Raw genomic sequence first — 57,671 nt, 5'->3', positions numbered from 1 at the left:
TTGCGCCAAAAATGCCTAAAATCCAAAAGGCGGTATCCCGAAAAAAGCCTTCGGGAACAATGTTAATTAACAAATCCGTTTTGATGTTTAAGATCCAATCATCATTACTGAAAAAAACTTCATGAAACAAGGTGAAATACCGATTGAAATCATGAACCATCACAACAAACAAAAGGAATAATCCACCAAAAAAGACGGCAATGCCCCATTGAATGCCACGAAACAGTGCAGAGCCTTTTTTAAAAAATAATAGAATTGCCATAATAAATACGGTACATAATATTGCAGCAAGACGCAGTTTCATTGCCTTGATAAATAAAGATTGAACATCTAGCATATGTTTTTTCTCTTTGGCATTGAAGAATTCTCTCTCTGCGTTCCCGATTTTTGTATAAACAACCAAATCTTCCCGATCACCCTTTAAATAATCCATCATTTCTTGAGTAACCGTGAGCAAATCATCCATTTCAATATTTATTGATTTTGTTACTTCATATTTATTATACTCTTTTTCGAAGTAACCGTCCATGTAGTATACCACATACTCCGTTGAACTGATTAGTAAAATAACCATAAGTGCCAGTCCGGTTAAAAAACCAAGGCTTTTATACACCAACGTCATTCATGATCCCTTCTATCCATTTACTTGGGTTTAATAAATCTTTCTTTTCTTTTACAGCTTCTTCTAAGATAAACGCCATAAGATCATAGGTTTCCCGTTTCCCGTTTGCAATGCCTACGATGATACCTTCTTTGGGTTGGAATGTTCCCTTACATAATTGCCATGAAGAAATCAATTCATACCGATTTTTTTGGGAAATAAAAACGATGCAATATAGGCGAGGCATAGGAATATTTCGCTTTAGAGCATACACGACTGTTTCTAAATCGCTGATATTTTCTGCTACATACAAGTCTTCTGCTAAATTCAACAGCCATCGCCACCTTTCTTTCCATTTCTTAGCATTATTATAGCAGAACAAACCAAAAAAGAAAATAAGCAATAAACAGCACCCGGTTTGGAGGGTGCTGTGCAGGATGCTGGCAAATTTATTGTTTAAAACATGCTACAACAATTTTATTGAAGAGCTGATTCCAGTTTATCTAACTTTTCATAAGGGTAGTTCTTTAACAGTTCTTTATATTGGGGATTTGTTAATCCCGGGGTTTGGGTATAAATTGCAATTTTTTCGTTTAAATCTGCCTGTATAAATTTTAGCTTTAATTTGGAAAATTCGTCTTTGTTCATGTTAATCCATCCTCTCTTGTTTTTTCTTTTTAAAAACTTCGCTTAGTCCCATCAAAAAAAGAAAACCACCAAATATTTTTCGTAGTAAATCGGCATCCAATGAAACGGCTAAAAATGAACCTGCTGCTGCGCCCGCAAGGCCGAATAAAGCTAACGGTTTTGCAGTTTTCCATAACACATTTTTATTTTTTGTATGTGTAATTAAAGCAACAACAGCTGTAGGGATAAAATAAATTAAATTGATTCCTTGGGCTTGGTGTTGTTCTGAGCCGAGAATTAAAATAAGAGCGGGAATCAGTATGGTTCCGCCACCAATACCCATACCGCTGATAATGCCGGAGAAGAAACCAATGACAATAACCCAAATCATAAAATCATCCTTAATGCAGCCGTAATCATGAATAACCCAAAAATTCGATGTAACCAAATACCGCTGATTCTATTCAACAGCTTTGCACCGACAATGCCCCCTGCAATGCCTCCGGTAGATGCCCATAAGGCAATACTCCATTGAACATCTGTTTTCCAGCAATAAATAGCAAGGGAAAGCAAGGATAGGGGCAGAATAATACTGATTGCGGTTGCATGGGCTTTATGTTCCTCGACATCGAGAAAGCGTTCCATTGAGGGTACAACTATGGTTCCCCCGCCGGAACCGAAAAGACCGTTTGCAAAACCTGTTATCAGACCGATGGCTATTTGTTTTCCCTTATTTTGCACTGAGATGTCACCGCCTTTCTTTTCCTAGTATGGCGAAAAATTCCTTTTCTATGTATGGCATCGAAAGAAAAAAACTTTCGATGCCGGTTATAATTAGCTTGCAACCGTTGCGGTGCTGTTATCCAGTGTGTTTTTTACACCGTTTTTGACGTCTCTACCTGCATCTACAATACCGTTGCCTAAATCTCTTGCATCATTGGTTAAAGTATTTCCTACGGTATTATCCGTTAAAGGTCTTCCGCTATTGATACCATAACCGTCCCAATATGCAGCGCCGTTGCCGGTATAGGTTCCAGTGCTATATCCGCCATAGGGAGCACCGTCGCTGTCATAGTTATTATAGCCATAGCTATTGTAACCATATCCATAACCGTCTGTTGCACCGCCTAAGTTGTTAGCAGATGTGCCACAGCCGCCAAAGGCAAGCATCATAACTGCTACCATTGCAATGAAACCGCTCTTTTTCATAATAAATACCCTCCTTGTGCAAAAAATCTTTGCACTAATATTGTCTGACGGAAACAAAAAAAAATCCTTCGTTTTCATTGGCATTATGGGGAATTTTTAGCATAAATGCGGATAGCTGGAAGAGTGAAAAACTGCTAAAATATACCTTAGTATCTTAAAAAATATAACTAACGCCATCGTATTTCATTCAAGCTTTGTGATTTAAGGAAAAACAATGGAGGATTGTGTATGAAATTTTTGAAACAGCATATTGTAAGAAAATGAGCATTTTTCCAAAGAAGCGTAATTTTAAATGGGAGTTTTATGGAAACATATTTAGATAAAATTTTTAAATTTGAAATGAAGAGGAGCTGTTGTCTTGTTCAAAAGCAGAAAAAGTGGAATTCTTTTGCCCCTTTCGTCTCTTCCTTCTTTTTTTGGTATTGGCGATTTTGGCAAGGATGCTTACGGTTTTATAGAGAAGTTAGTAGCGGCAAAGCAAACGTTATGGCAAATTTTACCTTTTTGTCCTGTGGATGACAGTGGATCGCCTTACCAAAGTACATCAGCATTTGCAGGAGAGCCACTTTATATTAGCTTGGATTTATTGGCGGAAGAGGGGCTTCTTTTAGAAAAAGAAGTGGAACAGGCAAGGCAGGCTTTATTTGTCAAGACTGATTATGGGATGGCAAGGCAAATCAAATTTCCTTTGCTGCGAAGGGCGTTTTCAGAGTTTTGCCATCAATTGCCTATAGAGGATTTTGATGATTTTTTTATGAAAAATAAATATTGGTTGGAAGATTATGCCCTTTTTATGGCGGTGAAGGCATATCTGGTGGAAAAAAGAAAAGAAGATGAGAGCGGATTATTGGAGTTTCTTCAAGAGACAAAGAAATTTTTGCCCGAGGAAAAAGGAAAAGGCTATTTTTATACGGCATGCTGGTGCTCCTTTCCAAAAGAGCTGAGACAGCGAAGACCTGAAGCATTAGTGGAATGGGCGGCAAAATTAAAAGATGAAATACTTTGGGAGTATTTTTTACAATTTGTATTTCAGAAGCAGTGGCAGGCACTGAAAAAATATGCCAACGAAAATGGAATTCAAATCATTGGAGATACCCCCATTTTTGTTTCCTATGATAGTGGGGATGTTTGGGCGAACCAAAAAGCCTTTCAACTGGACAGCTTGGGATTCCCCACGGTGGTGGCGGGGGTTCCTCCGGATTATTTCAGCGAAACGGGGCAGTTATGGGGAAATCCCCTTTATCAATGGAACTATCACGAAAAGACTTCCTACCAATGGTGGGTTTCCCGTATCCGCAAAGCCTTAGAGGATGTGGATGTTTTAAGAATAGACCATTTTCGGGGTTTTGAATCCTATTGGGAAATTCCTTTTGGTGCGGAGGATGCCAGAAGTGGTCAATGGGTAAAAGGGCCCGGGATGAAGCTGTTTTATCAATTAGAAAAGGAATTGGGGAAATTACCTCTGATTGCAGAAGATTTGGGGATTATTACAGAGAAGGTTCACAGGCTTAGAGAAAAAACAGGGTTCCCGGGCATGCGTATTTTGCAGTTTGCCTTTGGTGATGATAGGAACCACCCCTATTTACCCCATTCCTATGAGAACAATACCGTGGTATATACAGGTACCCATGACAACAACACCACGCTGGGGTGGTATGAAAATGCCACGGAAAAAGAAAAGGATCATTTTCGCCGATATATGAATGTGACTGGTGCGTCTCCAAATTGGGATTTGATTCGTCTTGCTTTTTCTTCTCCTGCACAAACAGCAATTGTTCCACTACAGGATGTTTTGGGTCTTGGAGAGGAATACCGTATGAATAAGCCGGGAACCATTGAGGATAATTGGACATTTATGTTCCAATGGGACATGTGGAACGAGGGTTCCTTGGAGGGACTCAGCTACCTCTCTCTTCTGTTTGGAAGAAACAATGGTTAGAATTGCTTTCTTTGCTAATTTGTGCTAAAGTTAAGCCTGAATTATATCATAACCCTATCGTTTTAGGAGGAAATAAATTATGTGCGGGATTTGCGGGTTTACAGGCCGTTTGGCCACATCCGAAGAAATTTTGGAAAATATGAAAAACAAAATTATTCACCGTGGGCCGGATAGCGGTGGATCTTACATTGATGATGGTATTTCCATGGGCTTTCGCCGATTGAGCATCATAGATCTGGAGGGCGGTCATCAGCCTATTTATAATGAAACAAAGGACATGGTAATTACCTTTAACGGAGAAATTTATAACTATCAGGAATTAAGAGAAGATTTAATAGCAAAAGGGCATGTTATGGCCACGAATTCCGATACGGAAGTTCTTTTGCATGGATATGAGGAATACGGTGAAGATTTGCTTCCCAAGCTTCGTGGAATGTTTACTTTTGTTATCTGGGATGCAAAAAACCAGACGTTTTTTGGGGCAAGGGACTTTTTTGGAATCAAGCCATTTTATTATGCATTACAAGATGGTCAGATGATTTACGGCTCTGAAATCAAAAGTATTTTGGAGTATCCGGGTTTTAAAAGGGAAGTAAACAAGGAGGCTTTGGAGAATTACCTGACTTTTCAATACAGCGTTTTACCGGAAACCTTTTTTAAGGGTGTGTTTCGCTTAATGCCTTCTCACTGTTTTACTTTTAAAAACGGGGATCTAAAAATCAAGCGTTATTGGGAACCGAAATTTCAAAATGAGGAAAACAAATCTTTGGATGAATTCATTGAAGAAATTGATGCTGCCATGCAGGATTCTGTGAAGAAGCATAAAATAAGCGATGTGGAGGTAGGGTCTTTTCTTTCCAGCGGTGTGGACAGCTCCTACGTTGCCGCATCTTTCCATGGGGATAAGACGTTTACCGTAGGGTTTGATTATGAAAAATACAATGAAATTGACTATGCCAAGGCATTATCGGAAAAAATCGGAATTGAAAATCACAGCAAGCTGATTACAACGGAAGAATACTGGGATACGTTAGGGAAGGTTCAATATCATATGGACGAGCCTTTGGCGGACCCTTCTGCCATTGCTCTATATTTTGTAAGCCAAACAGCTGCAAAATACGTTAAGGTTGCTCTAAGCGGAGAGGGAGCCGATGAGTTTTTTGGTGGATATAATATATACCGAGAACCCCATGATCTGCGCCCTTTAACTTGTTTACCAAGACCCATTCGCAAAGGCTTAGGTGCAATTGCGAAGCGTTTGCCAAAAATGAAAGGCAAAAACTATCTGATTCGAGGAAGTAAGGACTTACAAGAGCGTTTTATTGGGAATGCTTTTATGCTGACAGAAGAAGAAAGAGAACGCATTTTGAAAAATCCCACGGGAAATTATCATCATACCCGTCTGACAAAGCCTTTTTATGATAAAGTAAAAGACCAAGATGATGTAACAAAAATGCAGTATATTGATATTCATTTTTGGCTAATCGGGGATATTTTACTGAAGGCAGACAAAATGAGTATGGCGCATTCTTTAGAGGTACGTGTACCGTTTTTGGATCGTATGGTATTTGACGTTGCCCGTACGGTTCCAACAAAGTATAAGGTGAATGAGGAAAATACCAAGTATGCCATGCGCCAGGCGGCACACCGTTATTTGCCTGATATGGTTGCAGAAAAGAAGAAGTTAGGATTTCCCGTGCCCATTCGTATTTGGCTAAAAGAGGACAAGTATTATAATATTGTGAAAGATGCTTTTACTTCCCAGGCTGCCCAGGAATTCTTCAAAACAGCGGAGATTGTGAAGTATCTGGATGATCACAGGGCAGGAAAGGCGGATAACAGCCGTAAAATTTGGACAATCTTTATGTTTTTAGTATGGCATAAACAATATTTTGAGGAAACAGCATCATAAAATCTATGCGCTAATGTGCGCAGAAAGATGGTAAGGATGTAGATCTGCAAAAAGCAGTTAGAAGCGTATTATGCCTCTAACTGTTTTTTTAATTGTCATTTGATTCTGTATTTGGGATTTCAGTTTCTATAGCTTCATTTGTAATTGGATGATTTTTCCATTTAAGATCTGAAATGATTACAGCTGAAAATACAATGAGCCCCCCAATTAAAATTCGTGGTGTAAAAGGATCACCATAAAAAAATACGCCGAAAATAAAAGCAAATAAGCTCTCGGTAGAAAGTAAAATTGCGGTATGGGTGTCTGATGTATATTTTTGAGCCACATTTTGCAAGGTATAGGCAACGGCAGTATTTATGAAAGCCAAATACGCCAAGGACATTACCCCTGCTGTGGGAAACGTTGTTGGCCGCTCCTCGAAAACCAGTGCTACAATCAATGAAAGTAGGCCGGTGGTGAGGTATGAGAAAAGGACATCCCAAGAGGATTGCATTTCCCCGCAAAGATTCCGGTTAGAACAACGAAGATTGCATAAAAAACAGAAAAACTTAAGGAAAGACCATCTCCCAATTGTATTGATAAAGAACCGTTTAGGGAGATTAACCCAATCCCAATCATAACCAGAATGCCTGCAATAAAAGAGTTTATTTTGGGGCGCTTTCCAAGCACGATCCAAGATATAAACGGCACCATTGCTGCATATCCCGCCAAAAGAAAGGCCTGTTTTGAAGGTGTTGTATATATGAGGGCAATCACCTGTAATGGCATGACAAAGAAAAACAAGGTGCCCAGTATCAAGCCTGACTTTATTTCGGCTTTTCCACAACGGCGAATCACTCGACCAAAAAAGATAAACATAATCAAAGCAGCGGACAAAAAACGAATGGCCAAAATATAAAAGGGACTAAAATATTGCACTGCAATATCTCCCGCAATAAAACCGCCACCCCAACAAACAGCGGCTAAAACCAAAGCACAGTCGGCCAGAAAGACCCTTTTTTTATCGTTCATATGTACCCGCTTCCCTTCTCATTATCCACCCACTATATCACCCCAAATATGTTATTTCAATAGGTATTGCACAAGGAAAAGGAACCTCGTGGAAAGTCATATTTTGGCTGAAAACTTTTATCTTTTTTTGTTGATTTTGATGAGAGAGAAGAGGATGTTTATAGTAGAAAGGCTTCCAGTGTGATATACTAAAGGCATCAAAATTACCCATTGAAATAGCTCTTTCTCTTGGCAGGCAAGAAATTTGATTTGGATTTGAGAAAGCATTGCTGGAAACAGAAATTTTTTTACTACTTCATAATTTTTCAAGAAAGACTTTATAATAAAAAGGGGGTTTTTATATGAAATTTCAACATTTTGTTCCCACAAAGATACTTTTTGGTTGTGGGCAGCTGGACAAGCTTCATAAGCAGAGGTTACCGGGGAAAAAGGCCTTGATTGTTATTTCCAGCGGTACATCGGTAAAAAAATTTGGTTACTTGAAAAGGCTGGAAGAACAGTTGGATAAAGCAGGGATTACTTATGTTTTATTCGATAAAATTCTGCCAAACCCCATTGAGGCACATGTAATGGAGGGGGCAGATTTTGCCAAAAAAGAGGCTTGTGATTTTGTGATTGGATTGGGCGGCGGCTCTATTATTGATTCTGCAAAGGCCATTGCAGTTATGGCAACCAACGAGGGAACTATCTGGGATTATATTTTTGGCGGATCGGGGGGAAGCAAGATACCTGAGAATTCTCCGTTACCGATTGTTGCCATTACAACCACCGCAGGCACAGGCACGGAAGCAGACCCTTGGGCAGTCATAACCCATCAAGACAAAAATGAAAAAATTGGTTTTGGATATGATAAAACTTTCCCTGTGCTTTCCGTGGTTGATCCAGAGTTGATGCTGACGGTTCCGGAAAAATTAACTGCCTATCAGGGTTTTGATGCTTTATTCCACAGCACGGAAGGATATTTAAACAAAAATACGAATCCCATCAATGACATGTATACGCTAAAGGCCATTGAGTTGATTGGAAAGTATTTGCCTGTGGCAGTTAACGATGGGGAAAATATGGAAGCGCGTGAAAATGTAGCTTTGGCTAATACTCTTTCGGGGATGTCTGAGAGCATCAGCGGTTGTATCTCAGAGCATGCCATGGAACATCCTTTAAGCGGACATAATCCAAAGCTTGAGCATGGGGCAGGGCTGATTATGATTTGCGAGGCGTATTATGCATATTGGGCGAAGACGGGTATTGTAAATCAAAGATTGATTGATATGGCAAAAGCTCTGGGGAAAGAGGATGCGGAAAATCCTGAGGATTTTGTAACAGCACTCCATGAATTAATGGTTTCTTGTGGTGTGGATGACTTGAAAATGTCCGATTATGGAATTAAGAAAGAGGACCTTACCATGTATACCAAGGCGGCATACGAAACCATGGGTGGTTTATTTAAAGGAGATCCCGGTGAATTAGCCTTTCAGGACTGCTTGAAAATTTATGAGAAATCATATAAATAGAAAAATTTATAAAAATGGCTCGTTTTATAGTTGCCAAGTTTTTTATTTAAGGTAATACAATAAAAGCCCGTATGCAAAAATTCATTTTTTGAATTTTTGCATACGGGCTTTATATTTTAAGAGAATTAGGTTTAAAAAGGTTTGCATTTGCAGAAACGAATTCTAAACCTTTTATGAAAACACGACTTCATTAAAGTTTTAATTCATGGTAGGCTTGGGTTCATCTTTCTATGATATCATCCATCATATCATCAATGACTTCCTCAGCTTTTACAGCCATTTTTTTGCCTCTCTTCATCATTTTACGGTAGGCTTTTTGATCCTGCATCAAATAAGAAACGCCGGCTATGGTGGCAATACCGCCAATGACAAGGCCTGTGGTAAATTTATTCATTGTAATCCCTCCTTTTTGCTTTAGTATGCGGAAAAGAGGAATTTTTTATTCTATGAAAAAACTAAAATTTTAGGAAATAAAAAAATTAAAAATCCCGGGTTGTGGAGAAATTTCCATACCCGGGAAGATGTTTATTCGCCCAAATCGTGAAGGAACAGGCCGCTTCTTAATTTTGGTTCAAACCATGTGGATTTTGGAGGCATGATCAAGCCTGCATCTGCCACATTCATTAATTCGTCCATAGAAGTAGGGAAAAGGGAGAAAGCCAGCTTCATTTCGCCGCTATCAACCCGCTTTTCCAATTCGGCCAAGCCACGGATACCACCAACAAAATCAATTCGTTTATCCGTACGAGGATCACCAATAGCAAGAAGGGGTTCCAAAACCTCTTTTTGCAAAATGGAGACGTCCAGTCCCAATACAGGGTCATCAGAGATGGCTTCTTTTTTCGTAGTCAAAGAGAACCATTTACCTGCCAGATACATTCCGAACTGGTGAGGGTTTTCGGGATGCAGCTGTCCTTTTCCTAAATATGGCGTAACTTCAAATTTTGAGGTTAAAAGTGATAAAAATTCTTCTTCAGTATGACCATTTAAGTCTTTTACAATACGATTATAATCCATAATTTTTAGTTCATCAGCAGGGAAGAGTACGGAAAGATAATAGTTATATTCTTCGTCACCTGTATATAGTTCATTTCGTTCTCGTCTCTTTAATCCTACTTTTACGGCGGAGGCATTTCTATGATGACCATCAGCAATGTAAAAATTTTCGACCTTACGGAAGGAATCAACTAAAATGCCGATTTCCGTGTCACTATCCATTACCCAAACAGTATGGCCGATTCCATCCTCGGAAACAAAGTCATATTCAGGTTTATTGGCAGTTTTCCAACCTTCAATGATAACCTTAGCCATTTCATTATTTTTATATGCCAAAAAAATGGGGCCGGTATTAGCGTTTAGAGTATCAACGTGGCGAATTCTATCAGCCTCTTTATCTGCACGGGTAAGCTCGTGCTTTTTAATGATACCGTTTAGGTATTCATCAATGGAGGTACAGGCAACCAGCCCGGTCTGACTTTTGCCGTTCATAGTTAATTGGTAAATATACAAATTGGGAAGTAGGTCTTGAGTAAAAATACCTTTGGCAATCATATTATCCAAATTTTCTTTTGCTTTTTCATAAACAGCATCGCTGTAAATATCAATCTCTTCGGGTAAATCAACCTCTGCTTTATCAATATGTAAAAAGGAATAAGGTTTTCCTTTTACCATTTCTCTTGCTTCTTCGCTGTTCATTACATCATAGGGCAGTGCAGCCACATCCTTGGCATATTCTGCCTGGGGACGTATCCCCATAAAGGGTCTGATGGTAGCCATAATTTTGTCCTCCTTATTTCAGTAAGCGTACTTTAATTACGCTGTTAATTGCATACAAGTCTCGAATCAAATCCTCTTCATTTTCAGGCAGACTATCGCAAACGATGATGTTATAAGCCAAATTGCCTTTAGAATTGTTGACCAATTTATCAATATTGATACTATATTTTGTAAAAACAGCGCCTAATTGACCGATCATATTCACGATGTTTTTATGAGAAACGGCAATACGTGGTTTACCGTTATAAGGTACGGTACAGTTAGGGAAGTTTACTGAGTTTTTTACATTTCCATAGTTCAGATAATCCCGCAGTTCTTGGGCAACCATAATGGCACAATTTTCCTCGGATTCCGGAGTAGAGGCGCCAAGATGAGGGGTTACAATGACGTTTTCATTCCCTAAGAGTTCTTTTTCTGGGAAATCTGTAATATAACGGGAAATGATGCCGTCTTCCAAGGCTTTGAGCATTGCCTGATTGTCAACCAAGCCGCCCCTTGCAAAGTTTAATAAACGAGCCCCTTTTTTTGTTTTAGCAAACAATTCTTCGTTATATGTATTCTTTGTTTTATCATTCAAAGGAATGTGCAATGTAATATAATCGCTTTTTGCAACGACGTCCTCAATGGAATCGGCTTTTTCCACAGAAGGGGAAAGATGCCAAGCGGATTCCAAAGAAAGAAAAGGATCATACCCAATGACATCCATGCCTAAATCAAGGGCTGCATTGGCAACCAAAACACCAATGGCACCTAGACCGATGACACCCAGTGTTTTTCCTAAAATTTCGGGGCCAACAAAGTTTTTCTTCCCTGCTTCGATATCTTTGTTTAATGTTTCGCTATTTGCAATGGACTGTACCCATTTGGAACCGGCTACAATACGGCGGGAGGAAATAAACAAGCCTGTTAAAACCAATTCTTTTACGGCGTTGGCATTACCCCCGGGGGCATTAAAGACAGGTATGCCCCGCTGTGAACAGTAATCAACGGGAACGTTATTTGTTCCGGCACCTGCACGGGCAACTGCCAGCAACTCATCGTTTAATTCCATGCAGTGCATATCACAGCTTCGCAAAATAATTCCATCGGGAGTTTCACAAGCATCATCTATGATAAATTGTTTCTCCGACAGCTTTGCCAAGCCCGTCGGTGCAATATTATTTAATGTACGAATTGTAAACATAATTATCTCCTTATTTATTTTCCATTTCGAATTTTTTCATGAAAGCAACCAATTGTTCTACCCCTTCTACAGGCATGGCATTATACATACTAGCACGCATACCGCCAACGGTGCGATGTCCTTTTAGGTTTACAAAACCCAAGGCCTCTGTTTCTTTAATAAATTTTGCATTCAGTTCATCCGTGGGCAGTACAAAGGGGGCGTTCATCAAAGAACGGTCTTTTGGTACTACGGTTCCTTTGAATAAAGAAGATTCGTCCAGAAAGTTATAAAGCAAGGAAGCTTTATGTTCGTTTATTTTTTGCAGAGCACCTACACCGCCTTGACGCTTTACCCAGTCAAAAACCAAGCCCATAAAATAAATGCCATAGGTAGGCGGGGTATTATATAAAGAGTTATTTTCCGCATGAATATCATAACGCAACATGGTTGGTGTAAAATCCATGGCATTCCCCAATAAATCTTCACGAATGACAACAACGGTTACACCTGCCGGACCCAAGTTTTTTTGTGCGCCTGCATAAAGCAGACCGAACTTGGTAATATCAATTTCTTCCGAAAGGATGGAAGAAGACATATCTCCCACTAAGGTTACATTACCTGTATCTGGCAACTGTGTCCAGCGTGTGCCGTAGATGGTATTATTCAAAGTTATGTAAAAATAATCGGCATTGGGATCCATTTTTGTGGCATCCAATTCAGGAATGCGGTTGAAAGTGGTATCAGCCGAGGAAGCCACGATATTTACCTGGCCATATCTTTTTGCTTCTTCTGCTGCTTTTTTTGCCCATTGACCGGTTAAAACATAATCTGCTTTTTTATTTTTATTCATCAGGTTCATGGGAATCATTGCAAACTGTGTGGAACCCCCACCCTGAAGGAACAGAATTTTGTAGTTATCAGGGATATGCATCAATTCTTTTAAATCTGCCTTTGCTTTTGCCAAGATGGATTCAAACATTTTAGATCGATGGCTCATCTCCATTACTGACATACCACAGGAAGGGTAACAAACAAGCTCGCGTTGTGCTTGTTCCAATACTTCTACGGGTAGCATGGATGGTCCTGCTGAGAAATTAAATACTCTTTTTTCCATAAATAAGCCTCCTAAAATTATTTGATATGAAACATTTGCCATCTTGTCTTTACAGGGTGGTCAAATGTACGAAAAATATTATACAAAGAATTATAGCACCTTGACAGAAACCGTCAACCAAAAAGAGGCATTTTCTTGCATGCGATTCATTTTTTGGAGGAACGGGCAAAAAAAAAGAAGGGTTTTGTGAAATCTTTGGCAAAATGTACAGCCTTTTTTATGAAAAAGGCGGGGGGAAAGAAGGGTTTTGTATAGTTAACAAAGATTTTTTATGAATATTTTTAAAATTATAAAGAATGTAGAAAGTTTTCAGCTAATTTTTCATAAGGTTATTTAGAAAGGGGGCGGACAAATGAAAGGAAAATTTTTCGTCAAAGATAGATATAAAGTTTTTTGCCTTTGTGCAGTGATTGGATTGTGTTTGTGTCTTTCTGTAAAAGAAAACAGGGAAAGTGTTCGTGTATTGCTTCCGGTTGATCAAAAAGTGATTATTTTGGACGCCGGTCATGGCGGCTGGGATCCCGGTAAGACAGGAGTTGGCGGAGAGGACGAAAAAAATATCAATTTGAAGATTATGGGAAAGTTACAGCAGTATTTAGAGCAAGGTGGGGCCACGGTATATATCACCCGTGCCACGGATGAAGCTTTGGGCAGTAAGAAAAGAGCAGATATGGCGGAACGAAAAAAAATTGCTAATGAGAGTTCGGGAGACATTTTGGTAAGCATCCATCAAAATGCCTTTCCATCTACGGGCGTAAAGGGTGCCCAGGTTTTTTATCATAAATCGAGTGAGCAAGGAAAAAGACTGGCGGAATCTGTTCAGGATGAACTCAAGTCAAAGGTAGATAGTGAAAACCAGAGGCTGGCAAAGCAAAACAGTGACTATTACATATTGCGTACCACGGAAATTCCTGCAATCATTGTGGAGTGCGGCTTTCTCTCCAACCCCACGGAAGAGGCTCTTTTGAACGACGAGGCCTATCAAGATAAGCTGGCATGGGCAATTTATTTGGGTATTACCGATTATTTTTCGGGAGAAGAAGGTATCTGATGATTTTGTTTACATGTTCATAAAAACAGGCTATAATTGGAATAATAAACGAAAAGGCTTGTTCCTAAAATAAGGAAGGAATAGAACATGGAAAATAGATTTGAAAAATTGGGTTTATCTTCGGCTTTGGTGGATGCACTGATAAAGCAGGACATAGAAACGCCCACAGAAATACAACAGCATATGATACCGCTGATTTTATCGGGCAAGGATGTAATGGGACGTTCTGAAACGGGCTCAGGCAAAACGTTAGCCTATCTCTTGCCTATTTTTCAGCGTTTGGATTTGAACATTAAGGGTGCTCAGGCTATTATTTTAACTCCAACCCATGAGTTGGCAGCCCAGGTATTTCATCAAGCAGAACTGCTGGAAGCAAACAGCGGTCTTGATGTTGGCTGCATGCTGCTGATTGGATCGGCGGGGATGAAACGGCAAATGGATAAGCTTAAGGAGAAACCACGCATTATCGTTGGCTCCACAGGGAGAATTTTGGATCTTATTAAGCGTAAAAAAATACCGGCTCATTTGGTAAAAACAATTGTTTTAGACGAAGGAGACCGTCTTTTGGAAGATGGTAATTTTGGGGATGTAACAGGAGTTATAAAATCCACATTAAAAGAGAGACAAATAATTTTACTTTCCGCTTCTGTTGGTGAGGAAACCAGAATGCGAGGAAAGGGCCTTATGAAGGAGGATGGGCTGTTCATTGAAGCCAAGACCGGCAGTTTGGTTCCCCAGGGCATTTCCCATTTTTATATTTTGACAACACACCGAGAGAAGTTTTTACAGCTTAGAAAAATTTTGGCAGGAGAAAAACCCGAAAGGGCTATGGTTTTTTTGAATAATCCTGAAAATATTGAAGTGACGGTAGACAAACTATGTTATCATGGCATAAAAGCCGCAGGAATTTATGGAAAAGCGGGGAAGCTAGATCGGAAAAATGCCATGGAGGATTTCCGACAAGGCAGAATCAATGTTTTGGTGGCTTCGGATATTGGCGCAAGAGGTCTTGATATTGAAGGGGTAACCCATATCATTAATATGGATGTACCAGAGGAGCCAAGTCATTATCTGCACAGGGCCGGGCGCTGTGGGAGAAAGGGAGAGGAAGGCACTGCAATTACCTTGGTGACACCCTATGAAAGACGGTGGGTGCATAAGTATGAAAAGGTATGGGGACTTCAGTTTGTGCAAAAAGAAATGTCCTTTGGCAAACTGGAAGATAGCGCCAAAACCAAAAAGGACTTAGAGAAGCCGAAAAAAAATAAGAAACCTCAAATGGAAGAGATAGAAGAAGGCATAGTTTACAGCGAAGAGAAACGGAAAAAGGCATCTTCTTTTCATCAGAAAGCATTGGGCAAAAAGACAGTTAAAAAAGAAGATAAAAAAGAAGAATTAGGTTTTTTTGCCGCAAAGGCGAAAAAGCAGGCGGAAAAACAGAAAAATAAATTGCAAAACCAAAAAAAATAATTGTCCTAATGCTTAGAATAGGGTATGATAGAAAAGTAAATAGATTTGCCTAAAGGAGGTACTGTATATGAGTGACAATTGCGGATGTGGATGCGACCACGAGCATGAAAATGAAGAGATGGGCTTAGAAACAATGTTTTTAACTCTGGATGATGATACAGAATTGGAATGCGGAGTTCTTGGCGTATTTGATGTGGAGGGCATTGCAGGTAAGGAATTTATTGCATTAATGCCATTGGAAGATGAAACAGTATTATTGTATGAATACAAGGAAGTCGGCGACGAAATTGAACTGAATGTAATTGAAGAGGATGAATTGTTTGACAAAGTATCCGCCGCATTCAATGAATTATTTGAAGAAGAAGAGGAATAAAAAATTTGAAACGGGGAGAATATCCCCGTTTTCTGTTTTTATAGGAGGAAAGGGAATGTTTGCGAAAAGAATGACGGCAGTGATGCTGGCGGCAATGCTTGGCACTACCTTGCCTGTTACAGCGTTTGCCGGGTGGCAAGAGGAAAACCCTTTGGTTGCCCATGCGTTGGGGGAGGTTGACGGAAAAATTGAAACCAACGCAAAGGAGGCATTTATAGCCTCCTGGGGGAATGGGTTTCGTGTGTTAGAGGTGGATTTTACATATACATCTGACGGCATTTTGGTTGCCCGCCACGATTTTGAAGAGGATGGTTCCTATTACCGTTTGGAACAGGATGTAAATCAGCCTTTGGTGATGGATAAGAATACATATGAAAACAGCAAAATTATTTATGAACAAACACCTTTAACAGCGGTGGATCTTTTGGGGTTGATGGTGGAATATCCTGATGTATATTTGATAACCGATACAAAGGATACGGACAAGGAGACAGTGCAAAAGCAATTTAACGATTTGAAGAAAATTGCCGAGGCTATGGAACAGCCCCAAGTATTGGAGCGCATCATACCTCAGATATATAACGAGGAAATGTATGACTGGGTAAAAGAAATTTATCCCTTTCAAGAATGGATTTATACCTTATATTTAAATTATTATCCTGATTATCCGGAAATTGCAGATTTCTGCGAAGAAAAAGGAATTGGTACAGTTACCATTGAGTATTCACGTGTTACAAAAGGGGTGTTGGATACGCTCCACGAAAAGGGAATTAAGGTTTATACCCACACCATTAACCGATATAAGCAATTTAAAGAATTACTGGATTTGGGGATTGACGGAATTTATACAGACCGAATCAAGCCTTATGAGTTAAACTGGGTAGGGCGATCTGACAGCCGTAAGGTAGAGAAAAAGACGTTCCGTTTTGGAGAAACGGAGTATACTCTGGATACCCTTGAAATTTTTAATGAGGATTATGTACCACTACGTCAGTTGGCGACCACTGAAAAGAAGTTTTCTACACAATTTGACTGTCAAAACAGGACATTAAATTTACTTTCCGGAAAACAATTTTCTTCTTTGGGAAATGAGATTTTAATAGACCTTAGAGGAAATTTGATTATGAAAAAGGCTGATTTTCGTTTGCTTTTTAACGGAAAGGAAACAAAAATTTATCCTATACTGGTGGATGGAGAAATCTATGTACCTTTAGGTCAGATGACCACACTTTTGGGATTTGATGCAGAAACGATTTCCTTGACAGAGGGGTAAAATCGTGCTATTTTGTAAATAAATCGAATCATGAATTTGCTGGGGGTGCCATCATGGCTGAGAATCAAGCAACAACTTGTTACCCTTTCTACCTGATCTGGATTATACCAGCGTAGGGAAGCGCATTACTTCACAAACGGGGCACAGCAAACGAGGGATCGTAGCTGTGCTTTTTTTCAATAAAGTTATTACTTTCTGAGAAGCTTTGATGTTTTGCAACAGCGAGAATGCTAGTTCACTGTTGCGATATTTTTATTGTTAAATTTAAAACAAAAATATTTTAATTTTTTGGAGGTTGATACAATGAAGCACGTTTTAACCATAGCCGGTTCTGATACCTGTGGCGGCGCAGGCATTCAGGCGGATATAAAAACTTTTTCCGCCCATGGTACATACGGTATGAGTGTCATTACTGCGGTAACGGTGCAAAATACCCAAGGAGTTTTTGGCTGTCAGGATATTTCTCCTGAAATTATCCGTGGGCAGATTGACGCAATTTTCTCTGATATTCAAGTAAGTGCGGTGAAGGTTGGAATGGTTTCCCAAATTGAGACGATTCATGCCATTGCAGACAAACTGGAGGAATACCATGCATCCAACATTGTGGTTGATCCCGTTATGATTTCAAAAAGCGGTTTTGATCTGATGCAGCCGGATGCAAAGGATACACTGATTCGGCGATTGATTCCTCTGGCATTTGTTGTAACGCCAAATTTGCCTGAGGCAGAGGTCATTACAGGTATGAAAATCAATGATTTGCCTTCTATGGAACAGGCGGCAAGAAAAATCTATGAAATGGGTGCGAAAAACGTATTGATTAAGGGTGGGCATTTGGAAAACGATGCAACAGACCTATTGTTTGACGGGGAGAAAGTGATTCCTCTGCATTCCCACCGCATTGAGACGAAGAATACCCACGGAACCGGATGCACCCTATCCTCTGCCATAGCGGCAAATCTTGCCAAGGGAAAGTCTGTGGAAGAGGCGGTACGCATTGCCAAGGATTATATTACGGTAGCCATTGAGCATAGCCTGGAAATTGGCAAGGGTGTAGGTCCTACAAACCACTTCTACGAGCTTTATAATAAAGCAGGAATTTGGGAAGAAGTGAAAGACTGAAAAATAGCAAGAGATAAAAGCGGTAGAGCATGTCTGCCGTTTTTTTGTTGTTCTATATCCATAAAGGGAAAGTATTCATTCGGATTAGGGGCGTTGCATCCTAAGGGGTAAATTATAGAAAAGTAGCATGATATTCAGTACCAACTTATGTATTAAAGGAATTTTCATTGTTTTTTTCCCCATAGAGTAATATAATAAAAAGCGATTCTGACGAATTTTGTAGAGAGGACGATACTCCCTTATGGATAAAAAATTATGGAGATTATATTTTAAGACATTATTGCTTACGTTACTTGGATTGTGTGGGGTGCTTGCAATATTGTACGGAATTTTTATGTATATGGTAGGAGGATTAAATCGTCAAACGGTTGATGAAGATTCTCTTTCGGTAAATGAGGAACTTGGTGTTTATGGAAGCCAAGGGATTATGAACATTGCCTTATTTGGGATTGACTCCCAAAATGAGGAAAACAAGGGGCGTTCTGATGCCATTATGATTGCTTCGGTAAATCAGAAAACAGGGAAAATAAAGTTGATTTCTATAGCCAGAGATACTTATGTAGACATACCGGAGCATGGAAAAACAAAAATTAATCATGCGTATGCTTATGGAAGTGCTGAACTGGCAATTCAAACAATCAATGAAAATTTCGATCTAAACATTAAAGACTATGCTACGGTGAATTTTGATTCTTTGGCGGATGTAATTGATGAAATGGGCGGCGTTGAACTGGAGGTTACTGAGGCGGAACGGCAGCAAATAAACAATTATCTTTTAAAAGGTGAAAAACTCCGAGAATCCGGGTTGGTGCATCTAACGGGGCCTCAGGCGGTGAGTTATTCTCGTATCAGAAAAATTGACGGGGATGTGCAAAGAGGGGAGCGGCAGAGGAAGGTTTTGGAATGTTTATTCCAAAAAGCTTTAGGAATTAACCCTTTACTGTATCCTTCCTATGTCAGAAAATTCTCTCCCTTGGTGGAAACATCTTTAAGCAATGATGAGATTTTAAAATTAGCCTCAGTGGGCGTGAAGAGTGGTCTTTCACTGGAACAGGCAGGGTTGCCCAATGATAATATTCAGTCCCACGGCGAGAGAATTAATGGTGTATGGTATTTTGTGTATGATATCGATGAAGCGGCAGATATGATTGAAGAATTCATTTACCATGATATTCCTTTCGACCAGTATGGAAAGGATGAAGAGGCGACGGAAACACAGGCAGAATGAAAATTGTGAATAAGTTATGAATATAATGAAGAAAAAACTTGAAAACGAACAGCAAAAAAACGATTACTCGTTTTAAAAAAGGATTGTTTGATTATAGATATTTGAATAAATGCACAAAAAAAAGAAGATTTTTTATATAAAGTGCTGAGACGAAGTGATATATATTCCGAAAATAAAAATGAGTTTTCATTGACAAACGGAAAGAAATTTGTATAATGAGGATAACTTAACTATATTGAAAAAGGCTGAGAAAAGAAGAGTACATCTTAGATGGTTTTACAGAGAACCTCCTATGAAGCTGAGAGGGAGGGAATTCAGAAAAGATGGAAGATGGTCTTGGAGCTGCGTACCGAGAGGTTTTTCCTTTAGGCTGCGACGGGAGCGCCCGTGATAGCGACGGAGTATCGGTAAATGATGTTACCCGTACTTGCAGAGGCTATAGCTGTGAGGCTATGGTAAATTAGGGTGGTATCACGAAGCGTATGCTCTCGTCCCTTAGACAGAAATGTCTTGGGGATGAGGGCTTTTTTTATTTATTTTAAGCAAAGCCTGTGTCAGGTTTGGATAAATATTTTCAGCTGGTGTTACATTACTAAAAAAGAATAGTTCATTGAAAGAAAATAATGGGTACAACTTAGATTTTTTTCTAGTGTCGTATAAAAGGAAAAGAGGGTAAGGGTATGGATAAAAAAGAAATAATGATACATTTAGAAGGTATATCAAAAAGCTTTCCTCAAAAAAGAGGGTCTTTAGAGGTATTAAAGAATATTGATGTGCAAATTGAAAAAGGAGAGGTTTTTGGAATTATTGGCATGAGCGGTGCGGGAAAGAGTACGTTAGTGCGGTGTATTAACCTATTGGAAAGACCAACAGAGGGGCGTGTTTACCTGGATGGAACAGAGTTAACCTGCTTGGCAGAAAAAGAGTTGCGGGAACAGCGCCATTCTATGGGAATGATTTTTCAGCAGTTTCATTTGTTAATGCAAAGAACAGCGTTGGAAAATGTTTGTTTTCCTTTAGAAATTTCCGGTGTGCAGAAAGATCAAGTTAAGGCAAGAGCCAAGGAATTGCTGGAGCTGGTTGGTTTGGGCGATAGATTAGGGGCATATCCTTCCCAGCTTTCCGGTGGGCAGAAGCAAAGGGTTGCCATTGCCAGAGCGTTGGCTACGGAACCAAAGGTGCTTCTTTGTGACGAGGCCACCAGTGCCTTAGACCCAAATACCACCGCGGGCGTTTTAAGACTTTTAAAGGATATTAATGAGCGATTGGGAATTACCATTGTTGTGATTACCCATGAAATGAGCGTAATCCGAGAAATTTGCAATCGTGTTGCAATTATTGATGGGGGACAGATTGCAGAAATAGGAGGCGTGGAGGAAATTTTCCGGGCACCAAAAACCAAGGCAGGCAGAGAACTGGTGTATCACGAGGGAACAAACAGAGAGGCCATTGAAGGCCCTATTGCACACTGCTACCGTGTGGTATTCAGAGGCGGGATATCCGGAGAGCCTATTTTAGGTGGGATGATGCTGGAATGCAATGCCGTTGCAAACATCCTTTCTGGGAATACCCGTATGATTGACGGCAGGGTATATGGACAAATGATGATTCAATTGTCAGAAGATAAAGAAACAAGAGAAAAGATGTTGGCGTACTTAAAAGAAAGAGACGTTGAGGTAGAGGAGGTTTACTATGTTTAAGGAGGGATTGCTTGCCTTAGTTGGCGTAGCATTTTGGGAAAGTATTTATATGACAATTATATCTACTTTTATTGCATACATCATTGGGTTGCCAATGGGGCTGATCTTAGTTATGACGGACAAGGAAGGTGTTCGGCCTATGCCTATCGTTCATCAAACTTTGGGTATTATCATTAATATTGTTCGTTCTGTCCCATTTTTAATTTTGATGTTGACAATTATGCCTTTTACAAAATTGGCTGTGGGTACAACAATCGGGCCCAAGGCCGCCATTGTTGGGCTTTTGGTGGCAGCAGCCCCCTTTATTGCAAGATTGGTGGAGTCATCTTTAAAAGAAGTAGAAAAAGGTGTAGTTGAGGCGGCGCAATCCATGGGAGCTTCTCCTCTTCAAATTTTGATAAAGGTTTTGATGCCGGAAGCAAAGCCATCTTTATTGGTTGGCAGTGCCATTGCGGTAACAACGATTTTAGGCTATTCTGCTATGGCCGGATTTATCGGTGGTGGTGGTTTAGGGGCAGTTGCTATCAATTACGGATATCATCGTGGACAGACGGACATTATGTATATCATGGTAGTTTTACTTGTTATTATCGTACAAATTTTGCAGGAATTAGGAATGCAGATTGCCAAGAGAACGGATAAACGTTTGTAAACCTAGCCAAGGGTTTCAAAATAAAGAAAGAATGAAAAAAAGGAAAATAAGGAGGAATTGTATTATGAAGAAGTTTTTTGCACTATTATTGACAGGTGCTTTAGCACTGGGGGTTGCCGGTTGCGGCAGCAAAACAGATAAAGCGGCAGACGCAAACGATGCTGCCAATGCGGCTACAGAGACAGAAGCCATTACATTAAAAATTGGCGCTTCTCCTACACCTCATGCAGAAATTTTAAATGCTGCTAAGGAAGAATTGGCTGCAAAGGGTATTAACTTGGAAGTTGTTGAGTTTACGGATTACGTTCAGCCAAACCTGGCTTTGGACAACGGCGATTTGGATGCTAACTATTTCCAGCACTTACCTTATCTTGATTCCTTTAATGAGGAACATGGCACAAACCTTGTAAGCTTAGGAACGGTGCATTACGAACCCATGGGTATTTACAGTAAAAGTGTAACAGATTTAGCAGATTTGCCTGATGGAGCAAAGGTTGGTATTCCTGCGGACGGCACCAACGGCGGTCGTGCTTTATTATTGCTGGAGTCCAATGGTTTGATTACATTGGATCCTGAAGCAGGTATTTCTGCAACAAAGCTTGATATTAAGGAAAATCCTAAGAATATTGAAATCATTGAGATGGAAGCAGCACAGTTGCCTTTATCCATTGGAGATTTGGATATCGCAGTTATCAATGGCAATTATGCAATGCAGAATGGCTTGAAGACTGAGGATGCATTGGCAATTGAAGCAGCAGATTCCTTGGCAGCAACAACGTATGCAAATATTATTGCAGTAAGAAGTGGGGATGAAACAAGACCTGAGTTGGTTACTTTGCTTGAGGTGTTAAACAGCCAGACCGTAGCAGATTATATCAACAACACTTATGGGGGTGCCGTTGCGCCTACAACGAAGAACTAAGCAGAAGTATTCTATTATGAGGTGATATGATGGAAGTGACCTTTATTGAACCTACAGAGGCATATATTATTTCTTATAGCGAAGCACTAGACGCCGTAGCTAGAGAAAAAATTTATTTGGCGAAACTGGAGGGATTTCCTATAGAAGAGACAATCCCCTTTATGAGGAATTCCATCCAGAAGAAAATACCCTTTCTTTTGGCTGTTAATACAGATACAAATCAAGTTGTTGGATGGTGCGATGCGCAACCCAAGGCAGAGGAAATAGGTTATCTTGGGCTTGGAGTACTGAAGGATTATCGTGGCAAGGGAATCGGCAAACGTTTGGTTCGGGCGATATTGGAACATGGAAAAAAGTTTGGATATCAGCGAATTGATCTTGAGGTTCGTGGCAGTAACGAGAGAGCCATTGGATTATATCTAAGCATGGGGTTTTCGGAAGTAGGTACAGTGAAAAATGGCCTTACCATTGGTAATATCACAGATGATGTGATTCAAATGACAATAAAATTATAAAAAGTGACAAAAAACGTTCCATTTTCAAAAGAAATGGAACGTTTTTTTATCATGAATTTTGTATGATTAAGTTGGTAGTATCATAGGTTACTTTTGCATGGTTTTTTTGCAATAATTCTTTTTCGATACAAACATTGGTATTTGCATTTATCGTTTCGCGGTAAATGGTACCATTGCGGTATATACCATCCTCTTCTTTGGAAAAAAATTCATGTTCCGTATATATGTGATATACATAGGATTGGTTTTCATCTGCTCTCAATTCTCCACAAAGATCTTCTTCGGTTTGATAAATAAAAATTTGGTATGTAGCAGATGTATTGTTTTTAAATCGATAGTCAAAATAATTATAGACGATGGAGGTACCTATGCCAAAAGGGACTTGCCGCTTAAAATCGGGGAACAAATCCAGTTGATCATGGTGATGCCGCTCTGTAACCGTTAGGGGTGTATGCAGAACCATCCAATGAATAAGATTTGTAAGCTGACACATCCCACCGCCAATATCTTTTGATGGGCTGCCCATTTTAATAGAAAGCCCTGCTTTATACCCTTTTGCTATGGAGGTATTGCCAACTAGTTTCCAGAATGAAAAAGTTTCACCGGGGCCAATCAGTATGCCATTTACCAGAGGTACAGCCAGGGAAAGGTTAGAAACCTTATTTTCCTGAAGTGCTTTATCTACATTTCCCAGTTTTCGACGCATCAAAGAAGTGTGGGAAAATATTTTATAGGGCAAATCTACAGGGGACTTTGTTTTTGCAAACTTTTCTTTACTTATAATATTTTTCAAATGTCGCACCACAACACACTTTCCCCTTGAAATTTTATAAGTTAGAGGAGATATTTCACAAAACAATCTTCGTCCCACAATGGATGCACCTCATTTCACTGATTATTTTTTACCGGTGGAGCCAATGCCTCCCCTGTTTTTATTACTTAAGTTATCCGTTTCCTCAAAGGCGATAGCAGGTTGATGCTCAAAAATACGGAATTGGCAGATACGATCGTTTTCCTCGATTACGGTATCTTTCATTGCCAAAGCGGGGAAAAACCATTGATCGTTATTGCCGCAATAGCTTTCATCCACAATGCCGCAGTGGTTTGTTTGGATCACTCCGAAATTTTTAAAGGTGGAACTTCTAGGAACAATATGGGCTTCAAAGCCTTTGGGCAACTCCATTGCAATGCCCAAGGGAATGAGGCGAAATTCTCCCTGCTTCAATTCTATTCTTTCTGCTGCCCTGAGGTCAATCCAGTCAGATTTACCATCTATATAGCGGAGCTTTTCGATTTTGTCACTGAGGTATTTGATTCTAATGGTTTCCATAATTTTTCCTTTCTGTTACTCTGCATGATAAAGATAGAGGGAGTTATTTTTTATTGATTTTTGTACATCTATAATTCTTTGGTTAAAGCTTCCTTTCCAATGAAGCTTTGGATCTTTCAAATCTTCTACGAAACGACCGTCCACCAAAACATCAATATATTCCATTACCGGCAATGCACTGATTTCTTCCCAACGGTAACCGGTATACAACCAAGTGTTTTTATGAGGGAAGCGCGCTTTTATCAGTTTTGCCAACGCTGTCACATCTTTTCTGTTTCCCAAATACAGGGGGTCACCGCCGCTAAAGGTGATTCCGCTGATGTAATCGTGATTTAAGGCTTCAAAAAGCTCATCTTGTGCTGCCGTATCAAAGACAATCCCTCCGTTGGGGTCCCAAGTGATGGGGTTATGGCAGCCCTTGCAACCATGGTCACAGCCAGAAACCCAAAGTACAATACGAAGGCCTTCGCCATTTAGCATGTCATCCTTTGTTATATTATGATAACGCATAAGTTACATACTCTTCCTTTCTGCGATTTCTGCCATTTTTGCTTCATTAAGACGGGTATCACCTTTTACTCTGGAGTAGGAAAGATAGCCGTTCATACGGTCGATTTTTGTTAAGTTATGACTTCCGCATTTGGGGCAAACCTCCATTTCCAATTCCTGATGACCACAATCGTCACAATATGCCAAGGAAAGATTTACGCCTTCATAAAAGCCCATTTTCATGGCACGACGTATCAGCGTGCGAATGGCATCTAAATTATATTCAATGGGATATTTCACATACTGAATTTTTCCGCCATTAAATAAATCCCAAAAACGATTTTCCAGATTTTGCTTCTCAATGGGAGTGAGTTCTTCCGTTACATGGCAATGGAAGCTGTTGCTGATATAGGGTCTGTCAGAAACATGTTCAATGACACCGTATTTTTTACGGAATTGTGTTACCTGCAAGCCGCAAAGGCTTTCGGCTGGGGTTCCGTAAATGGCATAAAGATTACCGTCCTCCACTTTAAACTGCGCAATTTTTTCGTTAATATGGGCCAATGTATCAATGGCAAACTGACCGTCTTCCACTAAGGATTTGCCATTATACAGCTCTTGAAGCTCATTTAAAGCAGTTATACCAAAGGAGGCAGTTGCAGCTTTCAAAAGAGGTTTAATTTTATCGTGCAGGTTTAATTGACCGCCGTAAAAACCGCCTTCACAATACGCCAAGGGGTTGGTTGAGGCACGCATTTCTCCTAAATAGGCATAGGTGCGGATATGGAGATTACGAATTAATTCCAAATAATAGTCTAAAACTTCATAAAAAGGTTTGCTTTCCTGTTTTGCTTTTGCATAAATCATGGGTAAGTGCAGGCTGACAGCCCCGATATTGAAACGTCCCACAAAAACAGGCTTATCCTGTGCATCAGCAGGCTCCATGCCCCCTCGTTCAAACCAAGGGGATAAAAAGGCACGGCAACCCATAGGACTGATAATTCTGCCGTATTTTTTATATATATCTGCTACATAGCCGTCTCCGGTCAGGCTCAACCAATCTGGGTACATGCTTTTTGAAGAACAAAGGATGCCCGCTTCAAAAACATCTTCCAATTCTTTACCTTTTCCATGGAGGTTTTCATCATAGAGAAATACCAGTTTAGGGAAAAGGACGGGTTTTTTGCAGTTTTTCTTGCCCTGTCCCTTGCGGCGGACATTGAGCATGGTAATAGACGCTAATTTTGCAAATTTACCCATACCTGTGCCGAAGGTCATGGTAATAAAGGGGTAATCGCCACGGCTGGAGGCAACGGTATTGAACTTATATTCCCAGCCTTGAAAGCCTTGTTCAAAGTCATTCAAAATATCTGCCATGGCTTCACGGTCGGCCACTTTTGGAGTCAGGCCGATATCAATATAACGGCGATAGAATTTTTCATAGCTTTTTTCTGCATAAGGCTCTAAAAGCAGGTCAACGGATGGCACCGTAAAACCGCCATATTGTTGGCTGGCAGCGGAGAGAACAATATCGCCGATAACGTCAAAGGCAACATTTAAGGTTTTTGGCTCGTTATACCAAAGGTTGCCCATTTCAAAACCGTCCTCCAGCACGGCTTTTACATCAAAAAGACAGCAATTCATGGTATCTCTGCGGGCGGACATATCATGAACATAAATATAGCCGTCACGACAAGCCTGCAATTCTTCTGTGGTCATAAAGAATTTTTGATATAGTTCTTTATTGAGCTGGTTGAAAACAAGGCTTCGTTTTGTGGAAACCAAAGCACTATCGGTATTGCTGTTTTCTTTATCTCCAATATACATTATGGATTGGCTCTTTTTATAAACCTCATCCAGCATTTTCACAAAGTCTTGTTTATAGTTACGATAATCTCGATAACTTTTTGCAACCTCAGGCTTTACTTGCTCCAAAGCGGATTCCACGATATTATGCATCTCGGCAATGGGGATGCCTTCCTTGCCCAAGGAATAGGCCTTTTCCTCGACGTATTTGCACAAAAAGTCCAGTTCTTTTTGGGTAAATTTTACCAAGGCACGGTAAGCGGATTTATTGACTGCGATGACTACTTTCTGAACATTCCAGGGTTCATGGGTATTGTCTTTTTTTATTACATACATAAGATTTTCTCCTCCTTTATAGACAAAGGCTATATTAAAAATGGGATAAGATTGGGTGGACTCCCTTTTTATCGCTGACTATAAATTTAGCACATATTGTGTTATTTTTCAATATAAAATGAAAAAAATACTATATGTTGTTTCGTCATTTTTTGCAAAGAGCCTGATTTACGGCGTTTTTCCAGGCATTGTATTTTAATTCTGATGCTTCCTTTGTGATTTGAGGAGAGTAAACACGAGATATTTGCCAGTTTCTTCTGATTTCCGTGAGATTTTTCCAATATCCAACGGCAAGCCCTGCCAAATACGCGGCGCCCAAAGCTGTGGTTTCCAAGGTGGAGGGGCGCAAAACGGGAACGCCTGTAATATCTGATTGAAATTGCAGTAAAAAGGCATTTGCGGCGGCACCGCCATCTACCCGAAGTTCTGCCAGGGGAAGTTCTGCATCCTGCTCCATGGCGTGAAGCACATCATAGGTTTGGTATGCCATGGATTCCACAGCGGCCCGTACAATATGGGCACGATTTGCCCCTCTGGTCAAGCCTGTTAATATGCCTCTGGCATAGGGATCCCAGTAGGGCGCCCCCAACCCTGTAAAAGCAGGAACCAAATAAACACCGCAGGTATCTTCTACCGAACGGCAAAGGCCCTCTGTTTCCGCTGCCGAGGATATCATTTTTAATTCATCTCGCAGCCATTGAATTGCTGCACCGGCAACAAAGACAGAACCTTCCAAGGCATAGGTGATTTTATTATCCATACCCCAGGCGATGGTGGTGAGTAAGCCATTTTTCGATTTAACGGGCGTATCTCCTGTATTCATCAGTAAAAAGCAACCTGTTCCATAAGTGTTTTTTGCGGTGCCGGGGGAATAACAGGCTTGTCCGAATAATGCCGCCTGTTGGTCACCGGCAACGCCGGCAATAGGGATAGGGGTACCCAAGAGGGCGGGAAGGGTATGGCCTAAAATTCCTGAAGAGGGAACAACTTTTGGCAGGATATTTTGAGGGATTTCTAACAAATCCAATATTTCCTTATCCCAGGTAAGGGTGTGTATATTAAAAAGCATGGTTCGAGAGGCATTGGAATAATCGGTTGCATGAACTTGTCCTCCTGTTAGGTTCCAAATCAGCCATGTATCTATGGTACCGAAAAGCAAGTTTCCCTTGGATGCCAATTCCTTTGCGCCGGAAACGTTCTCCAGAATCCATTTGATTTTTGTTGCGGAGAAATAAGCGTCGATTAAAAGACCTGTTTTTTCACGGAAAAAATTTGTATAACCCTGCTCTTTTAATTTGTCGCAAAAAGGGGCGGTACGGCGGCACTGCCAAACGATTCCATTATATAGAGGTCGTCCGTTGCGCTTGTCCCACAAGATGGTAGTTTCTCTTTGGTTGGTAATGCCGATGGCATGAATATCTTCTGCGGAGATGCCCATTTTTTCGGTGACTTCTCTGGCAGTTTCTAATTGTGTTTGCCAAATTTCCATGGGGTCATGCTCTACCCAACCTTGATGAGGATAGAACTGAGTAAATTCTTTTTGAGCCGTACAAACTGCCTGACCCTGTTGATTAAATAAAATGGAGCGGGAGCTGGTAGTACCTTGATCCAGAGAGAGGATATATTTCATATAAAGCCTCCTTTTTTGGCAGAAAAACCCCGTTCCAAAAAAGGACAGGGTTATTTTTACTTACATAAAGGGATTTGAGCTTCTTTCGATTCCTAAGGTTGTGGAGGGACCATGACCAGGATATACAGTATAATCCCCCGGAAGGTCTCTCAGTCGTTTTAAAGAGGATAAAATGGTAGACCAATCTCCCGTTGGCAAATCTGTTCTGCCGCAGGAGCCTTGAAATAGAGTATCTCCTGAAAAAATAGTATCTTCAAAAATATAGCAAAGACTTCCTTCTGTATGTCCGGGAGTAAAGAGAACTTGAAACTTCATTTCTCCTACAGTTATGCTGTCGCCGTCGGACACAAATTCATCAGGGAGTACGGTCATTGCGCCGCCAGAGAAAATGGAGCAGTTTGCAGCGGGGTCGGTCAAAACACGAATTTCATCCTTTCCTGCAACAACCTTACAGCCATACTGTTCCTTCACTGCTTTTACGGCACCAATATGGTCATAATGGCCATGGGTAAGCAGGATATGGGTGGGTTTCAGGTTATGTTCGGAGATATAGAAAAACATTGGCCTAGGGTCTCCATCACAGTCGATGATTGCAGCATTGCCTGCATCATCGGAAACTACATAGCAGTTTGTCCCGATTGAGCCCATTGGAAGAACTTTAATTTTCATGGGAGAGCCTCCTTTATCATTAGGTTTTAAAACTTTAGTATTTATCTTTATAGATTATAGCAGAACGAAAAGGGTTCGCCAAGGAGAAAAAGCAGATTAACCAGGAAAGTAATTTAACATCGCCCGTTCATTGTCCAAGAAAGGTGGACAGAGAAGCCCTTACGGTCTTAATCTGCCCAATTATTCAAAAAAGGTACTGCAAATTTGCAGTACCTTTGAAGTGCACATATTATGTAAATTATTTATTTTTCAAATAATCATCAATGGCTGTGGCTGCTTTTTTACCTGCACCCATTGCGAGGATTACCGTTGCGGCGCCGGTTACGGCATCGCCGCCGGCATATACGCCTTCTCTTGTTGTCTGATTTGTTTCTTCATTGACAACCAAACAACCTTTTCTGTTTGATTCCAGGCCCTTTGTGGTGCTTCTGATCAGAGGGTTGGGAGAAGTTCCGATGGACATAACTACGGTATCTACATCAATGATATAGTTGGAGCCTTCTATGGCAACGGGGCGTCTTCTGCCGCTGGCATCAGGTTCCCCTAATTCCATTTTCAAGCACTCAATTCCGTTTACCTGTCCTTTTCCGTTATTGAGAATCTGAACAGGGTTACGAAGAAGGTGGAACTCAATACCTTCCTCTTTTGCGTGATGTACTTCCTCTAAACGTGCGGGCATTTCGGCTTCTGAACGACGATATACAATATAAACGTGTTCTGCACCTAGGCGTTTTGCACATCTTGCGGCATCCATGGCAACATTACCGCCGCCTACTACGGCAACAGCTTTGCTATTGCGGATGGGGGTATCATAATCTGATTCATAAGCTTTCATCAGATTGATTCTGGTTAAATATTCATTTGCAGAGTATACGCCTACCAATGCTTCCCCGGGGATATTCATAAAGGAGGGAAGCCCAGCGCCAGTACCGATAAATACAGCTTCAAAGCCCATTTCTTCAATGATTTCATCAATGGAGAGAACTTTACCGATAACCATATTTGTCATGAATTTTACGCCCAAAGCTGCAAGGGTATCAATTTCTTTTTGCACAATACCCTTTGGCAGACGAAATTCAGGAATGCCATATACCAAAACACCGCCTGCTTTATGGAAGGCTTCAAATACGGTTACTTCGTAACCTGCCTTTGCCAAATCTCCCGCACAGGCAAGGCTGGAAGGACCAGAGCCAACGACTGCGACTTTTTTGCCGTTGGGTGCAGGTTTTTCAGGGGTTTCATTGCAATTTGCCATATACCAATCGGCAACAAAACGTTCCAAACGACCGATGGCAACTGCTTCACCTTTGATTCCGCGAACACATTTTGCTTCGCACTGGCTTTCTTGAGGACAAACACGACCGCAAACAGCAGGCAAAGAATTAGTGGAAGTGATAACTTTATATGCTGCTAAAAAGTCACCCTTGGCAACCTCTGCAATAAACTCAGGAATACGAACGTTTACGGGACATCCTTCTATACAGGGTTTATGTTTACAGTTTAGGCAACGAGTTGCTTCTTCCACTGCCATTTCGGCGGTATAGCCCAGTGCTACTTCTTTAAAGTTTTTATTTCTGATATCAGGTGCCTGTTCAGGCATTTTAATTTTTTCTAAACTCATGTTAGCCATGACTCATACTCCCCCTTTAATGAATTAAATCCTTTGCCAGTTTGTCCATACGACAAACATGGTCTTTGGAAATTTCTGCTTCTCTTTCTTTATAAATAGAGTTGCGGTTCATCAGCTCATCAAAATCTACCTGGTGACCATCAAAATCAGGGCCATCAACACAGGCAAACTTAATTTCGCCGCCAACGGTAACGCGGCAACCGCCGCACATTCCGGTACCGTCGATCATAATGGGGTTAAGGCTAACGATTGTTTTAATACCATATGGCTTCGTGGTCAGGCTGACAAATTTCATCATAGGGATAGGCCCAATGGCAATTACTGTATCATATTGATTTCCGGCATCAATCAAAGATTTTAATTTATCGGTAACAAATCCTTTTTCTGCTTTTGAGCCGTCATCGGTCATAAGATAATAGTTTGTGGATACGGCTTTCATTTCATCTTCTAAAATAACAATATCCTTGTTACGGAATCCGGCAATTACATCCACTTCAACGCCCAATGCTTGAAGGGCTTTTGCTTGAGGAAAAGCTATGGCACAGCCAACACCGCCGCCTACAACGGCAACTTTTTTCATCCCCTCATACTCCGTTGGAGTACCTAAAGGACCGACAAAATCTGAGATGGTGTCGCCGATTTCTTTCGAAGCAAGAAGGTTTGTGGAAAAACCAACTTTTTGGAAAATGATTGTGACAGTACCTTTTTCTCTGTTATAATCAGCAATGGTTAGGGGAACCCTTTCACTGTATTCATCAACGCGAAAAATAATAAACTGTCCGGCTTGCGCTTTTTTTGCAACAAAAGGAGCTTCGATTTCTAAAAGAGTCACTGCACTGTTTAGCTCTCTTTTATCTACAATTTGAAACATGAGGCAAACTTCCTTTCTCTTTTTGGATTTTTTTTTCGCCGCTTTTCATTCACGACATTTTTTGATAAAATTATAGTATCAATAATATCACAAAAAGAGAAGGGACAAAAGCCTAAAAATGCTGTTTTTATAGAGCATTATTAACAAAAAGTTTGATTATTTTTTGGGAGAAAAACCCAAGTGTAGCTTATATAAGACAGAATGGAGGTATTTATTTTGAATAAAAGGTATAATTTGGATGACTTGGTAAAAATTATAAAAAGATTGCGTGGAGAGGGCGGTTGTCCTTGGGATAGAGTACAAACCCACGCGTCTTTAAGGGAGGCAATGCTGGAGGAAGCATATGAGGCGGTGGATGCCATTGAGCGGAAGGATACAGAGAACTTGAAAGAGGAGTTAGGCGATGTATTGATGCAAGTGGTTTTTCATGCAGAGATCGAGGAGGATGCAGGAAAGTTTACCATAGAGGATGTTATTGAAGGCATCTGTAAAAAAATGGTGTTTCGTCATCCCCATGTTTTTGGCGAAATAAAAGTTGATACTGCGGATGAGGTTCTTGTGAACTGGGAAATGCTGAAAAAAGAAGAAAAACAGATTACAACACAGAGTCAGGCAATGAAACAAATCCCTATGGCGTTACCTGCATTACTCCGAGCGAAGAAGGTGCAGAAAAAGGCCGCGAGCGTAGGTTTTGACTTTAACGATGTGGGTGCAGCCATGGAAAAGGTAAAAGAAGAAATTGAAGAGTTGACAGAGGCGATAACACAAGGTTTGGGCACGGAAGAAGAAGAATATGGGGATATTTTGTTTGCGTTGGTGAATATCTCTCGTTTTTTAAAAATAAATGCTGAGTTTGCCTTGACAAAAGCCACTAAAAAGTTTATAAATAGATTTGAGTATGTTGAGAATTCAGCCCTTTCAGAGGGAAGAAAGCTTTCAGAAATGACTCTGGAAGAAATGGATTTACTTTGGGATGAAGCAAAAACGAAGTTTTTATCTAATCGAAATCCAATTAATTAAAGAACTATATTTGAGGAGGAATTTTTAATGAACAAATCTGATTTGGTAGCAGCTATCGCGGAGAAGGCAGAAATGAGTAAAAAAGATGCTGAAAAGGCGCTGAAAGCTTTTGAGGATGTAGTAACAGAAGAACTTACAAATAATGGTAAGGTTCAGCTGGTGGGATTTGGTACATTTGATGTTGCAGAAAGAGCGGCTCGCGAAGGCAGAAATCCACAGACAGGTATGGCAATGCCTATTCCAGCTTCCAAAGCTCCCAGATTTAAAGCAGGCAAAGCGCTGAAAGATGCAATTAACAAATAATTACCGTTTGCCGATAACGCGCCTTTCGTAAGGAAGGCGCTTTCATTATTTTGCAGATATCTTATATTTTTTGCCATTTTCGGTGGATGGTTAGCCACAGATTTTCAGCAAGTTGGTATAAAAACTTGTCACACAAGACGCTTGGAAAATTTACTTAACGAAAATAGTATTTACTTAATTAATTATAAAATCAAATTCTTCTCAATTTAGATAAGTTCAAAGTATTTTAATTATAAATAAAAATTTTAAATGAACATGAATCATATGATAAAAGTAAGAAGAACGATTTAACCCAAAGGAGGAAGTTCGTTGCGCATTGATAAATTTCTTAAGGTATCCAGAATTATTAAACGCAGAACAATTGCCAACGAGGCTTGTGATGCCGGAAGAGTTATGTTGAATGATAAAGTAGTGAAAGCGGGAGCCGAGGTAAAAGTGGGCGATATTATTGAGGTGCAGTTTGGCAGTAATACTACAAAGATTGAGGTATTGAGTATAAAGGAATCTCCTCGTAAAGAAGATGCAGCTGCAATGTATCGTTCCCTATAAAAACCTTTGAAAATTTTTTCAATGGGAAATTCAGTCTTTTCTGCACAAGAGTGAAATTTAAATGAAAATATTTTTATACGATATAAATTAAAAAAATAAATAATTTGATAAAAACACCTTTTGTTTTGAGCAAAGGGTGTTTTTTAATGCAGTCTAAAAGTTTTGTAACGGACATATATTGTTACCAGACAGAAAAATGCGGGAGGCGGATTTTATGGCAGAGGAAAGAAAACGAAGCAGACATACAGTATCCATGGAGGAGCGAGAGCGCATTCGTATGGGAGGCGTTTTAGAGGTGTTATCCTTTGATGAAGAGGGAGTTATGCTGGAAACCGAATGCGGATTGATGATGATAAAAGGAACAGGATTACATATGGGAAAGCTTGACTTGGATGCCGGAGAAATTACCATGGAGGGATTGTTTGATAGCATTACCTACTCGGATGGAACCTTATCGGAAAAACATTCTTTTTTAGGAAAGTTGTTTCGATAAAAAGGGGAGATTGTAATGATTTTATCTTTGCAGGGGCAGGCGCAATTGTTTTTATTAACGGTATTATTAGGGGGCGGTTTAGGCGTAGTCTATGATTGCTTAAGAATTTTTCGCCATATTATACCCCATAAGCGTCTGTGGGTGCAGATGGAGGACGGGCTTTTTTGGCTTTGTGCAGTGTTTTTTGCCTTTGCTGTAATGCTTGGAGCAAATGACGGTGAAATACGGTTTTTTGCTATTTTAGGAATGTTTGGCGGTATGGGAATTTATTTTTTGACATTGAGCCGTTTGGTGATTGCCATTAGCGACAAAGTGATTTATGTGATGAAAAAAATTCTTTTTTTGTTGTTTACTATCATAATGACGCCGTTTCGGTTGGTTTATTTCGTGATTCGCAGACCATTGGTGAAAGCGGGCTTTTTTTGCGGTAAGTTAAAGAGAAAAGTGTTGCATTCCTGTGGGTTTTATGCAAAAATAAAACTAAACGCAATACGGAGAGACTGGCACATCGCAGTCAGGAAAAAGCAGAAAAGTGGTGACAAACCAAATGGGCAGAAAACGAAAAAGAAACGATGGGCTAAGCCAAAAAAAGTCAAAAAAGACACGAAAGATAGATAAAATATTTATTCGTATTTTTTTGAGCGTTTTTATTTGTGCTGTTGGATTCAGTATTGCGTGCCAAGCAAAGGCCTATGAGCAGATCAAACAGGAGAGGACAGCTGTTGCATCTCAAATTCAAGCGGAACAGGATAAGAAATTAGAGTATGAAAACCGCAAGGAATACTACAACAGTGACAGTTATATAGAGCAGATTGCAAGGGAGCAGTTAGGCATGATAAAGCCCAACGAGGTTTTGTACATAAATAGGGGACAATAAAGAAAATAAAAATGCAAATATAGAAGGAAAAAAGCTTGACATATTATATGGGAGTGGATATAATTGAATGGTCGACTTGTGGCGGAGTAGCTCAGTTGGCTAGAGCATGCGGTTCATACCCGCAGTGTCGGGGGTTCAAATCCCTCCTCCGCTAGTTTCCTTTTTGGGCCCGTTGGTCAAGAGGTCAAGACGCGGCCCTCTCACGGCTGAAACAAGGGTTCGATTCCCTTACGGGTCATATTGACAGTTTAATATCGTTTAAGCATGGAAGTTTAGCTCAGCTGGGAGAGCATCTGCCTTACAAGCAGAGGGTCACAGGTTCGAGCCCTGTAACTTCCATTCTTTTTTTGTCTAAATATCTTTGGAATAATTGTATCGAAACAATGACTTTAATTGTATGGGTACGATTCTACATTTTTTCTGTGGCTATCTGGTGATGATAGGTTAGATGTGGTAACCTTTTTATTAACAGATAGGAGGATGTGGTGCACAATGAAAATGTCAACGAAAGAATTATGTATACAAGGGTTATTGGTTGCGCTGGTTACAGTGAGTACCATGCTATTTCAGATTCCGGTTTCCGCTACCCAAGGCTATATTCATTTGGGGGATAGCATGATATTACTGATTAGTGTGTTTTTTGGTGCAAAGTATGGTATGGTTGCCGGTGGTGTTGGATCCGGTTTGGCGGACATATTAAGCGGCTATGCACACTGGGCACCATTTACCTTCATTATCAAAGCGATTATGGGATATTTAATTGGAAGGGTTGCCTCTTTTTCGGAGAAAAACCAAAAGTTTTTTACCATGCGCAATATGCTGGCATCGTTTTTGGGTGTAATTTGGATGGTATTTGGCTATTTTATTGGTGGTGGTATCTTAAAGAGCAGTTTCGCTGTTGCGGCGGTTTCTATCCCGGAAAATTTAGTTCAGGGATTTGCAGGGCTTGCAATTTTTCTTGTGGTTGGCATTGCATTTCATCGAGCAAAAATTTATAAATTTGTTTTATCACGCTAATTTTACAATAAAAAATTACTTTTCAGGTTGCATGGAAAATATTATGTTGACTTTGGAAGGGAACGAGAGGCTTTGTTGTTTGCTTATTGCGAACAACAAAGCCTTTTTTGTGGAAGTGACTTTTCGATTCTTTTTTATAGGAATTAAGCTTATACTTGTTTATAGAGAACAGGGGGATCCGAAATTTTGCATGATTTGGTAAAAGTATTCAAAAATTCACTATTTCTATTATTAAAAATAACCAAAAAAACCAATTGTACTTTTTGAGAAATAATTATAAAATAACTAGAGTGGTAAGTAAGCCTTTGATTTATAAATAAGATAGGGTAATTATAGAAATTTTACTTGACCTAGGGCTTTTTGTTTTATAAAAAAGATTGGAGGAAAAGGTTTTGGGAATTTCGGCAATTTTGTTGATTGCAGTGAGTTTGGCAATGGATGCGTTTGCAGTATCTATTTCCAATGGAGTTTCTGTTCGTGATTTTGGGAAAAAGGATGCCATTAGACAGGCCGTTTTTTTTGGTGGTTTTCAGTTTTTTATGCCAATCATTGGCTGGGTATTGGGAAGCAGTGTAAAAGCATATATAGAGGCGTTTGATCATTGGATTGCATTTATTTTATTGCTCCTCATTGGTGTGAATATGATTCATGAAAGTTTGAAGGGGGAGGAAGAAAACGGTGAGGGAGGCTGTTCTTTAACAAACAAACTCCTCTTTTTCCAAGCAGTGGCAACGAGTATAGATGCTTTGGCAGTAGGGATCAGTTTTGCAATTTTGAATGTAAATATTCTTCAAGCGGGAATCATTATCGGCATTGTTTCTTTTATTATTTCATGTATTGGCGCATTTGCGGGAAGATGTTTGGGCAATAAAATGCAAGCAAAGGCAGAAATTATCGGTGGTATTGTGCTTATTTTAATTGGTGCCAAAATTCTAATAGAACATACGTTGGGAGTTGGTTAAGACGAATATGGACAACTTACAATTAATTGATATTATGATTTTGACACAGATAAGAAGCCTTTTTCATGCTCCGTGGTTAGATAAGCCCATGATATTGATTTCAACGTTGGGGAACAATGGCTTTCTTTGGATTGCATTGGCAGTTATCTTTTTTTCTTTAGGTAACAAAAAAAAACCATGGAGAGCTTGGGGCATATTATTGTTGTTTTGCTTAGCTGCAAATATATTGGTTTGCAATGTGCTGCTTAAGCCAATGGTAGCTAGGATACGGCCTTATGATTTACTTGGGTACGACATTTTGGTCCCACGTCTTGCTGATTTTTCTTTTCCTTCTGGCCATACCTCCGCCTCTTTTGCGGCGGCGGCTGTAATTTATACAATGAACAAAAAATGGGGAATTGTGGTATTTATTTTTGCTGCTCTCATGGGGTTTAGTCGGCTATACTTAGGCGTGCATTTTCCTTCTGATGTTTTGGCGGGAGCGTTATTAGGATGGATTGTGGCAAGGGTAGTAATTTGTATTTATACAAAGACGCATTTGTGGAAATAAAAGTCGCATTTTGTAAAATAAAGATTGAAAAGGTCTTTGTTTTCATATAAAATGAAAAAATAAATCCTTATTTTAGGGTTTGCCGATGATTCTTTTTTAGTAGGGGGGAAGGAAGCATCGAGTTTTTAGGGAAGAGGGTTTGGATATGGCAATACCTGTAATTATGCAATTGCTTACAATGGTAATTCTCATGGCTGTAGGCATTCTGCTGCATCAAAAGAAATATCTTTCTACGCCAAATGCAAAAGGGCTATCGATTGTGTTAACCCGTGTGGCGGTACCATGCAACATGATTGTATTAATGCCAAGAGAATATTCACCTGAAATTATGGCGGGCTTTCTAAAAACCTGCGGAACAACATTTTTTATATGCTGTTTGGGTGCACTGATGTTTTTTGCTGTAGGTAAAATGAAAAAAATGAATTTGAGAGAATTGGGTCTTTTTTCTGGCGGCGGTGTATACAGCAACGTTATTTTTATGGGACAGCCGTTAATCATGGCAATGTACGGGACAGAAGGCTTGGTATTTTGTGTGGCGGTAATGTTTACTTGTAATGTATTTTTGTTTACCGCATGTTCATTCTTGTTTAATTTGGGAGGAGAAAACAAGAAAACATTCGGCAAAATGATGAAGGATGCATTTTTGAACTTAATTTGCTTGTCAGCAATTATTGGAGTATTATGTTTTGTATTTTCCATTACTTTGCCTGCGCCAATTTATGATGCATTGCAGTTTTCTGCAAACACAACGGTTTGCTTGTCAATGATTTATATTGGAACTTTATTGGCGGCAGCAGATGTTCGCAGAATTTTTAAAGATAAAATTGTCTATCTTTTTAGTTTCCTCACATTAATTGTAATGCCTATTTTTACAAAATTGATTGCGGGAATATTCTTGCACGGCTTGGCTCTTAATGTTTTGGTGGTTCTTATGGGAACGCCGGCGGCGGCGGCACTGCCTTCTTTTGCAGAATTATATGGAAATGATGAGAACCGGGCATCTGAGTATGTTTTTGTTTCCACAATTTTGTCAGTTTTTACGCTACCTTTGGTTGCAGAATTTTTATGCAGGGCTTAGAATTTTTATTGCGCGATGAATGTTTCATCGCGTTATTTTTTATTTTAAAATACAGAAGTTTTCTAAGTTTTGTTTTTTTTTCGTAATTTTATAGAAAATTGGTAAAAATTTTAAAAAAAGATGGATATGAATGGCTGAAAGGCTTGATTTTTCATTAACAAATCGTTTATACTAGTGCGTGGGACAGAATGAGACTAATACAAGATTGAATGCAGTTGGATACTGTACTTCGTAATCTGCTGGGGACAGGGCTAACCAAAGCAGACGACAGGGTGGTGTCTTTGTCTTTTTTTAAACACAGACATCTGCAAATAAATTTTGTTGATGGTCGGGTTTTGTTATTCCGATCATAAGATCGGGTGGAAATAATACTTAAATTTTAATTTAAGAAACAATTCAAAAGAGAATCAGGGGGATTTAATCATGGAAAACTTGATGTACTTGGCGCCGGTACTTGGTGTACTTGCGCTGGTGTTCGCCTTTGTTCTTGCGGGGAAAGTTAATCGCGAAGAAGAAGGGACGGAACGTATGGCAGAAATTGCAGCTGCCATCAGAGACGGTGCAAATGCTTTCTTAAAGGCAGAATACCGTATTTTAGTTGTTTTTGCTGCAGTGTTATTTATTTTAATTGGCTTTGGTGTAGATTGGATGACTGCAGGATGCTTTTTGGTTGGTGCAATCCTCTCCACACTTGCCGGATATTTTGGCATGTCAGTTGCAACAAAGGCAAACGTTAGAACTGCAAACGCAGCTAGAGTTGGCGGTATGAATAGAGCCCTTTCTATCGCATTTAGCGGCGGTGCTGTTATGGGTATGTCTGTCGTTGGTCTTGGTTTGCTTGGCGTTGGTGTAATCTATGCATTGACACAAAATGCAAACATTTTATTCGGCTTCGGTTTAGGGGCTTCCTCAATTGCTTTGTTTGGTCGTGTTGGCGGCGGTATTTATACAAAGGCTGCTGACGTTGGTGCTGACTTGGTAGGTAAGGTTGAAGCAGGTATCCCCGAAGATGACCCTCGTAACCCAGCTGTTATCGCAGATAACGTTGGTGATAACGTTGGTGACGTTGCAGGTATGGGCGCCGACTTATTTGAATCTTATGTGGGTTCTATCATTGCTACAATTACTTTAGGTCTTTTTTATTTCCAGGCAGAAGGAGCTACCTTCCCATTGGTGTTGGCTGCATTGGGTATTTTAGCATCCATTATTGGTACCTTCTTTGTGAAGGGTGATGAAAAGTCTAATCCTCACAAAGCGTTGAAGGCAGGTTCCTATTCTGCTGCGGTATTGGTTGCCATTGCTTCTTTGATATTAAGCAATTTATTCTTTGGCAATATGAATGCCGGTATTGCGGTTATTGCTGGCTTGGTTGTTGGTCTTTTGATCGGTATCATCACAGAAGTTTATACTTCCGGTGATTATAAATCCGTAAAGAAAATTGCAGATCAGTCTGAAACAGGCCCTGCAACAACAATTATCAGCGGTTTGGCTGTTGGTATGGAATCTACAGCAATTCCTATTATTTTGATTGCAATTGGTACTTTTGTTGCATATTCTGTGTCCGGTCTTTACGGCATTGCTTTGGCTGCTGTTGGCATGCTTTCTACAACTGGTATTACAGTTGCCGTTGATGCTTATGGCCCTATTGCTGACAATGCCGGTGGTATTGCTGAAATGAGCGGTCTGGATCATTCCGTAAGAAATATTACAGACAAACTTGACTCTGTTGGTAACACAACTGCTGCTATGGGTAAAGGCTTTGCCATTGGTTCCGCAGCTTTAACAGCTTTGGCGTTATTTGTATCCTATGCAACTGCTGTTGGCTTAACAGAAATTTCTATTCTTGAGCCAAGAGTAATCATTGGTATGTTCATCGGTGGTATGCTTCCTTTCCTTTTCTCTGCATTTACAATGCAGTCTGTTGGTAAAGCAGCATTCCAGATGATTGAAGAAGTAAGACGCCAGTTCCGTACCATTCCTGGCATTATGGAAGGAACAGAAAAACCTGACTACAAGAAATGCGTTGAAATTTCTACAACAGCAGCTTTGAAGGAAATGCTGGTACCCGGTATCATGGCAGTAGCTGCTCCTTTGGTTGTTGGTATCCTTTTGGGAACATCTGCTTTGGGCGGTTTGCTTGCAGGTTCTTTGGTAACAGGTGTAGTTATGGCGATTTTCATGTCCAATGCAGGTGGTGCATGGGATAATGCAAAGAAATATATTGAAGAAGGCAATCACGGCGGAAAAGGCAGCGAAGCTCACAAAGCAGCTGTAGTTGGCGATACTGTTGGTGATCCTTTCAAAGATACTTCCGGTCCTTCCATCAACATCTTAATCAAGCTGATGACAGTAGTATCTTTGGTTTTCGCACCTTTGTTTTTGTCTATCGGTAGTATTCTGTAATAAAAAGTAATTTAGGAGATGTTTTCTCCTTGAGCATAAAGGGTGTCGACTTTGTCGACATCCTTTATTATTTTGTGATGGAAAGTTAAGCATAAAAAACGTAAAAAATTTCTTCTATCCACTAAAAACGGCTTGTGTTATAATCGGTTGGAAAAGGAGTTGAGAATATGCAGAGATTTACGGGCTTTTTGCCGGAAACGATAGATTTTTTGTGGGAACTTAGAATGAATAATAGTAAAGAATGGATGGATCAAAACAGGGGACGGTATAGAGAGGTGCTGAAAGATCCTTTTGATTACTTTGCTGTAGATATGGCGGAGAAGTTTGCAAAGGCATCGGGAGAAAACTTGGATTGGGCGATTTCCAGAATTAATCGAGATATCCGTTATTCTAAAGACAAAAGTCCTTATCGTGCGTGCCGTTGGGTGGTTTTTAAAGAACCTTTGGTTGTAGGGACAGCATGGAAGATGCGCCCTGCTTTTTATTTTGAATTATCACCGGAGGGGTATAACCATGGGATGGGCCTTTATGAGGCCACCCCCGCCTATTTAAAGGCTTTTCGTGAGAAAATACAGAAAAAGCCCCACGTTTTTGCTGATGTTATTAAGGGGATAGAAGAGCCAAGCGGATTCACTTTAATGGGTGAGAATTATAAAAAAGTGGATGGTTCGGCGTTGTCGGAGGAAATATATCCATGGTATATCAAAAAGAACTTTTATGTTGCTGAAACAAAGAAAATGGAGAATGTTGTATTTTCAGCGGAATTGCCGGAAATGCTTGTAGCGAAGTGGAAAAATCTAATGCCGCTGTACCGTTTTTTGAAAGAAATCAGAGTGGAATGAAAAATATCCCTCCAGGTAAACGATTGTTTATCTGAAGGGACTTTTTTATTCACCAAATGTTTTTGCCAGAGTGCCAACGGCATTTGATTTAATCATTGTTTTGCCATGTTCCAAGAGGTAATATTTCGCAAGAGAAGTGGAAATGTGTTTTTGACCGAATTCATCTAATAATAGTTCTATGTTATCATTATTTTCATTATTTTCATCGGCGGTATATGTATCCGCCTGCAAAACGAGGAAAAATCTTTCATTGCTCTTAAATAGCTCGCTCTCGCCTCGATAGCAGTCATTTAAACGCAGACTGGCATGGATGGCATCATCTAAGGTGTGAAAGGAGAAAATGAGCAAATCTTCATTGTCCTGGGTTTTTGATTCAATAAAATCCAAAGGCTTCTTTTTCCATTTGTGGTTTTCTTTGTTTTTGAAGAGGAGATCCATAGGATTTTCACTTTTGTTTTTTTGGTCGATTTTTGTGACGATAATCATAATACCATCAACACCTACGGGAACGGCTTCCACCATAAGCGGTGTGCTTTCATTGATAAAGTCGTATTCGTCCAAGGCTTGCTCCATAATATCACGGAAAAGCTTTTGTGTTTTTTCAGAAGGATTGATTAAATCCTCCAGTTTTAAATCACGTTCCACCAGATCAGCCCTGGTAAGCGTTAACTTTAATTGATTTTCGCTAACACGTTCTATTTTCATAAAAATCACTTCCTTATCTTTTCAATAGAAAAACGGGTCGTGTTTAGATTTCCACTATACATTCTATGTGAATTATAGTATAGTATAATGAATTGGAGAGAAGATGTAAAGAGGGTAATACCGCCAGATTTAATTAATTTTAACAAAGAGGGAGGGATGGCTGTGATGAAAAAGCGGCTGATTCCATTAATTTTGACTGTTCTTATTTGGGCAGGTTTGTATTATTATTACTTACCTCCGTTAAATATTCATTCGCGTGATAGTTGGATGTTTATTATAACGGCAATCGTGATGGGAGTAATTATTAATTTTTGGACAATTTTTCGAGCGGTTTTTTTGGATAGAACCAGCACTGAGCGGGCGAAAAATAAGAAGGTTATGAAAAAATTATTGATTATCCCCGTTGGTTTATTGGCTGTTTTTATCGGGGGGACAATATTATCTTCCCCTATTTTACGTGCATCTGCTTATAATAAGCTTTTAAACGTGGAAACAGGAGATTTTGCTACGGATATTCATGAGGTTGATTATAATAAAATACCCATCTTAGACAGTGATTCTGCGGCTAAGCTTGCGGAAAGAGAAATGGGCAGTATGGTGGATATGGTTTCACAGTATGAGGTAAGTTCATATTTTAACCAGATCAATTATCAAAACAAGCCTGTACGTGTTACCCCCCTTCGTTATGGTGATTTGATTAAGTGGGTAACGAATCGGAATACAGGAATTCCTGCATACATTCAAATTGATATGACAACGCAGAATGTTGACTTAGTGAAGCTGGAACAGGGAATTAAATATTCCCCTTTCGAGCATTTTGGTCGAAATCTATATCGTTATGTACGGTTCCGTTATCCAACGGCTATGATTCGAAGCACTAATTTTGAAATTGACGAAGAGGGTGTACCTTATTGGGTATGTTCTGTTGAGAATAAAACCATAGGCCTGTTTGGGGGCACGGATATTAAGGGTGCTGTTGTAGTAAACGCTGTAACCGGAGAGCATACCTATTACAACATTGAGGATGTACCTCGCTGGATTGATAAGGTGTATGATGCAAACCTTTTGATTGAACAATATGATTATTACGGTACTTTGAAAAAAGGTTACCTCAACAGCATTTTTGGGCAAAGAGAATGTTTGCAGGGGACAGAGGGCTACAACTATATTGCGTTGGATGATGATGTTTGGGTTTATACCGGTGTGACTTCCATTGGCGGGGATGAATCCAACGTTGGTTTTGTTTTGATGAATTCTAGAACCAAGGAAACCAAATATTATCAGATTTCCGGGGCAAAGGAAATTTCAGCGATGTCTTCGGCGGAAGGGCAGGTTCAGCATCTGGGCTATAATGCAACCTTCCCCATATTATTAAATATTGCCGATGAACCCACATATTTCTTATCCCTTAAGGATGGCGCCGGATTGGTTAAAAAATATGCTATGGTGAATATTCAGAAATACCAAATTGTTGCCATTGGAGATACGGTAGCGGAATGTGAAAAGGTGTATCGTAATTTAATGGCGGGCAACGGAATCAACACCATTGACTCCAACAAGGCTGCAAAGGTAAGCGGCACCATTACTGTGATGAAGGATATTGTTGAAGATGGAAACACCTATTATTATCTAATGTTAGACAGCAGTGATGAACTGTTTGAAATTGAAGTTAAAAATTATTTAAGTATTTTGAAAAAGCAAGTTGGAGATACTATTTCTTTAGAATATGTTGCAGAAACCGGTGGTGTGAATGTTGTAATCGGATTAGAATAAATAAATACAGAAAACAGTCACCAAATAGCTGGTGGCTGTTTTTGCTGTGTTTATTACATTTTCTTGAAAAGTATTCAGTTATGTTGACACTTTAGAGGGAAGAATGTAAAATAATAAGATATAATGTGATTCTTGTGAGCAAAAGCAGGAACTTCATAATTCAGCGGAGGTAAATTATGAGCAATGATAAAAATGGCAATACAAACCCGGATTCTCGAGGTATGAATGATAGTGATAAAGAATATTATGAAGACTTATATAATGATTTGCCCAAAGAAGTCGTTGATATTTTAATGCAGACGCATCCTTTAATGGGAAAAGACGGCAATACAGAAACCAGCCGCTCCAGAAGAAGACCATCAAGAGAAGACATTGAAGAGGTACGGGAAGCCAGAATGCAGCAGGTAGGTACTGAAATCAATGAGATCAGGAAAGGGCCGCAACAGGAGGGGGAGCCTACCAGATATGTTTCCCGCCGTGCAAGATATTCATCGGCTGAGGAAGATACGAATAATACAGTATCTTCAGGGCATAAAATAGAACAGGACGAGTACGACGATGGGATTCAGTATGTAAGCGTAATGCCTGCCCGTAAAAAGTCAAAAATTGTTGAGGAAGCAACCCAACAAACATTAGCACCAGCGAAACGTAAGAAATCAAAAAGAGAAGATAATGCTTTTGAGGATTTTGGGGCTAGAGGCAGAAATCGTTATGAAGATCTGGATTTTGAAGAAAAGGCAAAGCAGGAGCACCTTGACAGTCTTTATGATGATTATGATTATGATGATGACTATCGTGGTGGTGTGAATAAACTGGGCATTGTTTTGGGAATAATTGGGTTATTATTAATTGTATTCCTGATTTTCAAGTGTGTCAGCTTAAGCAGTAAATTGGAGGATGCACAAAATCAAGTCACAGCCAATAAAGAGTTAAGCACTAAATATGAACAAATCCAGCTTGAAAAAATGCAGCTGGAAGAAGAATTGGCGAACTTGCAGAATCCTAATGCAGAGGGAGATGCAACTGGCGGCGAAGATACTTCTTCTGATGGAGCTAATACAAACACAAATACAAATGCTTCAACTACTGATGGCAATACGACAACTTCTTTGGAGAATACAACAGAGTATGTTGTACAACATGGTGATACGGCTTGGGGTATTGCACAGAAGGTGTATGGTAATGGCGCAGAATATCAGAAAATTTTAGACGCGAATAACTTAAAGGAAACAGATACCCTCAGCGATGGTGCAAAATTAAAAATTCCTAGATAATAAAAGTTAGGAGAAGAGAAGATGGCAAATGATCTCCAGAAAAAAACTCTGGCAGAACTGAGAGAAATGGCGAAGGAAATGGACATAAAGTCCATTTCCACCTTGAAAAAAAGTGAATTAATTGAAAAAATATTGGAAAAGCAGTCCCAGGCGGAAGGTGTAGCCGTGAAGCGTGTGACTGCTTATGGTTTTTCTTTGCACGAGAACCAAGAGGTCAGGAAAAAAAGCGAAGAGACTCCGAAGATGAAGACAGAAGAGAACGGGTATAGAGATAAATCTTCCCAGAAGGATGAAAAAGCTGCCATAATGGAAAATAGTGTAGGGGGAGAAGGAATACTGGAGGTAATGCCCGATGGGTTTGGTTTCCTTAGAACACAGAATTTTCTTCCGGGAGCAGGAGATATTTATGTTTCCCCATCTCAAATAAGACGATTTAATTTAAAAACCGGGGATGCGGTTATGGGGAATATCCGTACCGCACGAGAAGGAGAAAAATTTGGTGCCCTTTTATTTGTAAAATCCGTGAATGGGGATCAACCGGATCAGGCTGCCAAACGCCCTAATTTTGAGGATTTAACACCAATTTATCCCGAAGAGAAGCTTTGTCTTGAAGTGGGGCGGGAAGAGCTTTCAGGAAGAATTATTGACCTTTGTGCACCTATTGGCAAGGGCCAAAGAGGGATGATTGTGGCACCGCCAAAAGTGGGCAAGACCGTTCTTTTGACCCAAATGGCCAATGCAATTACAAAGAATCATAAGGAAGTACATCTGATTGTTCTTTTGATTGATGAACGTCCGGAGGAAGTGACGGATATTCAACGTTCTATAGAGGGCAAAAATGTTGAAATTGTTTACTCTACCTTTGATGAACAGCCTGAACACCATAAGCGAGTAACTGAAATGGTTTTGGAAAGAGCGAAACGTTTGGTTGAACAGGGAAAAGATTTGGTTATTCTTTTGGACAGCCTAACGAGATTAGCGAGAGCTTATAATTTGACGATTCCCCCCAGTGGAAGAACGCTTTCAGGTGGATTGGACCCCGCCGCATTATATATGCCCAAACGTTTTTTTGGTGCTGCCAGAAATATTGAGCATGGGGGAAGCTTAACCATACTTGCTACTGCTTTGATAGATACGGGAAGCAAGATGGACGAAGTTGTTTTCGAAGAATTTAAGGGAACCGGGAATATGGAATTAGTGTTGGACAGACGTCTTTCGGAACGCCGAATTTTCCCGGCGGTGGATATTATAAAATCAGGAACCCGAAGAGAAGAAAAGTTACTTACGGAGCAAGAGTTGGAATGCAACTTTACCCTTCGCAGAATGGCTTCTACCATGAGCCAGATGGAAATGGTGGAAGGTTTTTATGACTTAATGAGAAAGACTCGTAACAATCAGGAATTTATGGAAAGATTGCCCATTTGGGAAAAAACTTTGGGGCTTTTTGATAAGTAATGAACCCTTTTTACATTTTTTTATTGCAAAGGGAAAAAACTTATGCTAAACTACTGTTGTTGTCTATAAATAATTGAAATTATTGATCAACAAATTTAAAGAATGAGGTGAAAGAAATGAGAGAAGGAATCCATCCCGAGTACAATCAGGTAAAGGTTAAATGCAACTGTGGGAACGAATTTGTAACAGGCTCCACAAAGGAAGAAATTAGAGTTGAAGTTTGCTCCAAATGCCATCCTTTCTACACAGGCAGCCAGAAATTGCTTTTGGAAGCCGGCGGCAGAGTGGAAAAATTCAACAAAAAATATGGCAGAAAGTAATTTTCTTGAAGTTGAGAGAAAAACTACTTTTTGGTTTCTAAAATTATTTAGAATGAGAAATGTGCAGAGAATTTATATTCCTGCACTTTTTTTAGTTTGTAGTCCATTATTATACAAATGGTGAGATATATTTAGAATGGCATAAAGGAGTAATCAAAATAAATTGTGTGGTTAATAGCAGTCAAATATTTTAAAATGGATGCTAAAAAATAAAAAAATTTTCAGTTTCCTGGCTTTTATGCTATAATAATAAACTGCAATACAATATACAAGTGAAAAGAGTTGATAGTATGTCAGATCAAGATAAAAAGAATGGAAAACGCCCCAATAATATTGGTGGACAAGCTGTGATTGAAGGCGTTATGATGCGTGGCAAGAGGATTTATGCGATGGCGGTGCGAAATCCTGCAGGTGGCATTACTGTAGAAAAAAACGAGTGGGGTGGTATTGCCAGCAAGGGAATATTTAAATATCCTATTTTTCGAGGAATTGCAGCTTTTGTGGACTCTTTAATTACAGGTACGAAAATATTGATGCATTCTGCGGAAATAGCTGGAGAGGATTGGGCAGAGGAGGATTTGTCTCCTTTTGAAAAATTCCTTCAGGACAAATTTGGGGATAAGATCAATGATATTTTGATTTATTTTAGCGTTACTGTGTCTCTGATCTTAGGAATGGGCTTATTTTTTGTTCTTCCTGTGTGGCTGGGTAATTTTTTTAAAACGATTGTTCCTGTTTGGGGCTTGGGAGTAATTGAGGGGCTTATTCGTATTGTTATTTTCTTACTGTATTTATTTTTGATTTCCAGAATGAAGGAAATTAAGCGTGTGTTTCAATATCATGGTGCGGAACATAAAACCATCAATTGTTTCGAAAGCGGAAAAGACTTAACGGTTGAGAATGTGTTACCGTGCACTCGCTTACATAAGCGCTGCGGAACCAGCTTCTTACTATTTGTAATGATTATCAGTATGGTGGTATTCTTTTTCGTGCGTACGGATACATTGGTTTTAAGGTTACTTTCCAGAATACTTTTGGTGCCTATTGTTGCAGGTATTTCTTATGAGGTGATTCGTTGGGCAGGCAAATCTGACAGTAAATTGGTTGCGGCAGTTAGCTATCCTGGATTATGTTTGCAGAAAATAACAACAGCCGAACCGGATGGCTCCCAAATTGAAACTGCCATTGCGGCAATGAAGGGAGTATTGGAAGATGAGGCGGAATAAGACCTTAAGTGCTGTATTGTTTGAAGGCAAGCAGCGTTTGAAGGCGGCAGGGAAAGAGAACTATGCGTTTGAAGGGGAGATTCTTCTTATGGAGGCATGCGGTTTAAGCCGTGTGACACTTTTTACCCAAGGGGAAAAAGAAATTTCTTTTGAGCAAGAGGAAAAATACAATGATTATTTGAATCAACGAGAAAAAAACCGTCCGCTACAATATATTTTAGGGCGATGCGATTTTATGGGATTATCTTTTTCTGTTGGCGAAGGGACATTGATTCCCCGCAGTGACACGGAAATTTTAGTAGAAACAGTTTTGAAAATTTCCAAACAGGAGAAAATTAAAAAAATTATAGATGTGGGAACGGGAAGTGGGTGTATTCCTATTTGCCTTGCCTATTATGGAGACATGGAAGGGATTGGTATAGATATTAGCCCTAAAGCACTGGAATTCGCAAGGAAAAACGGAACACAACACCACGCAGATATTCAGTGGCTGGAGAGTGACTTATTTTCTAGGGTTTCTGACGAATGGAAAGGATGCTTTGATGCCATTGTCTCCAATCCTCCATATATTGCCGAGGATGTGATTACCGGTTTAATGCCTGAGGTGCGGGACTTTGAACCGGAAAATGCTTTGGATGGCGGAAAAGACGGGCTTGATTTTTACCGGCGGATTATTAGGGAGAGCCATCAATGGTTAAGGGATGGTGGATGGCTGTTTTTTGAAATAGGATATGATCAAGGGCCTGCGGTGCTTTCTATGATGGGAGATGCAGGTTTTCAGCAATGCGTCCTAAGGCAGGACTTAGCAGGATTGGATCGAGTTGTTTATGGAAAATTAAATAAAGTATTTTTAAATGAGGTGTAACTATGTTTGAACGATTGGCCGAGATTGAGAGCAAGTACATTGATTTAGCGGATCAGGTGAATGATCCCGATATGATTGCTAACCAATCGGAATGGCGTAAGCTGATGAAGGAATACAGCGATATGACTCCCATTGTTGAAGCTTATCGGGAGTATAAGAAGGTGAAGAGTGCAGTAGAAGAAGGCTTGGAGTTATTAAGCGAAAAACTGGAGGAAGAATTTCGTGAATTGGTAAAGGAAGAGTTTGCCGATAACAAGGAACGCCTAGAAGAGTTAAAGCGTGAGATTACCATTTTACTTTTACCCAAGGACCCTAATGATGAAAAGAACGTAATTGTGGAAATCAGAGGGGGTGCCGGTGGTGACGAGGCAGCCTTATTTGCAGGGGATTTATTCCGTATGTATGCTCGCTATGCTGAGGACAGACGGTGGAAAGTGGAATTGATGAATACCAACGAAAATGATTTGGGCGGTTTTAAAGAAATATCTTTTATGATTACGGGAAAAGGTGCTTATTCACGGATGAAATATGAAAGTGGTGTTCATCGTGTACAGCGTATTCCAACCACGGAAAGCGGCGGGCGTATTCATACCTCTACGGTGACAGTGGCGGTTATGCCCGAGGCAGAAGAGGTTGATGTTCATATTGACATGAATGACGTTCGGGTTGATGTGTTCCGTGCATCAGGCAATGGTGGACAGTGTGTAAATACCACAGATTCGGCGGTGAGAATGACCCATTTACCTACGGGAATTGTGGTTTCTTGTCAAAATGAAAAATCTCAGTTGAAAAACAAGGAACAGGCGCTTAAGGTTTTATACGCTAGGGTTTATGAAAAAGAAAGAGAAGCACATGATGCGGCAATTTCTGCGGACCGTCGTTCACAGGTGGGGACGGGTGACAGAAGTGAGCGTATTCGTACTTATAATTTTCCTCAAGGGCGTGTAACAGATCATAGAATCGGCTTAACGCTGCATAAAATTGATAGCATATTAAACGGAGATCTGGATGAATTAATGGATGCATTGATCACCACGGATCAAATGAAAAAAATGCAGGCCGGAGGTTTGGAGGAATAAAGAAGGCGGTGAAAGTGTGAAAGAATTGTGGCAGCTTTTTATTACTTTTTGCAAGATTGGCGGATTTACCTTTGGCGGGGGTTATGCTATGCTTCCCATGCTGCAAAGGGAAGTGGTAGATAAAAGAGGCTGGGCCAGTGAGGACGAAATTCTTGATTATTTTGCCATAGGACAATGCACCCCCGGAATTATTTTTGTTAATACAGCCACCTTTGTTGGATACAAGAAAAAAGGAGTTCTGGGTGGCATTGCCGCAACGGTAGGGAGTATATTTCCTTCCGTGATCATTGTTATGACCATTGCAGCAGTGTTAAACAATTTTGCCGAGCTTCCCATTGTACAGCATGCATTTGGCGCAATTCGTGTGGTTGTAGGAGTCTTAATTGTAAATGCAGTGGTAGGAATGTGGAAGAAATCTGTGGTAGACAAATTTTGTGCTGTCATAGCAGTGATCGCATTTTTGCTTTCAGCGATTTTGAGTATATCACCTATTTGGATCGTCCTTGGGGCGGCACTTCTTGGTGTGGCTTTGCCTGTTGTAAAGGGGGCCTGGTCAAGATGAGCAGTTGGTTTATACTTTTTTATGAGTTTTTCAAGATAGGGCTGTTTTCTGTTGGTGGCGGGTTAGCAACGTTACCCTTTTTGTATCGGTTGGCGGATAAATATGACTGGTTTAACTACGGGATGGTTGCTGATATGGTTGCGATTTCCGAATCTACCCCTGGACCATTGGGGGTTAACATGGCCACGTATACGGGATTTCAATTTGGCGGCCCTTTGGGTAGTGTGATTGCAACAGTGGCTTTGGTGGTTCCCTCTGTTATTATTATCATCATTGTCTCTAAATTTTTGCAGAGATTCCGAAACAATTCCCATGTGGAAGATGTTTTTTATTTGCTTAGACCCGGGGTGACGGGTTTAATTGGAGCTGCCGGGTTTAGTGTAATCCTCAGTGCATTATTTCATGTAAAAAAAATAACCGATATTTCTTATGAAAATTTCCTTGGCCTTGTTGGGGTAAAGGAATGTATTTTGTTTGTATGTATGCTTTTCTTAACAAATAAATTTAAAAAGCACCCTGTGTTCTATATTGCAATTGGGGCAGCACTTGGAATCATATTTGCATTCTGATACGGAATGAAAGGCTTTTTCCATCCATATGATAGAGTATATGGAATAAGGAGGAAGGACGTATGAGTCTATGTCTGTCGATTCCTGTGTATTGGGTGCTGCTGTGGGCAGCGAGTAGGCGAAAGAGAGCCTATCCGTTGCTTTTTCGTTTTTTAGAAGGTATTATTTTAGCGTACCTTTGCTTCTTATTTTTGCCGCCTGCCTTTTTGAATGCGTTCCTTTGGGCAGGCTTAGGGGCAATTTTAGGAATTGTTTTCGGCGTATGGGCAGAGGGGAAATATCCAGAGGATGGATTAAAAAAGGAATTAGGCAGTGCGGTTATGTTTTCGGCAGCCTTTTTGTTTGAAGTATTTATTCATCAAGGCTGGGCATTACCGAGAAGTTTTATGGGTGGAGCTGCGCTTTATTTTGCCTGTGCCGGATTATTCCCTGAGGGGATGTCTTTAAAAAACACACTGCTTTCTGCTTTGGGCGGAATTTTGGGATTTATTTTTGGTGTTGCAATTTGTTTTCTCTAAAAGGAAAGGTTATTTGCAAAATGGGGAATGCTTTGATATAGTAAATAAAAAAGTGCCGAAAAAATATTACAACAGAAAAAGGGTAATTCCCAGAAGGAGGTTCTAATGGGGCTAGTTGGGATAGAAAAAGAAACATTAAAAACGATGATCCGAGAAAATGTGAAAACACTTTACAGAAAAACCATTGAAACAGCTTTGTCGGAAGAAATTTATCAGGCGGCGGTGTTCTCGTTAAGAGATTTGATTACAGATCAGTGGATTAAGACCCATGATACTTATTACAAGAAGGATGTTAAGGTGGTTTATTATTTATCAATGGAATTTTTGATGGGGCGTTTTTTGGGAAATGCGCTCATTAATATGGGAATGGATAAGATAATCAAGGAGGTTTTTGCTGAATTAGGGATTGACTTTAATATGGTGGAGGATGCAGAGCCTGATCCCGGCTTGGGAAACGGAGGATTGGGACGTTTGGCTGCCTGCTTCTTGGATTCCTTATCTACTTTGGAATTGCCTGCGTATGGTTGCGGCATTCGTTACCATTATGGTATATTTGAGCAAAAAATTGAAAATGGGTATCAGGTAGAAACGCCAGACAACTGGTTGGAGGACGGAGATCCTTGGGGCATACGGCGAAGCGAATATGCTGTTGAGGTGAAATTTGGAGGGAATGTACGAGCTGTTCCCAAAGAAAACGGCGGGTATCGCTTTGTGCAGGAAGGGTATCAGTCCGTCATGGCTATCCCTTACGATTATCCTGTAATGGGCTACGGAAACAATACGGTGAATACTCTTCGCTTATGGGATGCACGGGCGAAAAACAGAATTGATTTAAAGTCTTTTAATGAGGGAAACTACCAAAAGGCAGCAGAGGAAGAAACGTTGGCAAAAACCCTAACGGATGTGCTTTACCCTGCGGATGAGCATTATCAAGGGAAAGAGTTACGCCTCCGCCAACAGTATTTTTTTATTTCTGCTACGGTTCAGCGTGTGGTGGAGCGGTTTAAAAATAATCATGGTGATTTTGATTTATTGCCTGAGAAGGTGGCGTTCCAGCTTAATGATACACATCCCAGTATTGCTGTTGCCGAGTTAATGCGGGTTTTAGTGGACGAAAACGATTTGCCTTGGGATCAGGCGTGGGCTATTACCCAAAAAGTATGTGCATATACCAACCATACTATTATGTCGGAAGCATTGGAAAAATGGCCTTTGGATTTATTTAGCCGACTATTGCCCCGTATTTACCAAATTGTTGAGGAGATCAATCGACGTTTTTGTATTGAGCTTACAGAGAAATACGGAAACAATCCGGAGAAAATTCGTCGCCTTGCGATTATTGCCGATGGGCAGATTCGCATGGCTTACATGGCAATTGTGGGGAGTCATTCCGTAAACGGTGTGGCGGCTCTTCACACAGAAATATTAAAAAATCAGGAGTTAAAGGATTTTTACAGGCTTTATCCTAAGAAATTTAACAATAAGACCAATGGGATTACCCAGAGAAGATGGCTGCTGCACGCAAACCCTTGTTTAGCTGAATTGGTAACGGAGAAGATTGGTGACGGATGGGTCACGGATTTATCCCAAATTGAAAGAATTTTGCAGTATTCTGAAGATGCAGGATTTCGGGAACGATTCATGGAAATTAAAAGGGAAAACAAGGTTGCTTTGGCACAATATATTAAGTCAACAAAGGGCATTGACATAAATCCCGATAGTATTTTTGATATTCAGGTGAAACGATTGCATGAGTACAAGCGGCAGATGTTGAATGTGCTGCATATCATTGGACTTTATAATCGGTTAAAAATGGATCCCGGGATGGATTTGGTACCAAGAACGTTTATATTTGGTGCAAAAGCGGCGGCGGGTTACCGGCGGGCTAAATTAATTATTAAGCTGATCAACAGCGTGGCGGATGTGGTGAATAACGACCAAACCATTGAAGGCAAAATAAAAGTTGTTTTTATGGAAAATTATCGGGTTTCCTTAGCGGAACGATTAATACCTGCGGCAGATGTAAGTGAACAAATCTCTACGGCGGGGAAAGAGGCTTCAGGTACAGGAAATATGAAATTTATGTTGAATGGAGCCTTGACTGTGGGTACTATGGACGGTGCAAATGTAGAAATTTTTGATGAAGTGGGTGAAGATAATATCTTCATTTTTGGCATGAGCGCAGAAGAAGTTCAGGAAAAATACAATGGGGAATATGATCCTTGGAGTGTATACAATATGAATCAAGAAGTGCGCATGGCTATGACGGCATTGATAGATGGTACATTTGATGCTGATACGGGGCTGTTCCGGGAATTATATGATGCATTGCTGAATGGATTTGGCAGCAGCAAAGCGGATGAGTATTTTGTACTAGAGGACTATGTCGATTATGGGCGGGCGCAACAGGCTGTGGATTATGCCTACCGCGATAAAGAAAGATGGGCAAAGATGGCTATTTATAATGTTGCGAAAAGTGGTAAATTTTCCAGCGATCGGACAATTAAAGAATATGCAAAGGAAATTTGGAATCTACCGCCTGTTTCTATTGAATTATAAAAAAGGGCTCCTGCTTAAAAAGCGGGAGCCTTTTTGTGACCGTGGTGTGTCATCAAGAACGCCTAACGCAGCCAGTTTGGTTCTTTGTTATGTCCAGCCGTGTTCATCCAGAATGAGTGCTGCAACCTCCTCAATTTCCTTTTCCTCACCAGCAACCATATAGTTGTAACGGATCATATCCTCTTCGGTCAGGGAATTTTTTAATACGTTAAGTGCCTCTGCGATTTCAGGATACTTTTCTAGCGTATCGCTGCGAACTACGGGAGCACAGTAATAGGAAGGGAAATAGTTTTTGTCATCCTCCAACACTGTCAGATCAAGGGCATAAAGCTGGCCGTCGGTGGTATAAACGTTTCCTACATCCACATGCCCGGTATCCAGTGCTTGGTACATCATGGCAATATCCATCTGAACAGTTTCCTTAAAGTTGAAGCCGTATAGCTCACACATGGGATAATATCCATCATCTCGGTCGAGATACCCATGCTCGCACCCGAAAACCAGATTGGGAGTAAGGGGCGCAAGATCACTGAAGGTTTTGATATTGTTTGCTTCGGCAAAGTCAGTGCGTACGGCATTGGCATAGGTGTTGTTAAAGCCCATCGGCTCCAGCCAGATTAAATCAAACTGCTTCTCATATTCCTCTTTGACTACACGATAACATTCCTCGGAATCTTGAATAGGATCCATTTTAAGGTAATGCACCAGTCCGCTGCCTGTATATTCTGGGAAAATATCAATTTCACCGTTTTGCGCAGATTCAAAGCAGACGGCTGCCGACAGATTATAGATGCGTTCCACCTTCAAATCGGTTTTAGCTTCAAGCAGTTGTGCGATGACCTCCCCTGTCAAAAGGCTTTCGGTATAGTTTTTTGCCCCCACTACAACGGACTGGTCTGTCTGGGTGGTTTTGGGGGCGCACGCCGTCAGCGTGCCTGTTGTGATAGCCACCAGCAGAAATAAGGGCAGCTTCTTTAAAGTTTTCATGTGAAACCTCCTTCCTTCTATTAAAAGGGTTTTGGCCGACGGAAAACGTGCTGTTGCGCATTCGCCGTGGGAAACCCAATAATTACAAATCTTATTGTAGCGCAATATTGAACATCTGACAACCCATATTAAAAAATAAAGTTGTCAGTTTGCAATAGGCGTGAAGGGTTACCTTTTGGGGCTTTATCAAAAACAGTATTCGGCTTTATGACAATAGTATAGTATGTTTTCTGCCTATTTCTATAGGGAGCGCCTTCCAAGTTGTTTTTGCAAAATCATTACAAAAATAGGTGAAAGCCGTCAAAGCGAAAGGGTTTCTGTCAGAATTTAATAAATGTTTAAGAAATAAAATTAAAGAAAAAATGTCGTTTGGGAAAAAAAGAAAAAACAGCTATCTTTGTGGAGATTTCAAAGTGCAGGCCGTAAAAAGCGCGAAAATAAAGGCTTGGCGGAAAAGCAATCTGCAAAGGCAGAAAACAAAAGATTGATTTTTTGAATAAAATTCTAGATTTAAATCTATAGATGAAGGGAATTTTGTCGAATTATGGGTTATAACGCGGTCTGTTGGATGTTTACTTTCTGCTATTTGTGCTATAGTTGGATTGCAAAATAAGGAGGGAAAGTAATTATGAAACGTTTTATGAGCAAAGGATGTATTGTAGCAGTATGTTTAGGTCTTGCAATGGCATTTAGTGGATGTGGCAAATCAGCAGAAACACCAGCTGATAATGCACCTGCACAGGAAGAAGTTCAGAATGGACAGCCTGAAGATCAGAATGCTATTGGCGAAGATGAAAATGCAGATGCAGATGCTGTTACAGATGGAGCAGCAGAAGATGAATTAAACGCAGACACAACTACAGATGCACCTGCAGCAGATGAAGCACCAGCAGCAGATGAAGCACCTGCAGATGAAACACCTGCACAATAAGAAACAGTATGCATAGGTCATCTGAATAAACAAAGATGCCTTAAACACAGGAATGACTCCTTAATCCAATCGGAATAAGGGGTCATTTTTACGTATATTCCTAATAAATAATAAAACTTTAAATGGAGACATGGGGTTTTACTTGAGTTGGTACTAAACAATAGGTTTGACCAATAAGGCGTTTTTAAAACAACTAAAGAGAAAAAGTAAAGAAACTTCCTTAGGCAATTCCATTAAGTACATAAGGCAACTGGAGAAAATATAAGTAAAAAATGAGATACAATTAAGCAGTTCCTATTTTGACGGTGTTTACTATTCTCCGGGGTTGGAAGACGGAGGTGGGAGAAATTAAATCTTCTAAGGTGTTTCGTAAGTGACGGCATATCTTAGCATTGGTGGTAATGAACTTACTATATATAAGTGTGGTTTTGCTGCGGAAGCGTTAGCGGTTTAATGTGTTTTATAAAGAAGTAAAATAAAAATGAAAAAAGTGTTGACAAGTGTAATTTTTTCTGTATAATAGTAGAAGTCACTTCGAAACACAACAAAAAAACGGAGTGAAAAAAAGCGAATAAAACAAGTAATGCGAAGGAAAGAATGAAAAAAACTTCGAAAAAAGTCTTGACAAGCTATGAGGAATATGTTAAGATAATATTCGCTGACAAACGAAAAGAACAGCGCAATAAAGTATCAACTTGATCCTTGAAAACTAAACAGTAGAGATACAAACACACAACCCATAGTCAATTCAGCTAGTGAGCTTTGAACCGATTATGAAGCGACCGACCAACGCCGTAAGGCGAAAGAGGGAGCGGCATGGTGAGA

Annotated in this window: 59 protein-coding genes, 3 tRNA genes, 1 riboswitch and 1 other annotated feature (1 of these 64 running past the window's edge); of the genes, 40 read left to right on the top strand and 22 right to left on the bottom strand. The window is 40.1% G+C overall.

Annotated features, from left to right (window positions below; translation table 11 throughout):
* The 6 genes from P9Q65_RS05935 to P9Q65_RS05910 form a co-directional block, all read right to left on the bottom strand.
* Nucleotides 1–622 carry the 5' portion of a TIGR01906 family membrane protein gene (locus tag P9Q65_RS05935; protein WP_304508447.1) on the bottom strand. 62 nt of this gene lie to the left of the window's left edge, so the window shows 622 of its 684 coding nt (coding positions 1–622); it begins with the start codon at nt 620–622; its stop codon lies beyond the left edge, outside the window.
* Complete coding sequence (locus tag P9Q65_RS05930) at nt 606–932, bottom strand: hypothetical protein (protein WP_304508446.1); 327 nt, start codon at nt 930–932, stop codon at nt 606–608. The genes P9Q65_RS05935 and P9Q65_RS05930 overlap by 17 nt, the downstream gene beginning before the upstream one ends.
* A gap of 146 nt (nt 933–1,078) precedes the next feature.
* On the bottom strand, nt 1,079–1,249 hold the full coding sequence (locus P9Q65_RS05925) for a hypothetical protein (RefSeq protein ID WP_304508445.1): 171 nt from the start codon (nt 1,247–1,249) through the stop codon (nt 1,079–1,081).
* Between the two features lies 1 nt (nt 1,250).
* Entirely contained in the window at nt 1,251–1,619 is a 369-nt protein-coding gene (locus P9Q65_RS05920; protein WP_304508444.1) for a sulfite exporter TauE/SafE family protein, read from the bottom strand.
* Nucleotides 1,616–1,969 (bottom strand): sulfite exporter TauE/SafE family protein, encoded by a 354-nt coding sequence (locus P9Q65_RS05915; protein WP_330695246.1) that lies wholly within the window; start codon nt 1,967–1,969, stop codon nt 1,616–1,618. Before P9Q65_RS05915 ends, P9Q65_RS05920 begins: the two co-directional genes overlap by 4 nt.
* A 93-nt stretch (nt 1,970–2,062) precedes the next feature.
* On the bottom strand, nt 2,063–2,437 hold the full coding sequence (locus tag P9Q65_RS05910; RefSeq protein ID WP_304508443.1) for a hypothetical protein: 375 nt from the start codon (nt 2,435–2,437) through the stop codon (nt 2,063–2,065).
* Nucleotides 2,438–2,795: 358 nt separating this feature from the next.
* Between P9Q65_RS05910 and malQ the strand changes: the two genes are divergently transcribed.
* Together malQ and asnB are read left to right on the top strand one after the other, a co-directional pair.
* Nucleotides 2,796–4,376 (top strand): 4-alpha-glucanotransferase, encoded by a 1,581-nt coding sequence (malQ, locus tag P9Q65_RS05905; protein ID WP_304508442.1) that lies wholly within the window; start codon nt 2,796–2,798, stop codon nt 4,374–4,376.
* 79 nt (nt 4,377–4,455) lie between these two features.
* Nucleotides 4,456–6,288 carry an asparagine synthase (glutamine-hydrolyzing) gene (gene asnB, locus P9Q65_RS05900; protein WP_304508441.1) on the top strand — a complete coding sequence of 611 codons (1,833 nt, stop codon included), beginning with the start codon at nt 4,456–4,458 and terminating at the stop codon, nt 6,286–6,288.
* An 88-nt stretch (nt 6,289–6,376) separates the two neighbouring features.
* On the opposite strand, the gene P9Q65_RS05895 is transcribed toward asnB, so the two are convergent.
* Nucleotides 6,377–6,781 (bottom strand): DMT family transporter, encoded by a 405-nt coding sequence (locus tag P9Q65_RS05895; RefSeq protein WP_304508440.1) that lies wholly within the window; start codon nt 6,779–6,781, stop codon nt 6,377–6,379.
* Entirely contained in the window at nt 6,724–7,299 is a 576-nt protein-coding gene (locus P9Q65_RS05890) for a DMT family transporter (RefSeq protein ID WP_304508439.1), read from the bottom strand. The genes P9Q65_RS05895 and P9Q65_RS05890 overlap by 58 nt, the downstream gene beginning before the upstream one ends.
* 341 nt (nt 7,300–7,640) lie before the next feature.
* Between P9Q65_RS05890 and P9Q65_RS05885 the strand changes: the two genes are divergently transcribed.
* Complete coding sequence (locus tag P9Q65_RS05885; protein WP_304508438.1) at nt 7,641–8,810, top strand: iron-containing alcohol dehydrogenase; 1,170 nt, start codon at nt 7,641–7,643, stop codon at nt 8,808–8,810.
* Nucleotides 8,811–9,030: 220 nt separating this feature from the next.
* On the opposite strand, the gene P9Q65_RS05880 is transcribed toward P9Q65_RS05885, so the two are convergent.
* The 4 genes from P9Q65_RS05880 to serC form a co-directional block, all read right to left on the bottom strand.
* Entirely contained in the window at nt 9,031–9,204 is a 174-nt protein-coding gene (locus P9Q65_RS05880; protein WP_304508437.1) for a hypothetical protein, read from the bottom strand.
* 131 nt (nt 9,205–9,335) lie between these two features.
* Nucleotides 9,336–10,586, bottom strand: a complete 1,251-nt coding sequence (locus P9Q65_RS05875) for a DUF1015 domain-containing protein (protein WP_304508436.1) — start codon at nt 10,584–10,586, stop codon at nt 9,336–9,338.
* Between the two features lie 13 nt (nt 10,587–10,599).
* Entirely contained in the window at nt 10,600–11,769 is a 1,170-nt protein-coding gene (locus P9Q65_RS05870; protein WP_304508435.1) for a 3-phosphoglycerate dehydrogenase family protein, read from the bottom strand.
* Nucleotides 11,770–11,779: 10 nt separating this feature from the next.
* Nucleotides 11,780–12,865: a 3-phosphoserine/phosphohydroxythreonine transaminase gene (serC, locus tag P9Q65_RS05865; protein ID WP_304508434.1), complete on the bottom strand. Its 1,086-nt coding sequence runs from the start codon at nt 12,863–12,865 to the stop codon at nt 11,780–11,782.
* Between the two features lie 352 nt (nt 12,866–13,217).
* Between serC and P9Q65_RS05860 the strand changes: the two genes are divergently transcribed.
* The 10 genes from P9Q65_RS05860 to P9Q65_RS05815 all read left to right on the top strand — a co-directional run bounded on the left by P9Q65_RS05860 (nt 13,218) and on the right by P9Q65_RS05815 (nt 23,168).
* Complete coding sequence (locus P9Q65_RS05860; RefSeq protein ID WP_304508433.1) at nt 13,218–13,916, top strand: N-acetylmuramoyl-L-alanine amidase; 699 nt, start codon at nt 13,218–13,220, stop codon at nt 13,914–13,916.
* A gap of 87 nt (nt 13,917–14,003) precedes the next feature.
* Entirely contained in the window at nt 14,004–15,386 is a 1,383-nt protein-coding gene (locus tag P9Q65_RS05855) for a DEAD/DEAH box helicase (RefSeq protein ID WP_304508432.1), read from the top strand.
* 67 nt (nt 15,387–15,453) lie between these two features.
* A complete protein-coding gene (locus P9Q65_RS05850) occupies nt 15,454–15,759 on the top strand; it encodes a DUF1292 domain-containing protein (RefSeq protein ID WP_304508431.1) in 306 nt (101 codons plus the stop codon).
* Between the two features lie 55 nt (nt 15,760–15,814).
* Nucleotides 15,815–17,032, top strand: coding sequence for a phosphatidylinositol-specific phospholipase C/glycerophosphodiester phosphodiesterase family protein (locus P9Q65_RS05845; protein ID WP_304508430.1), 1,218 nt, complete (start codon nt 15,815–15,817; stop codon nt 17,030–17,032).
* Between the two features lie 31 nt (nt 17,033–17,063).
* A riboswitch (TPP riboswitch) is annotated at nt 17,064–17,168 on the top strand.
* A 167-nt stretch (nt 17,169–17,335) separates the two neighbouring features.
* The gene (thiD, locus tag P9Q65_RS05840; protein ID WP_304508429.1) at nt 17,336–18,151 is read left to right on the top strand and encodes a bifunctional hydroxymethylpyrimidine kinase/phosphomethylpyrimidine kinase; all 816 of its coding nucleotides are present in this window, start codon (nt 17,336–17,338) and stop codon (nt 18,149–18,151) included.
* 241 nt (nt 18,152–18,392) lie between these two features.
* On the top strand, nt 18,393–19,379 hold the full coding sequence (locus tag P9Q65_RS05835; protein ID WP_304508428.1) for an LCP family protein: 987 nt from the start codon (nt 18,393–18,395) through the stop codon (nt 19,377–19,379).
* Between the two features lie 238 nt (nt 19,380–19,617).
* Nucleotides 19,618–19,878 (top strand) — a binding site (T-box leader).
* Nucleotides 19,879–20,059: 181 nt separating this feature from the next.
* The gene (locus P9Q65_RS05830; RefSeq protein ID WP_304508427.1) at nt 20,060–21,079 is read left to right on the top strand and encodes a methionine ABC transporter ATP-binding protein; all 1,020 of its coding nucleotides are present in this window, start codon (nt 20,060–20,062) and stop codon (nt 21,077–21,079) included.
* Entirely contained in the window at nt 21,072–21,731 is a 660-nt protein-coding gene (locus P9Q65_RS05825; RefSeq protein WP_304508426.1) for a methionine ABC transporter permease, read from the top strand. Before P9Q65_RS05830 ends, P9Q65_RS05825 begins: the two co-directional genes overlap by 8 nt.
* A 64-nt stretch (nt 21,732–21,795) precedes the next feature.
* Nucleotides 21,796–22,653, top strand: a complete 858-nt coding sequence (locus P9Q65_RS05820; protein WP_304508425.1) for a MetQ/NlpA family ABC transporter substrate-binding protein — start codon at nt 21,796–21,798, stop codon at nt 22,651–22,653.
* 26 nt (nt 22,654–22,679) lie between these two features.
* On the top strand, nt 22,680–23,168 hold the full coding sequence (locus P9Q65_RS05815) for a GNAT family N-acetyltransferase (RefSeq protein ID WP_304508424.1): 489 nt from the start codon (nt 22,680–22,682) through the stop codon (nt 23,166–23,168).
* Nucleotides 23,169–23,217: 49 nt separating this feature from the next.
* Here the strand turns inward: P9Q65_RS05815 and P9Q65_RS05810 are convergent, their stop codons facing one another.
* The 8 genes from P9Q65_RS05810 to P9Q65_RS05775 all read right to left on the bottom strand — a co-directional run bounded on the left by P9Q65_RS05810 (nt 23,218) and on the right by P9Q65_RS05775 (nt 31,929).
* Nucleotides 23,218–23,973: a VanW family protein gene (locus P9Q65_RS05810; protein WP_304508423.1), complete on the bottom strand. Its 756-nt coding sequence runs from the start codon at nt 23,971–23,973 to the stop codon at nt 23,218–23,220.
* 90 nt (nt 23,974–24,063) lie between these two features.
* Nucleotides 24,064–24,498: a dUTP diphosphatase gene (locus P9Q65_RS05805; RefSeq protein WP_304508422.1), complete on the bottom strand. Its 435-nt coding sequence runs from the start codon at nt 24,496–24,498 to the stop codon at nt 24,064–24,066.
* 15 nt (nt 24,499–24,513) lie between these two features.
* Nucleotides 24,514–25,008: an anaerobic ribonucleoside-triphosphate reductase activating protein gene (nrdG, locus tag P9Q65_RS05800; protein ID WP_304508421.1), complete on the bottom strand. Its 495-nt coding sequence runs from the start codon at nt 25,006–25,008 to the stop codon at nt 24,514–24,516.
* Between the two features lie 3 nt (nt 25,009–25,011).
* Nucleotides 25,012–27,129: an anaerobic ribonucleoside-triphosphate reductase gene (gene nrdD, locus P9Q65_RS05795; protein ID WP_304508420.1), complete on the bottom strand. Its 2,118-nt coding sequence runs from the start codon at nt 27,127–27,129 to the stop codon at nt 25,012–25,014.
* A gap of 145 nt (nt 27,130–27,274) precedes the next feature.
* Nucleotides 27,275–28,759, bottom strand: coding sequence for a glycerol kinase GlpK (gene glpK, locus P9Q65_RS05790; RefSeq protein WP_304508419.1), 1,485 nt, complete (start codon nt 28,757–28,759; stop codon nt 27,275–27,277).
* A 60-nt stretch (nt 28,760–28,819) separates the two neighbouring features.
* Nucleotides 28,820–29,428: an MBL fold metallo-hydrolase gene (locus P9Q65_RS05785; RefSeq protein ID WP_304508418.1), complete on the bottom strand. Its 609-nt coding sequence runs from the start codon at nt 29,426–29,428 to the stop codon at nt 28,820–28,822.
* Between the two features lie 238 nt (nt 29,429–29,666).
* Nucleotides 29,667–31,058 (bottom strand): NADPH-dependent glutamate synthase, encoded by a 1,392-nt coding sequence (gene gltA / locus P9Q65_RS05780; RefSeq protein ID WP_304508417.1) that lies wholly within the window; start codon nt 31,056–31,058, stop codon nt 29,667–29,669.
* Between the two features lie 16 nt (nt 31,059–31,074).
* Entirely contained in the window at nt 31,075–31,929 is an 855-nt protein-coding gene (locus P9Q65_RS05775) for a sulfide/dihydroorotate dehydrogenase-like FAD/NAD-binding protein (protein WP_304508416.1), read from the bottom strand.
* Nucleotides 31,930–32,145: 216 nt separating this feature from the next.
* Between P9Q65_RS05775 and mazG the strand changes: the two genes are divergently transcribed.
* From mazG to P9Q65_RS05700, 15 genes are all read left to right on the top strand, one after another.
* Nucleotides 32,146–32,949, top strand: coding sequence for a nucleoside triphosphate pyrophosphohydrolase (gene mazG, locus P9Q65_RS05770; protein WP_330695241.1), 804 nt, complete (start codon nt 32,146–32,148; stop codon nt 32,947–32,949).
* Nucleotides 32,950–32,976: 27 nt separating this feature from the next.
* Nucleotides 32,977–33,252, top strand: a complete 276-nt coding sequence (locus tag P9Q65_RS05765; RefSeq protein ID WP_304508415.1) for an HU family DNA-binding protein — start codon at nt 32,977–32,979, stop codon at nt 33,250–33,252.
* 309 nt (nt 33,253–33,561) lie between these two features.
* Nucleotides 33,562–33,801, top strand: coding sequence for an RNA-binding S4 domain-containing protein (locus tag P9Q65_RS05760; protein ID WP_304508414.1), 240 nt, complete (start codon nt 33,562–33,564; stop codon nt 33,799–33,801).
* Nucleotides 33,802–34,015: 214 nt separating this feature from the next.
* Nucleotides 34,016–34,294 (top strand): sporulation protein YabP, encoded by a 279-nt coding sequence (gene yabP / locus P9Q65_RS05755; RefSeq protein WP_304508413.1) that lies wholly within the window; start codon nt 34,016–34,018, stop codon nt 34,292–34,294.
* A 15-nt stretch (nt 34,295–34,309) separates the two neighbouring features.
* The gene (gene yabQ, locus P9Q65_RS05750) at nt 34,310–34,912 is read left to right on the top strand and encodes a spore cortex biosynthesis protein YabQ (RefSeq protein ID WP_304508412.1); all 603 of its coding nucleotides are present in this window, start codon (nt 34,310–34,312) and stop codon (nt 34,910–34,912) included.
* 19 nt (nt 34,913–34,931) lie between these two features.
* The gene (locus tag P9Q65_RS05745) at nt 34,932–35,171 is read left to right on the top strand and encodes an FtsB family cell division protein (RefSeq protein WP_304508411.1); all 240 of its coding nucleotides are present in this window, start codon (nt 34,932–34,934) and stop codon (nt 35,169–35,171) included.
* An 80-nt stretch (nt 35,172–35,251) separates the two neighbouring features.
* A tRNA-Met gene (locus P9Q65_RS05740) sits at nt 35,252–35,325 on the top strand.
* Between the two features lie 12 nt (nt 35,326–35,337).
* Nucleotides 35,338–35,409 (top strand) — tRNA-Glu (locus P9Q65_RS05735).
* A 28-nt stretch (nt 35,410–35,437) separates the two neighbouring features.
* Nucleotides 35,438–35,510, top strand: a tRNA-Val gene (locus tag P9Q65_RS05730).
* 153 nt (nt 35,511–35,663) lie between these two features.
* The gene (locus tag P9Q65_RS05725) at nt 35,664–36,188 is read left to right on the top strand and encodes an ECF transporter S component (RefSeq protein WP_304508410.1); all 525 of its coding nucleotides are present in this window, start codon (nt 35,664–35,666) and stop codon (nt 36,186–36,188) included.
* Nucleotides 36,189–36,580: 392 nt separating this feature from the next.
* On the top strand, nt 36,581–37,150 hold the full coding sequence (locus tag P9Q65_RS05720; RefSeq protein WP_304508409.1) for a manganese efflux pump MntP: 570 nt from the start codon (nt 36,581–36,583) through the stop codon (nt 37,148–37,150).
* A gap of 7 nt (nt 37,151–37,157) precedes the next feature.
* A complete protein-coding gene (locus P9Q65_RS05715; RefSeq protein WP_304508408.1) occupies nt 37,158–37,700 on the top strand; it encodes a phosphatase PAP2 family protein in 543 nt (180 codons plus the stop codon).
* Nucleotides 37,701–37,845: 145 nt separating this feature from the next.
* Complete coding sequence (locus P9Q65_RS05710) at nt 37,846–38,778, top strand: AEC family transporter (RefSeq protein ID WP_304508407.1); 933 nt, start codon at nt 37,846–37,848, stop codon at nt 38,776–38,778.
* Between the two features lie 423 nt (nt 38,779–39,201).
* A complete protein-coding gene (locus tag P9Q65_RS05705) occupies nt 39,202–41,181 on the top strand; it encodes a sodium-translocating pyrophosphatase (protein WP_304508406.1) in 1,980 nt (659 codons plus the stop codon).
* A 167-nt stretch (nt 41,182–41,348) separates the two neighbouring features.
* On the top strand, nt 41,349–42,023 hold the full coding sequence (locus tag P9Q65_RS05700; RefSeq protein ID WP_304508405.1) for a DUF2461 domain-containing protein: 675 nt from the start codon (nt 41,349–41,351) through the stop codon (nt 42,021–42,023).
* Nucleotides 42,024–42,068: 45 nt separating this feature from the next.
* Here the strand turns inward: P9Q65_RS05700 and P9Q65_RS05695 are convergent, their stop codons facing one another.
* Nucleotides 42,069–42,728 (bottom strand): adaptor protein MecA, encoded by a 660-nt coding sequence (locus P9Q65_RS05695; RefSeq protein ID WP_304508404.1) that lies wholly within the window; start codon nt 42,726–42,728, stop codon nt 42,069–42,071.
* A gap of 165 nt (nt 42,729–42,893) precedes the next feature.
* On the opposite strand from P9Q65_RS05695, the gene P9Q65_RS05690 reads away from it, so the two are divergent.
* The 11 genes from P9Q65_RS05690 (at nt 42,894) to P9Q65_RS05640 (ending at nt 54,928) form a co-directional block, all read left to right on the top strand.
* Nucleotides 42,894–44,501 carry a CvpA family protein gene (locus P9Q65_RS05690; protein ID WP_304508453.1) on the top strand — a complete coding sequence of 536 codons (1,608 nt, stop codon included), beginning with the start codon at nt 42,894–42,896 and terminating at the stop codon, nt 44,499–44,501.
* A gap of 176 nt (nt 44,502–44,677) precedes the next feature.
* Nucleotides 44,678–45,775 carry a LysM peptidoglycan-binding domain-containing protein gene (locus tag P9Q65_RS05685; RefSeq protein ID WP_304508403.1) on the top strand — a complete coding sequence of 366 codons (1,098 nt, stop codon included), beginning with the start codon at nt 44,678–44,680 and terminating at the stop codon, nt 45,773–45,775.
* Between the two features lie 21 nt (nt 45,776–45,796).
* A complete protein-coding gene (rho, locus tag P9Q65_RS05680; protein ID WP_304508402.1) occupies nt 45,797–47,230 on the top strand; it encodes a transcription termination factor Rho in 1,434 nt (477 codons plus the stop codon).
* A gap of 116 nt (nt 47,231–47,346) precedes the next feature.
* Nucleotides 47,347–47,550: a 50S ribosomal protein L31 gene (rpmE, locus tag P9Q65_RS05675; RefSeq protein ID WP_304508401.1), complete on the top strand. Its 204-nt coding sequence runs from the start codon at nt 47,347–47,349 to the stop codon at nt 47,548–47,550.
* Between the two features lie 290 nt (nt 47,551–47,840).
* The gene (locus P9Q65_RS05670) at nt 47,841–48,776 is read left to right on the top strand and encodes a DUF1385 domain-containing protein (RefSeq protein ID WP_304508400.1); all 936 of its coding nucleotides are present in this window, start codon (nt 47,841–47,843) and stop codon (nt 48,774–48,776) included.
* Nucleotides 48,763–49,641, top strand: a complete 879-nt coding sequence (gene prmC / locus P9Q65_RS05665; protein WP_304508399.1) for a peptide chain release factor N(5)-glutamine methyltransferase — start codon at nt 48,763–48,765, stop codon at nt 49,639–49,641. Before P9Q65_RS05670 ends, prmC begins: the two co-directional genes overlap by 14 nt.
* A 2-nt stretch (nt 49,642–49,643) precedes the next feature.
* Nucleotides 49,644–50,720 carry a peptide chain release factor 1 gene (prfA, locus tag P9Q65_RS05660; protein ID WP_304508398.1) on the top strand — a complete coding sequence of 359 codons (1,077 nt, stop codon included), beginning with the start codon at nt 49,644–49,646 and terminating at the stop codon, nt 50,718–50,720.
* Nucleotides 50,721–50,736: 16 nt separating this feature from the next.
* Nucleotides 50,737–51,282 (top strand): chromate transporter, encoded by a 546-nt coding sequence (locus tag P9Q65_RS05655; RefSeq protein ID WP_304508397.1) that lies wholly within the window; start codon nt 50,737–50,739, stop codon nt 51,280–51,282.
* The gene (locus P9Q65_RS05650; protein WP_304508396.1) at nt 51,279–51,851 is read left to right on the top strand and encodes a chromate transporter; all 573 of its coding nucleotides are present in this window, start codon (nt 51,279–51,281) and stop codon (nt 51,849–51,851) included. The genes P9Q65_RS05655 and P9Q65_RS05650 overlap by 4 nt, the downstream gene beginning before the upstream one ends.
* A 62-nt stretch (nt 51,852–51,913) precedes the next feature.
* Nucleotides 51,914–52,369 (top strand): hypothetical protein, encoded by a 456-nt coding sequence (locus tag P9Q65_RS05645; protein WP_304508395.1) that lies wholly within the window; start codon nt 51,914–51,916, stop codon nt 52,367–52,369.
* 105 nt (nt 52,370–52,474) lie between these two features.
* Nucleotides 52,475–54,928 (top strand): glycogen/starch/alpha-glucan phosphorylase, encoded by a 2,454-nt coding sequence (locus P9Q65_RS05640; RefSeq protein WP_304508394.1) that lies wholly within the window; start codon nt 52,475–52,477, stop codon nt 54,926–54,928.
* An 87-nt stretch (nt 54,929–55,015) separates the two neighbouring features.
* On the opposite strand, the gene P9Q65_RS05635 is transcribed toward P9Q65_RS05640, so the two are convergent.
* Nucleotides 55,016–55,915 carry an ABC transporter substrate-binding protein gene (locus P9Q65_RS05635; protein ID WP_304508393.1) on the bottom strand — a complete coding sequence of 300 codons (900 nt, stop codon included), beginning with the start codon at nt 55,913–55,915 and terminating at the stop codon, nt 55,016–55,018.
* Nucleotides 55,916–56,543: 628 nt separating this feature from the next.
* Between P9Q65_RS05635 and P9Q65_RS05630 the strand changes: the two genes are divergently transcribed.
* Nucleotides 56,544–56,846: a hypothetical protein gene (locus tag P9Q65_RS05630; protein WP_304508392.1), complete on the top strand. Its 303-nt coding sequence runs from the start codon at nt 56,544–56,546 to the stop codon at nt 56,844–56,846.
* The last annotated feature ends 825 nt before the right edge of the window (nt 56,847–57,671 follow it).

It is taken from the genome of Anaerotignum sp. (assembly GCF_030625865.1).
Taxonomy (GTDB): Bacteria; Bacillota; Clostridia; order Lachnospirales; family Anaerotignaceae; genus Chakrabartyella.
This window is presented reverse-complemented; position numbering and strand designations above follow the sequence as displayed.

Bases quoted from the DNA above. Each gene is read 5' to 3' on its own strand.
- P9Q65_RS05925 (WP_304508445.1), bottom strand. From the start codon at position 1,249: ATGAACAAAGACGAATTTTCCAAATTAAAGCTAAAATTTATACAGGCA.
- P9Q65_RS05920 (WP_304508444.1), bottom strand. From the start codon at position 1,619: ATGATTTGGGTTATTGTCATTGGTTTCTTCTCCGGCATTATCAGCGGT.
- P9Q65_RS05910 (WP_304508443.1), bottom strand. From the start codon at position 2,437: ATGAAAAAGAGCGGTTTCATTGCAATGGTAGCAGTTATGATGCTTGCC.
- asnB (WP_304508441.1), top strand. From the start codon at position 4,456: ATGTGCGGGATTTGCGGGTTTACAGGCCGTTTGGCCACATCCGAAGAA.
- P9Q65_RS05895 (WP_304508440.1), bottom strand. From the start codon at position 6,781: ATGCAATCCTCTTGGGATGTCCTTTTCTCATACCTCACCACCGGCCTA.
- P9Q65_RS05890 (WP_304508439.1), bottom strand. From the start codon at position 7,299: ATGAACGATAAAAAAAGGGTCTTTCTGGCCGACTGTGCTTTGGTTTTA.
- P9Q65_RS05885 (WP_304508438.1), top strand. From the start codon at position 7,641: ATGAAATTTCAACATTTTGTTCCCACAAAGATACTTTTTGGTTGTGGG.
- P9Q65_RS05880 (WP_304508437.1), bottom strand. From the start codon at position 9,204: ATGAATAAATTTACCACAGGCCTTGTCATTGGCGGTATTGCCACCATA.
- P9Q65_RS05875 (WP_304508436.1), bottom strand. From the start codon at position 10,586: ATGGCTACCATCAGACCCTTTATGGGGATACGTCCCCAGGCAGAATAT.
- P9Q65_RS05870 (WP_304508435.1), bottom strand. From the start codon at position 11,769: ATGTTTACAATTCGTACATTAAATAATATTGCACCGACGGGCTTGGCA.
- serC (WP_304508434.1), bottom strand. From the start codon at position 12,865: ATGGAAAAAAGAGTATTTAATTTCTCAGCAGGACCATCCATGCTACCC.
- P9Q65_RS05860 (WP_304508433.1), top strand. From the start codon at position 13,218: ATGAAAGGAAAATTTTTCGTCAAAGATAGATATAAAGTTTTTTGCCTT.
- P9Q65_RS05855 (WP_304508432.1), top strand. From the start codon at position 14,004: ATGGAAAATAGATTTGAAAAATTGGGTTTATCTTCGGCTTTGGTGGAT.
- P9Q65_RS05850 (WP_304508431.1), top strand. From the start codon at position 15,454: ATGAGTGACAATTGCGGATGTGGATGCGACCACGAGCATGAAAATGAA.
- P9Q65_RS05845 (WP_304508430.1), top strand. From the start codon at position 15,815: ATGTTTGCGAAAAGAATGACGGCAGTGATGCTGGCGGCAATGCTTGGC.
- thiD (WP_304508429.1), top strand. From the start codon at position 17,336: ATGAAGCACGTTTTAACCATAGCCGGTTCTGATACCTGTGGCGGCGCA.
- P9Q65_RS05835 (WP_304508428.1), top strand. From the start codon at position 18,393: ATGGATAAAAAATTATGGAGATTATATTTTAAGACATTATTGCTTACG.
- P9Q65_RS05830 (WP_304508427.1), top strand. From the start codon at position 20,060: ATGGATAAAAAAGAAATAATGATACATTTAGAAGGTATATCAAAAAGC.
- P9Q65_RS05825 (WP_304508426.1), top strand. From the start codon at position 21,072: ATGTTTAAGGAGGGATTGCTTGCCTTAGTTGGCGTAGCATTTTGGGAA.
- P9Q65_RS05820 (WP_304508425.1), top strand. From the start codon at position 21,796: ATGAAGAAGTTTTTTGCACTATTATTGACAGGTGCTTTAGCACTGGGG.
- P9Q65_RS05815 (WP_304508424.1), top strand. From the start codon at position 22,680: ATGATGGAAGTGACCTTTATTGAACCTACAGAGGCATATATTATTTCT.
- P9Q65_RS05805 (WP_304508422.1), bottom strand. From the start codon at position 24,498: ATGGAAACCATTAGAATCAAATACCTCAGTGACAAAATCGAAAAGCTC.
- nrdG (WP_304508421.1), bottom strand. From the start codon at position 25,008: ATGCGTTATCATAATATAACAAAGGATGACATGCTAAATGGCGAAGGC.
- nrdD (WP_304508420.1), bottom strand. From the start codon at position 27,129: ATGTATGTAATAAAAAAAGACAATACCCATGAACCCTGGAATGTTCAG.
- glpK (WP_304508419.1), bottom strand. From the start codon at position 28,759: ATGAAATATATCCTCTCTCTGGATCAAGGTACTACCAGCTCCCGCTCC.
- P9Q65_RS05785 (WP_304508418.1), bottom strand. From the start codon at position 29,428: ATGAAAATTAAAGTTCTTCCAATGGGCTCAATCGGGACAAACTGCTAT.
- gltA (WP_304508417.1), bottom strand. From the start codon at position 31,058: ATGGCTAACATGAGTTTAGAAAAAATTAAAATGCCTGAACAGGCACCT.
- P9Q65_RS05775 (WP_304508416.1), bottom strand. From the start codon at position 31,929: ATGTTTCAAATTGTAGATAAAAGAGAGCTAAACAGTGCAGTGACTCTT.
- P9Q65_RS05765 (WP_304508415.1), top strand. From the start codon at position 32,977: ATGAACAAATCTGATTTGGTAGCAGCTATCGCGGAGAAGGCAGAAATG.
- yabP (WP_304508413.1), top strand. From the start codon at position 34,016: ATGGCAGAGGAAAGAAAACGAAGCAGACATACAGTATCCATGGAGGAG.
- yabQ (WP_304508412.1), top strand. From the start codon at position 34,310: ATGATTTTATCTTTGCAGGGGCAGGCGCAATTGTTTTTATTAACGGTA.
- P9Q65_RS05725 (WP_304508410.1), top strand. From the start codon at position 35,664: ATGAAAATGTCAACGAAAGAATTATGTATACAAGGGTTATTGGTTGCG.
- P9Q65_RS05715 (WP_304508408.1), top strand. From the start codon at position 37,158: ATGGACAACTTACAATTAATTGATATTATGATTTTGACACAGATAAGA.
- P9Q65_RS05710 (WP_304508407.1), top strand. From the start codon at position 37,846: ATGGCAATACCTGTAATTATGCAATTGCTTACAATGGTAATTCTCATG.
- P9Q65_RS05705 (WP_304508406.1), top strand. From the start codon at position 39,202: ATGGAAAACTTGATGTACTTGGCGCCGGTACTTGGTGTACTTGCGCTG.
- P9Q65_RS05700 (WP_304508405.1), top strand. From the start codon at position 41,349: ATGCAGAGATTTACGGGCTTTTTGCCGGAAACGATAGATTTTTTGTGG.
- P9Q65_RS05695 (WP_304508404.1), bottom strand. From the start codon at position 42,728: ATGAAAATAGAACGTGTTAGCGAAAATCAATTAAAGTTAACGCTTACC.
- P9Q65_RS05690 (WP_304508453.1), top strand. From the start codon at position 42,894: ATGAAAAAGCGGCTGATTCCATTAATTTTGACTGTTCTTATTTGGGCA.
- P9Q65_RS05685 (WP_304508403.1), top strand. From the start codon at position 44,678: ATGAGCAATGATAAAAATGGCAATACAAACCCGGATTCTCGAGGTATG.
- rho (WP_304508402.1), top strand. From the start codon at position 45,797: ATGGCAAATGATCTCCAGAAAAAAACTCTGGCAGAACTGAGAGAAATG.
- rpmE (WP_304508401.1), top strand. From the start codon at position 47,347: ATGAGAGAAGGAATCCATCCCGAGTACAATCAGGTAAAGGTTAAATGC.
- P9Q65_RS05670 (WP_304508400.1), top strand. From the start codon at position 47,841: ATGTCAGATCAAGATAAAAAGAATGGAAAACGCCCCAATAATATTGGT.
- prmC (WP_304508399.1), top strand. From the start codon at position 48,763: ATGAGGCGGAATAAGACCTTAAGTGCTGTATTGTTTGAAGGCAAGCAG.
- prfA (WP_304508398.1), top strand. From the start codon at position 49,644: ATGTTTGAACGATTGGCCGAGATTGAGAGCAAGTACATTGATTTAGCG.
- P9Q65_RS05650 (WP_304508396.1), top strand. From the start codon at position 51,279: ATGAGCAGTTGGTTTATACTTTTTTATGAGTTTTTCAAGATAGGGCTG.
- P9Q65_RS05645 (WP_304508395.1), top strand. From the start codon at position 51,914: ATGAGTCTATGTCTGTCGATTCCTGTGTATTGGGTGCTGCTGTGGGCA.
- P9Q65_RS05640 (WP_304508394.1), top strand. From the start codon at position 52,475: ATGGGGCTAGTTGGGATAGAAAAAGAAACATTAAAAACGATGATCCGA.
- P9Q65_RS05635 (WP_304508393.1), bottom strand. From the start codon at position 55,915: ATGAAAACTTTAAAGAAGCTGCCCTTATTTCTGCTGGTGGCTATCACA.
- P9Q65_RS05630 (WP_304508392.1), top strand. From the start codon at position 56,544: ATGAAACGTTTTATGAGCAAAGGATGTATTGTAGCAGTATGTTTAGGT.